We start from the raw sequence: 55658 nt of genomic DNA, 5'->3' as shown, positions 1-55658 counted from the left end.
GCCTGACGAACGCCTACAAGCACGCGCCGGGCGCCCCCATCAGCGTGGAGGTGCGCTACGAGCCGGACGCCTTCGTCGTCGAGGTGCTGAACGAGGAGACGACCGAGCGGCCCGCGGCGGTCGTCAGCGGCGGGCAGGGCCTGACCGGACTGCACGAGCGGGCGCGCCTGGTCGGCGGCATCGTCCACGCGGGCCCCGCCGACGGCGGCGGCTTCCGGGTCGCCGGAGTCCTGCCGTACGGGTCGGTGGAGGCGGCGCCGTACGTGGACCCCTACGCCGATGTGTACGCCGACGCGTATGCCGATCCGTCGGCGGCCGTCTCGGCGCAGAGGGCGGTGCTCGCTGCGGCGGTGCAGACGTCGGACGGTGCCGGTGCCGGTGTCGTGCCGTACGGGGGTGCGCGGGCGGTTCCCTACGCCGCGTCTTTCGTCGATGCGGCCGACGACTTCCGGCAGCAGTCGAAGAGGGGGCCGCGAGGCCACCGTGGTCAGGTCGCAGTCGGACCGTCCGACTGGACGGTGACCGAGCGGGAGCTGGCGATGGCATTGCAGGCGGGCAAGGGCAGGAGCAAGAGCGGCGGGATAGCGCTGGGCTGCGGGATCGCGTTCGCGGCGCTCGTGCTGCTGCTGGTGGCCGGAGGCTTCGGCCTCTACTTCCTGATGGGCTCGATGTCGAAGGGGATGATCGACCCGGCCGAGTACGACGCCGTCAAGGTCGGGCAGAGCGAGAAGGAGGTCCGTGACCGACTTCCTTCGGGCGACACCATCGCGACGACCGGGCTGCACGGAAAGGGGCCCGCGGAGCCCGAGGGATCGACGTGCCTGGTGCTGATGAGCTCGGAGGTGGGGGACAGCTTCGACTCGGAACCCGTTTTCCGGTTCTGCTTCAAGGACGGCAAGCTGATCGAGAAGAAGTCGTACGACGTCGTGCGCTAGGGCGGTCGGTGCCCGGCGCTGGGGGCGGGCCCTGACCTGGGGCGCGGCCCGCTCGTACCGCTAGCCGTTGGGGAGTGGCTGTGACAGGGCTCGGGGCAGGGACCGGAGCAGAGGCAGGAGCCGGGGCCGGGGCGGGAGCCGGAGTGCGGGCAGGGGCGAGTACGGTGACGGCGTCCGGGGTGGAGCGGCCGATCAGGGTCGTGATCGCCGACGACGAGCCCTTGATCAGGGCCGGAATCCGCATGATCCTCACCTCGGATCCGCAGATCGAGGTCGTCGCCGAGGCGACGAACGGCCGCGAGGCCATCGACCTGGCGCGCGCCCACGCTGCCGACGTGGTGCTGCTCGACATCCAGATGCCCGTGCTCGACGGCCTGTCCGCCCTGCCGGAGCTGCGCCGGGCGGCGCCGGGGACGAAGGTGATCGTGCTGACGACCTTCGGCGAGCGGGAGAACGTCCTGCGCGCACTGGAGCACGGCGGAGCCGGGTTCCTGCTGAAGGACACCGCGCCGGCCGAGCTGATCCGCGCCGTGCGGGCCGCTGCCGCGGGCGACGCGTATCTCTCCCCGGCTGCCACCCGGCATGTGGTCGAGCAGCTCGCCTCGGGCCGGGAGGCGGCGCGCGCGGAGGAGGCCCGGCAGCGGCTGACCGCGCTCAGCGAGCGGGAGCGTGAGGTCCTGGCGCTGCTGGGCGAGGGGCTCTCCAATGCCGACGCCGGCCGGCGGCTGCACATGAGCGAGGCCACGGTGAAGACGTATGTCAGCCGGATCCTGGCCAAGCTGAACTGCGAGAACCGGGTGCAGGCGGCGCTGCTCGCCCGGGACGCCCGCCTCTAGCTAGGGCTTCGCGGCGGCGTCGGGCTTCGCGGCGGGGGCGCCGGTGTCGCCCGCCGCGTTGTAGCGGAGCAGATAGGACGCGAACGCGGCGAGGTCCTCGGCCGACCAGTCCTTGAGGCGTTCTTCGTACGCGGCGAGGCGGCTGGCCTGGGTGGAGGCGAGGACCTGGGTGCCCGCCTCCGTCGGGTGCAGCACCTGGACGCGGTGGTCGTCGGGGTCGGGCCGCCGCTCGACCAGGCCCAGCTTCTCCAGGGCGGCGACCTGGCGGCTGACCGTCGACTTGTCCAGCAGGTAGTGGGCCGCGAGATCGGTGGCCCGGCAGCCCTGCCGGTCGTCGATGTGGGCAAGCAGCGTGTACGAGACCAGCGACAGCTCCGGGTGGAGCCGGGCCGCGGCGGCTCGCGCCCGGCGGGCGAAGGCCGTCAGCTCCCGCTGGATGACGTCGAGGGATGTCTCCCGCGCGCCCTCGCTCATGGTGCGCTCCTTGTCGCCGCAACGGCCGGACCCGTCGGTTGGCCGGACCCTCGCTATCAGTTGTATAGTACAACGGTAATTTAGTTGTAAAAGCCAACCATGGAGGTTCCGGTGTCCGTGTCCGCAGGACCGACCACCAAGGGAGCACTGCGCCACGTCCTCGGCCACCTGCTCACCCCCCTGCTGATGTGCATCGGCATGGGCCTCGCCTACCTCGGCGCCTTCCACGCCCCCCAGCCCCACGACCTGCGCGTCGACATCGTCGGCTCCGGACCCCAGACCCAGGTCCTCGCACAGACCCTCCAGGACAAGGGCGCCGGCGCCCTCGACGTCCGCACCGTCCCCGACCGCGCCACCGCCACCGCCGCCCTGCGCGACCGGTCCAGCTTCGGCGCCTACATCCCCGGCGCGGACACCGACACCCCCGAACTCCTCGTCGCCTCCGCCTCCTCCGACACCAGCGCGATGGCCGTCGAGAAGGTCTTCACCAAGGTCGCCGCCACCCACGGCGACCCGCTCAAGGTCACCGACGTCGCCCCCGTCGCCTCCGGCGACCCCACAGGACAGGGCATCTTCTTCCTCCTCGTCGCCCTCAGCATCGGCTCCTACGCCTCCGTCGCCGTCATCGGCGGCGCCGGAGCCGTCCTGCCCATGCGCGTCAGGGCGCTTCTCGCCGCCGGCATGTCCCTCGTCGTCAGCCTCATCGGCACCGTCTTCGCCGGCCCCCTCTTCCACCTCGTCGACCACGGCCTCGGCGGCGTCTGGGCCCTCTCCTGGCTCTACTGCGCCGGCGTCCTGCTGATCGGCGTCGGACTCCACACCTTCCTCAAGCGCTGGACCACCCTCGGCGTGATGGTGCTGTTCGTGATGCTCAACTTCACCAGCTCCGGCGGCATCTACCGGCCCGAACTCCAGCCCGGCTTCTTCGGCTCCCTGCACGCCTTCTGGAACGGCGCCGGATTCGTCGAAGGCCTCCGCGGCCACGTCTACCTCGACGGCCACGCCCTCGGCGGCAACGTCCTCGTCCTCGCCCTCTGGCTCCTCGCCGGCATCGCCCTGACCGTCACCGCCGGCCTCACCGAAGCCCGCCGCCACCCCGCCACCCGGACCGACGAGCGGACAACGCCTCGCACCGACCAGGAAACGGAGGAGGAGATCGAGGAGGCGGTCGCCGTCTGACCTGCCGAAACAGAGCTGTCCACAGGCCGTTGTCCACAGGGGCAGACGGCCTCGTGGACCCGGCGGTACCGTCAGGGCCAGTCGACACAGCCGATGTCGGCAGGACAGCGACGGCGGGGGAGGGCGTCCCATGGACGACACGAGCACGGCGGTACCAGGACAGCGCGACCACACCTGGCCCGACCCGCCCACAGCGGGACCGGCCACATCCGACTCCCCCACGGCAGGTGTGTCCACGGCCGTCACCCCTACGGCCGACACGTCCGCAGCCGATGCGTTCACGGCCGGTGAGCCCGCGTCCGGCTCCGCCCGCCTGCCGCACGTACCCGGCTTCGCCCGCCGCGCCGCCGACGGAGCCGCCGCCACCGCCAGACAGCGAGGCAAGGAACTCCGCCGGGACCTCCCCCGCTCCGCCCACGCCACCCTCCACCTGCCCGCGGACCGGCCCGACGCCACCAGCGCGGTCGAGGAGTCCAACCGCGGCCGCGTGCCCGGCCTCACCCTCATCAGGGTCGGCAGGATGGCCGCCAGCCCCTTCGCCTTCCTCCGCGGCGCCGCCGGTCTCATGGCCCACGACCTCACCGGCTCCCCCGTCACCGGCATCGCCGCCCAGATATGCGGCGACGCCCACGCCGCCAACTTCGGCCTCTACGGAGACGCACGCGGCCGGCTCGTCATCGACCTCAACGACTTCGACGAGACCGTCGTCGGCCCCTGGGAATGGGACCTCAAGCGGCTCGCCACCTCCCTCGTCCTCGCCGGACGCGAGGCCGGCGCCGACGAGGACACCTGCCGGGCCGCCGCCTTCGACACCGTCGGCGCCTACCGGCGCACCATGCGCCTCCTCGCCAGGCTCCCCGCCCTCGACGCCTGGAACGCCATCGCCGACGAGGAACTCGTCTCCCACACCGACGCCCGCGACCTCATAGGCACACTCGAACGGGTCTCGGCCAAGGCCCGCAACAACACCAGCGCCCGCTTCGCGGCCCGCTCCACCGAAGCCGTCCCGGCCGACGAGGGCGGCGGCAGACGCTTCGTCGACGCGCCACCGGTGCTGCGCCGCGTCCCCGACGCGGAGGCGGCCGCCGTCGCCGCCTCCCTCGGCCCGTATCTGGAGACCGTCTCCGAGGACCGGCTCCCGCTGCTCGCCCGGTACGCCATCCACGACGTGGCCTTCCGCGTCGTCGGCACCGGCAGCGTCGGCACCCGCTCCTATGTCGTGCTGCTGCTCGACCACCGGGGCGAACCCCTGATCCTCCAGGTCAAGGAGGCCCGCCCCTCGGCGCTGCTGCCCCACCTCGCGACCATCGGCTTCACCGCGACCGACGCCGGGCACGAAGGGCGGCGCGTGGTGCTCGGGCAGAAGCGGATGCAGGTGGTCAGCGACATCCTGCTCGGCTGGACCACGGTCGACGGGCGGCCCTTCCAGGTCCGCCAGTTCCGCAACCGCAAGGGCAGCGTCGACCCCGCCGCCCTCACCGCCGACCAGTTCGACGACTACGGCCGCATGACCGGCGCCCTGCTCGCCCGCGCCCACGCCCACAGCGCGGACCCGCGGCTGATCGCCGGCTACTGCGGAAAGAACGAAGAGCTCGACGAGGCCATCACCGCCTTCGCCGTCACCTACGCGGACCGCACCACCGCCGACCACGCCGATCTGCTGTCGGCGATCCGCACGGGGCGGATAGCGGCGGAAACGGGCGTCTGAGAGGAGCGGCCCCGGGGCGCGAGCCGTCGCGCGAGGCCGCGCGAGGTCGGTGCGGGGTCCGTGCGTGGCCTGCACGTGGCCCGTGGGAGGCGTACGAGCGCGTACGAGGCGGGTGGGGGTCTCGGACCGGGCGCCGTCCTGTGTGATGTCTTCGGGGAGGGAGGGGAGGGGGGAGGGGGAGGGAGGGGGGGAGGCCCCCCGGGGGACCGTAGGCTGGACGGGACGAGCCGGAACGAGGACGTGGACGGGCGTGGACGTGAGCGTGGACCAGGGCGTGGGTGACGGGTCCGAGGAGCGGCCCCAGGGCGAGCGGGCCGAGGACGCACGGCCCGATGGTGACCGTGCTGATGGTGACCGGTCCGCGGACGCACGGTTCGGCGGTGATCGGACCGATGGTGAGCAGCCTGATGGTGACCGGTCCGCGGACGCGCGGCCCGAGGGTGAGCGGCCGGAGGCGCGGCTTGATCAGGCTGTGCGGGTGGCCGAGCAGGCTCTGATCGAGTTCGAGATCGCGGTGGAGACCTTCCGGGTCGAGGTGGAGAACTTCTCCCGCCTGCACCATCAGAAGCTCGGCCCGATGTACGCGCGTCTCGACGAGCTGGACGCGCAGATCGCTGAGGCCAGGGCGGCGCGTACCGGGGATCCCGAGGACGTGCGGCGGGCGCAGGAGGCGCGGGCCGCGGTCATGCCGATGCCCGGGGTGGAGGAGCTGTTCCACGACTGGGTCGACTCCGACGGGCTGTCCGCGGAGGCGGCGGCGATGCTGACGGATCGGCCGGTGCAGCCGCCGAAGCGGGTCCGGCCGTCGGACGAGGTCCGCAAGCTGTACCGGGATCTGGCACGCAAGGCGCATCCGGATCTCGCGCGGGACGAGGACGAGCGCAAGCGGCGCGATGAGTTCATCACGCGGGTGAACGCGGCCTACGCCCGTGGGGACGAGGGTCTGCTGCGGGAGCTGTCCGAGGAGTGGGCGGCGGGACCGGTGCCGGAGTCGCGGCTGAGCGAGGCCGAGGAGCTGTACGCGCGTCTGGAGTGGCTGGCGCACCGCAAGGAGATGCTGTCGCTGGTCGCGCGGGAACTGGAGGAGAGCGCGATCGGCGCGATGCTGCGGATGGCGCCGGACGACCCGGACCGGCTGCTGGAGGAGATCGCCGAGCAGTTGCTCGCGCAGGTCGCCGAGCGTGAGGCGGAGCTCGCGGCGCTCGTGGCGTAGGCGGGAAGGCCCGTTGCAGTAGGTTCGATGGTGGTGCGCCCGAGTGGGCGCGGAGTTTTCCCCGAGAGAGGCCTGGTCCATGAATTTCGCCCCGCTGCCGTCGGTCGACGTGGCTTCGGTGCCGGCCGATGCCCTGGTGCTGGATGTCCGTGAGGACGACGAGTGGGCGGCCGGTCATGTCGAGGGTGCGCTGCACGTTCCGATGAGCCAGTTCGTGGCGCGGTTCGGTGAGGTCACAGAGGCCGTGGCCGACGGGCGGCGGGCGTATGTGATGTGCCGGGTGGGCGGCCGTTCGGCGCAGGTCACGCAGTATCTGGTGGGGCAGGGCATCGACGCGGTCAACGTGGACGGCGGGATGCTGGCGTGGGACGGTGCCGGGCGTCCGATGGTGACGGACGACGGAAGCCCGGCGTACGTGCTGTAGGCGCGGGTCAGGCGAGGGGGTGGGCGGCGAGGAGGTCGCCGAGTTCCTCCTCGTGGGCGGCGGCGGGGCCGAGTGAGAGTTCGAGGTGCTTGGCCCAGGCGTGGTAGCGGTGCAGGGGGTAGTCGGTGTCCGCGCCGAAGCCGCCGTGGAGGTGCTGGGCGGTCTGGACGACGCGGCGTACGCCTTCCGATGCCCAGATCTTGGCGACGGTGATGTCCGCGCCGGCGGGCAGTGGGCCGCCGGTGGTGGTGGTGAGGCGCCAGGCGGCCTGCCAGAGGGTGACTTCCATGGCGCGCAGGTCGATGTAGCGGTCGGCTGCCTGGACGGCGACGGCCTGGAAGGTGGCCACGGGGTGGCCGAACTGCTCGCGCGTGCCGGTGTACCGGCTGGTCATGGTGAGGACCTGTTCGCCGAGGCCGAGGGCGAGGGCACACGTTCCGGTGGTGAGGAGTGCGTGGAGTTCTTCCCAGGCGCCGGGGGTGTCGATGACGTCGGCCGTGTCGAGGTGGACGTCGTCGAGGTGGAGTGCGGCGAGGAGTTCGCCGTGGGTGCCGTACTGGTCGGCGAGGGTGAGGCCGATGTGGGTGCGGGGCAGCAGGGCGAGGACGGTGCGGCCGTCGGGGGTGTGCGCGGGGACGGCGATGCGGTCGGCCTGGTGGGCCCAGGGGACGCTGCCGGTGTGGCCGTCGAGGGTCCAGCCGGTGCGGTCGCGGTGGGCGGTGACGGCGAGGGGGGCCGGGTCGTGGCCGGTGCGGCCGTGGGCGGCGGCGGTGAGGACGAGTTCGCCGCGGGTGACGCGGGGGAGCAGGGCGTCGGCGGTTTCGGTGGGGGCGTGGTGCTGGAGGGTGAGGGCGACCGCGCTGGTTTCGAGGAGGGGGACGCGGGCGAGGGCGCGGGCTGATTCGCGCAGCACGAGGCAGAGTGCGATGGCGTCGAGTCCCGCGCCGCCGTGGGCGGGGTCGAGGACGAGGCCGAGCAGGTCGGTGTCGGCGAGTCGGGCCCAGAGGGCGCGGTCGAGGTCGTCGGCGACCGCGCCCGGGGTGAGGGCGGGGCTGGGTACGGCGTCGGGTGGGACGTCGGCGAAGACGGCCTTGGCCGTTTGGGCGGCCGCCTGCTGTTCCTCGGTGAAGGTGAAGTCCACTGTCCCGTCCCTCCCGGTGGCGCTCCGCTGCGATCTGACGGACCGTCAAGATAGAACAGGTTCTACCGGAAGGGAATGGGCGGGCGGCGCCGGTCAGCGGTCGAAGTCGAGCTCGACCTCCGGTGTGGCGGGGTGGGACTGGCAGGCGAGCACGTAGCCGGCGTCGGTCTCCTCGGCCTCCAGGGCGAAGTTGCGGTCCATCCGCACCTCGCCGGAGACGAGGAAGGCGCGGCAGGTGCCGCACACTCCGCCCTTGCAGGCGTACGGGGCGTCCGCCCGGGCGCGCAGCACGGTCTCCAGGAGTGTCTCGCCCTGCTGGACGGGCCAGTTGCCGGACCGGCCGTGCAGGGTCGCGGTCAGCGTGGCGTGGGCCGGTGCGTCGGCCGCCCGGGGCGGGGCGGGGGCGGAGCCGTCGTCGACGTGGAAGATCTCCTGGTGGATGCGGCCGCGGTCGACGCCGAGCTCGCGCAGGGCCTGTTCGGCGTTCTGCACGAGGCCGAAGGGGCCGCACAGGAACCAGCCGTCGACCTCGCCGACCGGGAGGAGGGTCGGCAGCAGGGTGGTGAGCCGCTCGCGGTCGAGGCGCCCGGAGGGGAGTCCGGACTGCTGCTCCTCGCGGGAGAGCACGGTGACGAGCTGGAAGCGGTCCGGAAAGCGGTCCTTGAGGTCGGCGACCTCGTCGAGGAACATCGTGGAGGCCGCGGTGCGGTCGCTGCGCACGAGGCAGAAGCGGGCCTCGGGCTCGCGGGCGAGCAGGGTGGCGGCCATCGACAGGACCGGGGTGATGCCGCTGCCGCCGACGACGGCCGCGAAGTGTCCGGGGCGGGGGGCGAGGGTGAAGCGGCCCATCGGCTCCATGACCTCGACGGTGTCGCCCACGGCGAGTTCCTTGAGGGCGTAGGTGGAGAACTCGCCGCCGTCGACGAGGCGGATGCCGACCCGCAGGACGGGGGTCTCGCCCTCGGCCGCGGCGGGGGCGCAGATCGAGTACGTGCGGCGGATCTCCGTGCCGTCCGGCCCGGTGCGGCGCAGGGCGAGGTGCTGGCCGGGGATGTGGCGGAAGGCCTCGCGCAGCTCGGGCGGGACGGCGAAGGTGACGGCCACGGAGTCGTCGGTGAGCTGCTCGACCTCGCTCACGCGGAGCGGATGGAACCCGGCCCGTGCGGCGCTGGGGGACGGCATCTACAACTCCTTGAAGTGGTCGAACGGTTCACGGCAGGTGGTGCAGCGGCGCAGTGCCTTGCACGCGGTGGAGGAGAAGCGGCTGAGGAGTTCGGTGTCGGTGGAGCCGCAGTGGGGGCAGCGGATCGCCAGGGTGAGCGGGACCGGTCCGCCGGCCGGGCCCTGGGGGCGGGGCGGGGCGATGCCGAACTCGGCGAGTTTGCGGCGTCCTTCCTCGGTGATGTCGTCCGTCGACCAGGCGGGGCTGAGGACGGTGACGACGGTGACGTCGGGCACGCCGTGCTCGTGCAGGGCGTGCTCGATGTCGGAGGACATCGCCTCGATGGCGGGGCAGCCGGTGTAGGTGGGGGTGAGCTCGACCTCGACACGGCCGGGGCCGTGGACGTGGACGCCGCGGACGACGCCGAGTTCGGCGAGGGTGAGGACGGGCAGCTCGGGGTCGGGGACGGCGCCGGCGATCCGGGCCAGTTCCTCTTCGAGCGGGGTGGCGGCCGTGGCCGGCGTGCCGGTCACCATGACGCCCCCGGGTGGCTGCGGTGCAGGTGCTGCATCTCGGCGAGCATGCGGCCGAAGGACTCGGTGTGCAGTCCCTGCCGGCCGGCGCCGGCGCTCCAGGCGCCGGTGCGCGGGCCGGTGGGGACGGTGAGGGTGGCCTTGTCGAGGACGGCGGTGACGGAGTCGAGCCAGGCGCGCTCCATGGCCTCGGTGTCGAGGTCCAGGCCGTCGAGGGGCTGGAACAGCTCGCCGGTGTACCGCCACAGGGCGTCGCAGGCCTGCTGCATCCGCCGGTGGCTCTCGTCGGTGCCGTCGCCGAGGCGCAGGGTCCAGTGCTCGGCGTGGTCCTGGTGGTAGGCGACTTCCTTGACGGCCTTGGCGGCGAGTCCGGCGAGGGGGCCTTCGGTGGCGGCGAGCCGCCCGTACAGGAGCCGCTGGTAGGTGGAGAAGTACAGCTGGCGGGCGATGGTGTGGGCGAAGTCGCCGTTGGGCTGCTCGACGAGCTGGCAGTTGCGGAAGGCGCGTTCCTCGCGGAGGTAGGCGAGTTCGTCCTCGTCGCCGACGAGGGAGAGCAGGACGCGGGCCTGGCCGAGGAGGTCGAGCGCGATGTTGGCGAGGGCGACCTCTTCTTCGAGGACGGGGGCACTGCCGGCCCACTCCCCCAGGCGCTGGGCGAGGACGAGGGCGTCGTCGCCGAGGGCGAGCGTCGCGGCCGGGACGGTGGTGGTGTGGCCGGTCACAGGTGCTTCACCCCGTCCGGGATCTCGTAGAAGGTCGGGTGGCGATAGGGCTTGTCCGCGGAGGGCTCGAAGAAGGGGTCCTTCTCGTCGGGCGAGGAGGCGGTGATGGCGGCGGAGGGGACGACCCAGATGGACACGCCCTCGTTGCGCCGGGTGTAGAGGTCGCGGGCGTTGCGCAGGGCCATTTCGGCGTCCGGGGCGTGCAGGCTGCCGGCGTGGGTGTGGGACAGTCCGCGGCGCGAGCGCACGAACACCTCCCACAGCGGCCATCCGTCGGTGGTCATGCGCGTGCCTCCCCGTCCGTGTGCGGTGCGGCCGTGTGGCCGGTGTCGTGGCCGGCCTGGTCTCCGGCCGGGTGCTCGGTCTGATCTCCGGAATGGTGTCCGGGCTGCCCGGTCTGCTTCTGGTGCTTCTGTGCGTACGCCGCGGCGGCGTCCCTGACCCAGGCGCCGTCCTCGTGTGCTTGGCGGCGCTTGCTCAGCCGCTGCTCGTTGCACGGGCCGTTGCCCTTGAGGACGTCCCAGAACTCGGCCCAGTCGATGGGGCCGAAGTCGTAGTGCCCGCGCTCCTCGTTCCACTTCAGGTCGGGGTCGGGGAGGGTGAGGCCGAGGCTCTCGGCCTGGGGGGCGGCGATGTCGACGAAGCGCTGGCGCAGCTCGTCGTTGGAGTGGCGCTTGATCTTCCACGCCATCGCCTGGGCGGAGTGGGTCGACTCGTCGTCCGGCGGGCCGAACATCATCAGCGAGGGCCACCACCAGCGGTTCACCGCGTCCTGGGCCATGGCGTGCTGGGCCTCGGTGCCGCGGGAGAGGGCGAGCAGCGCCTCGTACCCCTGGCGCTGGTGGAAGGACTCCTCCTTGCAGACCCGGACCATCGCGCGGGCGTAGGGCCCGTAGGAGCAGCGGCAGAGGGGGACCTGGTTGGTGATGGCGGCGCCGTCGACGAGCCAGCCGATGGCGCCGACGTCGGCCCAGGTCAGCGTGGGGTAGTTGAAGATCGACGAATACTTCTGGCGGCCGGAGTGGAGCTTGTCGAGGAGCTCGTCGCGGCTGGCGCCGAGGGTCTCGGCCGCGCTGTACAGGTACAGGCCGTGGCCGGCCTCGTCCTGGACCTTGGCCATGAGGATCGCCTTGCGCCGCAGGCTGGGCGCGCGGGTGATCCAGTTGGCCTCGGGCTGCATGCCGATGATCTCGGAGTGGGCGTGCTGGGCGATCTGGCGGATCAGGCCCGCCCGATAGGCGTCGGGCATCCAGTCGCGGGGCTCGATGCGCTCGTCGGCGGCGACGGCGGCGTCGAACACCGCTTCGAGGGCGGCCCGGGACGCCTCCGTCCCCGCTGTCGCTGTCGTCGTCTCTGCCGTACCTGCGGTCATCGGACCCCCTACCGACCGATCGTTCGGTTGAATGACTTCAATGGTCGTTCGACGGCCCGTATGGTGTCAACCCTGTGGATAACTGCTGAGGTATGAGCGGGAGCGGGGCGCGATGGACTCGTACGACGACGGGGGCCCGGACGGGTCCGACCCGGGCGGTACGCCCGAACGGGTGGCGGAGGGACCCAGGACCGGGATCGCGGCGCTGTCCATGCCGTATCAGGTGGTCGCGGCCGTCGCCCTCGCCGTCCTCGGCGTCTTCGCCTGCGTCCACCTGGCGATGGTCTTCCTGCACGTCGCGCCCTCGAACACGCTGACCAAGAGGCACGGCGAAGCCGTCGACGACTGGGTCTACCCCGAGTTCGAGCAGAACTGGAAGCTCTTCGCGCCCAACCCGCTCCAGCAGAACATCTCCGTCGAGGTCCGCGCCGAGATCACCGGCGCGGACGGCGGCCGCACCACCACCGGCTGGATCGACCTGTCCGCCCAGGACGCGGCGCGGATCCGCGGCAGCCTCCTGCCCAGCCACACCGCGCAGAACGAGCTGCGCCGGGCCTGGGACTTCTACCTCAACTCGCACACCGACGACCACCGCCCCAACGGGCTGCGCGGCGAGCTGTCCGAGCAGTACATGCGGCGGATCGTGCTCCTGCGCCTCGACGAGCGGGCGCTCGGCGGCACCATCGAGAAGATCCAGCTGCGCTCGGCCACCCGGGGAGTGCCCGCACCCGCGTGGACCAACGAGAAGGTCGACACGGCACCGGTCTTCCGCGCCGCGCCCTGGTGGCGGATCACCCCCGCCGACCGCCCCGCCGCGACCGGAGCCGGCGCCGGAGCCGACGCCGGGTCCGGGAACGCGACCGCCGCCCGGTCCGGCGCCACGAAGGGCACGGAGGCCGTCCGATGAGCCGTACACCCGCCGCCGAGCGGCCCCGCGTCCCCTTCGACCGGCGGCTCGCCGCCGCCGTCCAGAAGGTCACGGCGAACGCCCTCGGCCCCTACCAGACCGCGATCGTCCGCATCGGCTTCTCCTTCACCTGGCTGCTCTTCCTGCTGCGCGAGTGGCCCCACCGGCTGGAGCTGTACGGCCCCGACGGCCCCTGGTCCTGGGACATGGGCCACCGGCTGATCACCGACAACAACGCCTTCACGGTGCTGATGTGGTCGGACGGCCGGCTCTGGTTCGAGGTCGTCTACGGCCTCGCCGTGCTCTCCTCCCTCCTCATGCTGCTCGGCTGGCACATCCGGGCCGTCTCCGTGGTCTTCATGGCCGGTGTGCTCTCGCTGCAGAACCGCTCCATCTTCATGGGCGACGGAGGCGACAACGTCATCCACCTGATGGCGCTCTACCTCGTCCTCACCCGCTGCGCGCAGGTCTGGTCGCTCGACGCCCGGCGCGCCGCGCGCGGCCGCGGCGACGGCGGGATCACCGGGCCGCTGCTGTGGACCGTGCTCGGCGGCTTCCTGATGGCCGCCACCTTCTTCTCCGGCACCACCGGCGAGTGGTGGCTGCTGGTGCTGCTGTGGATGCTGTGGCTGGGGCAGGGGCTGTGGTGGCTGGTGAGCCGGTACGCCTCCGACGAGCCGCGCACCCTCCTCGACGTGGTGGCCAACCTCGCCCACAACGCCACCCTCGTCGTGATCATGGCCGAGGTCTGCCTGATCTACGCCACGGCGGGCTGGTACAAGGTCCAGGGCTCGCGCTGGCAGGACGGCACGGCGCTCTACTACCCGCTCAAGCTCGACTACTTCTCCCCCTGGCCCGCCCTGTCCGACCTGCTGGGCGCGAGCGGGCTGATCGTGCTGCTGCTGACCTACGGCACGGTGATCGTGCAGGTCGCGTTCCCGTTCACGCTCTTCAACCGCAAGGTCAAGAACGTCCTGCTCGCGGCGATGATGCTGGAGCACGCGGGCATCGCCGTGCTGCTCGGCCTGCCGTTCTTCTCGCTCGCGATGATCGCCGCGGACGCGGTCTTCCTGCCGACGGCGTTCCTGGTGTGGCTGGGCGCGCGCGTGGCGCGCGGTCGCGACCGGGTGCTGCGGCGGACGCCGCCGGACGCGACGGTGCCCGAGCAGAGCCGTTCGGGTGACGCGCACGGTCCCCGTACCCTCGTCGGGTGAGCACCACCGAAGAACAGCCCGTGCCGGTCAAGGGCGGCGAGCCGATCCAGTACGACGAGGGGTACGGCCCCGAGGTCGGCGTCGGGCCGCATCCCGAGCCGTGGCCGCGCGGCGAGCGCTACGACCCCGAGCTGCTGGCCGGCGGCGACCGGCGCAATGTCGTCGACCGCTACCGGTACTGGACGCGCGAGGCGATCGTGGCGGACCTGGACACCCGGCGCCACGACTTCCACGTGGCGGTGGAGAACTGGAGCCACGACTTCAACATCGGTTCGGTGGTGCGGACGGCCAACGCCTTCCTGGCGAAGGAGATCCACATCGTGGGCCGACGGCGCTGGAACCGGCGCGGGGCGATGGTCACCGACCGCTACCAGCACGTACGCCACCACCCGGACACCGAGGCGCTGACCGCGTGGGCGGCGGCCGAGGGCCTGCCGATCATCGGCATCGACAACCTGCCGGGCGCCGTGCCGCTGGAGCGGACGGTGCTGCCGCGGCGGTGTGTGCTGCTGTTCGGCCAGGAGGGTCCCGGCCTCACGGAGGAGGCGCGGGCGCGGGCGGAGATGGTCTGCTCGATCGCCCAGTTCGGTTCGACGCGGTCGATCAACGCGGGCGCGGCGGCGGCGATCGCGATGCACGCGTGGGTGCAGCGGTACGCGGAGATCGGCTGACGGACCGGGACCCTCGGCGGGGGCGTCAGGGGACGCTGACGTCCTGACGACCACCGTCGAGGCCGGCCCGGCCCGTGGGCCGGGCCGGGCCTCCCCCGGGTCTGCGTGTCAGGCCTGGCGGCGGACCTCCACCACGCGGAAGCGGTTGGAGACGAAGGCTCCGTCGCACAGGGCGGCGTTGGCGGCGGGGTTGCCGCCCGAGCCGTGGAAGTCGGAGAAGGCGGCGGTCTGGTTGACGTACACACCGCCCGTGAGGTTCAGCGAGAGCTGGGCCGACTCCTCCAGGCAGACCTCCTCGATCGCGCGCTCGGTGTCGGCGGAGGTGGTGTAGGCGCCGACCGTCATGGCGCCCTTCTCGCGGACCGTGCGGCGCAGCAGCTCCAGGGCGTCGGCGGTCGAGTCGACCTGGACGGCGAAGGAGACCGGGCCGAAGCACTCGGAGAAGTAGGCGGCCTCGGAGTCCGGCTTGGAGCCGTCCAGCTTCACGATGACCGGGGTGCGCACCACGGCGTCCGGGAACTCCGGGTTCGCGACCTCGCGGGAGGCGAGCGCCACCTCGCCCAGGTCCGCCGCGGCCTCCAGGCGGGCCTTGACGTCCGGGTTGACCAGCGCGCCGAGCAGCGCGTTGGCCCGGGCGTCGTCGCCGAGCAGGCGGCCGACCGCGGCGGCGAGGTCGGCGACCACCTCGTCGTACGACTTCGGGCCCTGGTCGGTGGTGATGCCGTCGCGGGGGATCAGCAGGTTCTGCGGGGTGGTGCACATCTGGCCGCTGTACAGGGACAGCGAGAAGGCCAGGTTGGCGAGCATGCCCTTGTAGTCGTCGGTGGAGTCGACGACGACCGTGTTGACACCGGCCTTCTCCGTGTAGACCTGCGCCTGGCGGGCGTTGGCCTCCAGCCAGTCGCCGAAGGCGGTGGAGCCGGTGTAGTCGATGATGCGGATCTCGGGGCGCACGGCCAGGGTCTTGGCGATGCCCTCGCCGGGACGCTCGGCGGCCAGCGCCACCAGGTTGGGGTCGAATCCGGCCTCGGCCAGGACCTCGCGGGCGACGCGGACCGTGAGGGCCAGCGGCAGGACGGCGCGCGGGTGCGGCTTGACCAGCACCGGGTTGCCGGTGGCGAGGGAGGCGAACAGGCCCGGGTAGCCGTTCCACGTCGGGAAGGTGTTGCAGCCGATGACCAGGCCGATGCCGCGGCCGACCGGCGTGAACTCCTTGCTGAGCTCCAGCGGGTCCCGCTTGCCCTGCGGCTTCGACCAGGCGGCGCGGCCGGCCGGGGTGCGGGTCTGCTCCTCGTACGCGTACGCCACGGCCTCCAGGCCACGGTCCTGGGCGTGGGGGCCGCCGGCCTGGAAGGCCATCATGAACGCCTGGCCGCTGGTGTGCATGACCGCGTGCGCGAACTCGTGGGTGCGGGCGGAGATCCGGGCGAGGATCTCCAGGCACACCAGGGCGCGGGTCTCGGGTCCGGCGTCGCGCCACGCGGCCGTGCCCGCGCGCATGGCGGGCAGCAGCACGTCGATGTCGGCGTGCGGATACTCGACGCCGAGCGCCGGGCCGTAGGGCGAGATCTCGCCGCCGGTCCAGCCGTCGGTGCCGGGCTGGTCGAGCTCGAAGCGCTTGCCGAGCAGGTCCTGGTAGGCGGCGAGGCCGGCCGCGGCGTCCAGCGAGCCGTTCTCCCCGTAGGCCTTGGGGTGCTCCGGATACGGAGACCAGTAGGCGCGGGTGCGGATCGTGGCGAGGGCCTGGTCGAGCGTGGACCGGTGCTTCTCGGCCAGACGGTCGGTGGTCAGCTGAGCGGTGGCCATGGATGGACCAACTCCTCGTCGAGCTGGGCAGGGAGACGCGTACGGAGTTAGAGTAACCGAACGATCGGTCGGGACAAGGGGGTCCGTCGATCCTGTGGAAAACCCATCGGGGAGGATCACTCCTATGACCGCCAACGCGAACGTCCGCCCGGGGAGCGACGAGCCGTCGGCCGACGCGGCCGGACCCGTCGATCCGAGCCGCGCCGTCGCCGTCGTCGGCACGGGCACCATGGGCCAGGGCATCGCCCAGGTCGCCCTGCTCGCGGGCCACCCCGTGCGGCTCTACGACAGCGCCCCCGGCCGGGCCGCCGAGGCCGTGGACGCCGTCGCGGGCCGCCTGGACCGGCTCGTCGAGAAGGGCCGGCTGGACGCGGCGGAGCGGGACGCCGCGCTGGCGCGGCTGCACGCGGCGGACGCGCTCGCCGAGCTCGCCGACGCCGCCCTGGTCGTCGAGGCGATCGTCGAACGGCTCCCCGTGAAGCAGCAGCTCTTCGCGGACCTCGAGGACGTCGTGGGCGCGGACACCGTCCTCGCCACCAACACGTCCTCGCTGTCCGTCACCGCCATCGCGGGAGGGCTGCGGCTGCCGGGCCGCTTCGTCGGCCTGCACTTCTTCAACCCGGCGCCGCTGCTGCCGCTGGTCGAGGTCGTCAGCGGCTTCGCCACCGACCCGGCGACCGCCACGCGCGCGTACGAGACGGCCAGGCGCTGGGGCAAGACGCCGGTGCGCTGCACCGACACCCCCGGCTTCATCGTGAACCGGATCGCCCGCCCGTTCTACGCGGAGGCCCTGCGGGTCTACGAGGAGGGCGTCGCCGACCCCGCGACGATCGACGCGGCCCTGCGCGAGTCCGGCGGCTTCCGGATGGGCCCCTTCGAGCTGACCGACCTCATCGGCCAGGACGTCAACGAGGCCGTGACCCGGTCCGTGTGGGACTCCTTCCACCAGGACCCCAAGTTCACGCCGTCGCTCGCGCAGCGCCGGCTCGTCGAGTCGGGACGGCTCGGCCGCAAGTCGGGGCAGGGCTGGTTCTCGTACGCGGAAGGCGCCGGGCGGCCCGAGCCGCACACCGCGGCCCCGGCCAAGGCCCCCGAGCGGATCACCGTCCGCGGCGACCTCGGACCGGCCGAGCAGCTGGTCGGGCTCTTCGAGGAGGCCGGCATCGGCGTCGCGCGCGAGGAGGGCGAGACCGGCGGCATCGAGCTGCCGGGCGGCGCCCTGCTCCGCCTCGCGGACGGCAGGACCTCCTTCGAACGCCCCGCGGAGAAGATCGTCCACTTCGACCTGGCGCTCGACTACGCGGCGGCGGGCCGGATCGTCGTCTCGGCCCGTGAGGGCATCCCGGACGAGGCACTCGCCGAGGCGGTGGGTCTCTTCCAGGCGCTGGGCAAGCAGGTCTCCGTCATCGGGGACGTGCCCGGCATGATCGTGGCCCGTACGGTCGCGATGCTGGTGGACCTCGCGGCCGACGCCGTCGAACGGGGCGTCGCCACCGCGGAGGACGTCGACACCGCGATGCGGCTCGGGGTCAACTACCCGGCCGGCCCGCTGGAGTGGGGCGAGAAGGCCGGTTTCCGGCGGCTCTGCTCCCTGCTGCTGCAGATGCACAAGCGGTACCCGACCGGGCGATACGCGCCGAGCGTCGCCCTCGCGCGCCGGGGCTACGCCGAGCCGGCCGAGGAGACCAGATGACCACCGCGCGACGCGACACGTACACGCCCGAGACGCTGCTCCAGGTGGCCGTCCGGGTCTTCAACGAGCGCGGCTACGACGGCACCTCCATGGAGCACCTGTCCAAGGCGGCGGGGATCTCCAAGTCGTCGATCTACCACCACGTGTCCGGCAAGGAGGAGCTGCTGCGGCGGGCCGTCAGCCGGGCGCTCGACGGGCTCTTCGCGATCCTGGACGAGCCGGCCGCCGGGCGCGGCCGGGCGATCGAGCGGGTCGAGTACGTGACCCGGCGCACCGTCGACGTGCTGATCGCCGAGCTGCCGTACGTGACGCTGCTATTGCGCGTGCGGGGCAACACGACGACCGAGCGGTGGGCCCTGGAGCGGCGCCGCGAGTTCGACCACCGGGTGGCCGATCTCCTGAAGGCCGCGGCGGCCGACGGCGACCTGCGGGCGGACGTGGACATCCGGCTCGCCACCCGGCTGCTCTTCGGCATGATCAACTCGCTGGTGGAGTGGTACCGGCCGCATCCCGACGCCACGACGGACCGGGACCAGTTGGCGGACACCGTCGTCCACCTCGCCTTCGACGGGCTGCGCACGGCCCGCTGAGCCGGTTCGTCGCGGCAAGGAGCCCGGCCGGGGCGACCCCGGCCGGGCTCTGGCGTTCTCCGTCAGCCCCGTCAGCCCCCTCAGCCCCGTCGGGCCGTCAGCCGCGGCGGTCCGGGTCCGGGTCGAGGTCGGTCTCCTCGAAGACGAGCAGGGTGCGGGTGGACAGGACCTCCGGGATGGACTGGAGCCGGGTGAGCACCAGCTCGCGCAGGGTCCGGTTGTCCGGGGTGTGGACGAGCAGCAGGACGTCGAAATCGCCGCTGACCAGGGCGATGTGCGCGGCGCCCGGCAGGGCCTGGAGCTGTTCGCGCACCGTGCGCCACGAGTTCTGGACGATCTTGAGCGTGATGTAGGCGGAGGCGCCGTGGCCCGCGCGCTCGTGGTTGACGCGGGCGCCGAAGCCCCGGATCACCCCGTCGTCGATGAGACGGTTGATCCGCGCGTACGCGTTGGCGCGCGACACATGGACCCGCTCGGCCACCGAACGCACCGAGGCCCGTCCGTCGGCCTGGAGCAGCCGCAGGATGTCACGGTCGATGGCGTCCAGCGGGCGGGCCGGCGGCATCGGCGAGACCATGGCAGGGCCGGGCGGCGACCCCGCCGGGCGGGCGGCGCCCGGGGGCGCGTTCAGGGGCGTGTTCAACGGCTCGGTGTCCGCCTGCTCCTCGACGTCGGCCATTTGTTCATCCGCCATGTCCCCCCGCCTTTCTCCCGTGGACGACCTGCATCCATCCCAGGCTGTGGAGAACCGTTTGTCCACAGGCTGGAGGCGCCTGTAGCCAAAATGCCTCCACGACCGAACAATCGGTAGGTGAGGCGCGCCACATTCCGCGCCACCCGCCTTCGGGTCTTATGCCCGCTCCCACGAGGAGGTGGACTCGTTGCAACAGCGCAGTTCGACAGTCCAAGAGCCCCCCGGTGCCGCCCGTGCCTACCGGCCCACTCCGCCCCCGGCATGGCAGCCGCGCACCGATCCCGCCCCGCTGCTGCCGGAGCCCGAGCCGCTGCGCGTGCTCGGCACGGACGCGGTGGCCGACGCCGACCCGGAGCTGCTGCGCCGGCTCTACCGGGAGCTCGTCCGGGGCCGTCGGTACAACGCGCAGGCGACCGCCCTCACCAAGCAGGGCCGGCTCGCCGTCTACCCCTCCACGACCGGCCAGGAGGCCTGCGAGGTCGCCGCCGCGCTGGCCCTGGAGGAGCGGGACTGGCTCTTCCCCTCCTACCGCGACACGCTGGCGGCCGTCGCCCGTGGCGTCGACCCGGTGCAGGCCCTGACCCTGCTGCGCGGCGACTGGCACACCGGCTACGACCCGCACGAGCACCGCGTGGCGCCGCTGAGCACCCCGCTCGCCACCCAGCTCCCGCACGCCGTGGGCCTCGCGCACGCCGCCCGCCTGAAGGGCGACGACGTCGTCGCGCTCGCCATGGTCGGCGACGGCGGCACCAGCGAGGGCGACTTCCACGAGGCGCTGAACTTCGCCGCCGTGTGGCAGGCCCCCGTGGTCTTCCTCGTGCAGAACAACGGCTTCGCGATCTCCGTGCCGCTCGCCAAGCAGACCGCGGCCCCTTCCCTGGCCCACAAGGCCGTCGGCTACGGAATGCCCGGCCGGCTCGTCGACGGGAACGACGCCGTCGCCGTCCACCAGGTGCTCACCGAGGCCGTGGCCCGCGCCCGGCGCGGCGGCGGCCCCACCCTCGTCGAGGCCGTCACCTACCGGATCGACGCCCACACCAACGCCGACGACGCCACCCGCTACCGCGGCGAGGCCGAGGTCGAGACCTGGCGGGCGCACGACCCCATCCTGATCCTGGAGCGGGAGCTGACCGAGCGCGGACTGCTCGACGAGGACGGCCGCCGCGCGGCCGCCGAGGAAGCCGAGACGATGGCGGCCCGGCTGCGCGAGCGGATGAACGCCGACCCCGTGCTCGACCCGATGGACCTGTTCGCCCACGTGTACGCCGAGAAGACCGCGCAGCTGCGCGAGCAGGCGGCGCAGCTGCGGGCGGAGCTCGACGCCGAGAGCGAGGCGGGATGACCACCCACGCCACCGCGCGGCCGGCCGCCAAGGCCGCCGCCAAGCCCGCCACCATGGCGCAGGCGCTCCAGCGCGCCATGCGCGACGCGATGGCCGAGGACCCCACCGTCCACGTGATGGGAGAGGACGTCGGCACCCTCGGCGGCGTCTTCCGGGTCACCGACGGCCTCGCCAAGGAGTTCGGCGAGGACCGCTGCACCGACACGCCGCTGGCCGAGGCGGGCATCCTCGGCACGGCCGTCGGCATGGCCATGTACGGGCTTCGGCCGGTCGTGGAGATGCAGTTCGACGCCTTCGCCTACCCGGCGTTCGAGCAGCTGATCAGCCATGTCTCCCGGATGCGCAACCGCACCCGCGGCGCGATGCCGATGCCGATCACGGTCCGCGTGCCGTACGGCGGCGGCATCGGCGGCGTCGAGCACCACAGCGACTCCTCCGAGGCGTACTACATGGCGACGCCCGGTCTCCACGTCGTCACCCCGGCCACGGTCGAGGACGCCTACGGGCTGCTGCGCGCCGCCATCGCCTCCGACGACCCCGTCGTCTTCCTGGAGCCCAAGCGGCTGTACTGGTCGAAGGCCGACTGGTCGCCGGAGGCGCCGACCGCCGTCGAACCGATCGGGAAAGCGGTCGTGCGCCGCCGCGGCACCAGCGCCACCCTCATCACCTACGGCCCCTCCCTGCCGGTCTGCATGGAGGCCGCCGAGGCCGCCCAGGCGGAGGGCTGGGACCTGGAGGTCGTCGACCTGCGCTCGCTCGTGCCCTTCGACGACGAGACCGTCTGCGCGTCCGTGAAGCGCACCGGCCGGGCCGTCGTCGTGCACGAGTCGGCCGGATTCGGCGGCCCCGGCGGAGAGATCGCCGCCCGGGTCACCGAGCGCTGCTTCCACCACCTGGAGGCGCCGGTGCTGCGGGTCGCGGGCTTCGACATCCCCTACCCGCCGCCGATGCTGGAACGGCACCATCTGCCGGGCGTGGACCGGGTCCTCGACGCGGTCGCGCGTCTCCAGTGGGAGGCGGGCAGCTGATGGCCCAGGTGCTCGAATTCAAGCTGCCCGACCTCGGTGAGGGGCTCACCGAGGCCGAGATCGTGCGCTGGCTCGTCGACGTCGGCGACGTCGTCGCCATCGACCAGCCGGTCGTCGAGGTCGAGACGGCCAAGGCGATGGTGGAGGTGCCCTGCCCCTACGGAGGCGTGGTCACCGCCCGCTTCGGCGACGAGGGCACCGAACTGCCCGTCGGCGCCCCCCTTCTGACGGTCGCCGTCGGCGGCGCCGAGGATGGCGACGGCGCCTCCGCCTCCGCCGCCGGTTCCGCCTCCGGCGGTGCGCGGGGCTCCGACCGCGCGGCCGCCAGCGCCGGGAAGACCGGGGCGTCCGCGGAGTCCGCCGTGTCCTCGGAGTACTCGGGCAACGTGCTCGTCGGCTACGGCACCGCCGGGCCCGCCGCCCGGCGCCGCCGGGTGCGGCGCGACACGCCGACCGCCGCGCCCGTCACCGCGGCCGCGCCCGTCGCGGCTCCTCCCGCCGCGCCTGTGGGGCCGGTGCCCGTCATCTCGCCGCTGGTGCGCAAGCTGGCCCGGGACAAGGGACTCGACCTGCGGCAGGTCCGCGGCTCGGGACCCGACGGACTGATCCTGCGCGCGGACGTCGAGTCGGCCCTCGCCGCGCGGGAGCGGCCCGCCGCCGCGCCCGCGCCCGTGCCCGCCCCCGTCGCTACGGCGCCCGTCGCCACGGCGGCCGTCGGCGAGCGGGTGCCGTTGCGCGGGGTGCGCGGTGCCGTCGCCGACAAGCTCTCCCGCAGCCGTACGGAGATCCCGGACGCCACCTGCTGGGTCGACGCCGACGCGACCGAACTCATGGCCGCGCGGGCGGCGATGAACGCGGCGGGCGGACCGAAGATCTCCGTCCTCGCGCTGCTCGCCCGGATCTGCACCCACGCCCTGGCCCGCTTCCCGGAGCTCAACTCCACCGTCGACACGGCCGCGCGGGAGATCGTCCGACTGCCCTCCGTGCACCTCGGGTTCGCCGCGCAGACCGACCGCGGCCTGGTCGTGCCCGTGGTCAAGGACGCGGGCGGCCGCACGGCCGAGTCGCTGACCGCCGAGTTCGCCCGGCTCACGGAGGCGGCGCGGCAGGGGACGCTGACGCCGGCGGACCTCACCGGCGGCACGTTCACCCTGAACAACTACGGGGTGTTCGGGGTCGACGGCTCCACGCCGATCATCAACCACCCCGAGGCGGCCATGCTCGGCGTGGGACGGATCGTCCCCAAGCCGTGGGTCCACCACGGTGAGCTGGCGGTACGGCAGGTGGTCCAGCTCTCGCTCACCTTCGACCACCGGGTCTGCGACGGCGGGACGGCCGGCGGCTTCCTGCGCTACGTGGCGGACTGCGTCGAGAACCCGGCGGTGCTGCTGCGCACCCTGTGAACCGGCGGCGCCGTCGCGCCGACCGGTTCGGCAGGACTCCGCCGGGACGGACGCCGGCCGGGGCACGGGGCCCCGGCGGCACCCGGCGGCCTGGTCCGGGACCCAACCCCACGCCGGGTCCCGGACACGTTCGATCCGACCGGGCGGCCGCGCGACCGGACCTCTGGGCGACCTGACCTGGACCTCTGGGCAACCGGACCTCTGGGCGGCCGCCGCTCAGGGCGGCCGGTCCACCGGACGTGCGGCCCTCCGGTCGTGTTCCGGCGTCGGCGGCCCTCCGGTCGTGTTCCGCCCGTCTCCCTCCGTGAGACGGGCGGCCCCGCCCCGGGCCCGTCCGGAGGGGACGGACCATACTGCTGGGATGACGACCGCGTACGACGCCATCGTGCTCGCCGGCGGCGCCGCGCGGCGCCTCGGCGGTGCCGACAAGCCCGGAGTACGGGTCGGTGGACGCCCCCTGCTCGACCGGGTCCTCGAGGGTTGCCGCGACGCCCGCCGCACCATCGTCGTCGCCGAGCCCCGGGCCACCGCCCGCCCCGTCGAGTGGACCCGCGAAGATCCGCCCGGCGGCGGCCCCGTCGCCGCGCTCGCCGCCGGCCTGCGCCGCCTCACCACCGCGCCCGCGCCCCGCGGGGACGCCGAGGACACGGCGGAGACGGCTTCCACCGTCGCCGCCACCGCCGCCGCCGATGCCGATGTGGATGCCCACGCCGTCCTGCTCGTTCTCTCCGCCGACCTGCCGTTCTTCGACGGTGCGGCCGCGCGGCGGCTCGTGACGGCACTGGTGGCGCAGGCGGGGGCCGAGGTCGCACTCGCCGTCGATTCCGGCGGCCGGGAACAGCCCTTGGTCGCCGCGTATCGGATCGGGGCGCTGCGGCGGGAGCTGGCGCGGGTCGCCGCCGAGCGGGGAGGGCTCGAAGGGGCGCCGCTGCGGACGGTCACGGCGGGACTGCGCCGTGTCCGGGTCGGCGGGACGGCGGACGGGGAGGCGGCGTTCGACTGCGACACCTGGGAGGACATCGCCACGGCCCGTGCGCGGATCAGGGAGCATGGGAACGTGCTGGATGAATGGATCACCGCAGTCAAGGACGAACTGGGCATCGACCTGGACGTCGACACCGCCCTGCTGCTCGACCTCGCGCGGGACGCCGCGCACGGCGTCGCCCGGCCGGCGGCGCCGCTGACCACGTTCCTCGTCGGATACGCGGCGGCGAAGGCGGCCGGGGCGGACGGCGGCACGGAGGCGGTCGCCGAGGCCGCGGCGAAGGCCGCCGCGCTCGCGCAGCGCTGGGCCGCCGAGCAGGACGAGGCCGGATGACCGAGCAGGAACCCGTGCCCGACGACGGCGTGGACGACGCCCTCGCCCTCGTCGGCCGGCGCGGTACGGGCGGTGCGCCCCGGGAGGCCCACCGCGCCACGCCCTGGTCCGAGGCCCGGGCCGTCGCCGCGCGGGCCGGGGCGCGGGCCGTCGCCGCACGGCGGCCCGAGACGGTCCCGCTGGAGCGGGCGCTCGGCCGGGTGCTGGCCGAGCCGCTGCACGCGCTCACCGACCTGCCCTCCTTCGACACCTCCGCCATGGACGGCTGGGCGGTCGCGGGCCCCGGCCCCTGGCGGATCGATCCCGGCGGAGCCGTCCTCGCCGGGCATGCCGCCGCCTCGGTGCTCGCGGACGGAGAAGCGGTACGGATCGCCACCGGCGCCCGCGTGCCGTCCGGAGCGACCGCCGTCGTCCGCAGCGAGCACGCCCACGCCGACGCCGCCGGCCAGCTGCACGCCCGGCGGGAGGTCGTCCCCGGCCAGGACATCCGCCCCCGCGGCCAGGAGTGCCGCTCCGGTGACCGGCTGCTGCCCGCCGGGAGCACCGTCACGCCCGCTGTGCTCGGGCTCGCCGCCGCGGCGGGGTACGACGAGCTCACCGTGCACCCGTGCCCGCGCGTGGAGGTCCTCGTCCTCGGGGACGAGTTGCTCACCTCGGGCCTCCCGCACGAGGGCCTGATCCGCGACGCCCTCGGCCCGCTGCTCGGGCCTTGGCTGCGGGCGCTCGGCGCCGAGGTCGTCGGCACGCGCCGGATCGGCGACGACGCCGAGGCGCTGTACGCGGCGGTGACCGGCTCCGCCGCCGATGTGGTCGTCACCACGGGCGGTACGGCGGCCGGACCGGTCGACCACGTCCACCCGGTGCTCGCCAAGGCGGGTGCGGCCCTGCTCGTGGACGGGGTGAAGGTCCGCCCCGGCCACCCCATGCTCCTCGCGGAACTCGGCGCCCCCGGCGCCCCCGTCGCCCCGGACACCCCTAAGGCCCCCACCGCCTCCGGCACCCCGGCCCCCGGCACCGCTGCCGCCCCTGGCACCCCCGCCCCCGATGCCGCCAGGACCCCCGCCCCCGACACCGCCAGGACCCCCGCCCCCGGCGCCCCCGCCCCGCGCCATCTCGTCGGGCTGCCCGGCAATCCGCTGGCCGCCGTCTCCGGGCTCCTCACGCTCGCCGAGCCGTTGCTCGGCGCCCTCTCCGGACGGCCGGTCTCCGCGCCGTACCGCGTGGAGGTGCGCGAGGAGATCCACGGGCACCCGTACGACACCCGGCTCGTCCCGGTCGTCCGGCGCGGGGACGAGGCTGTGCCCCTGCACTACAACGGACCGGCGATGCTCCGGGGCGTCGCCGTCGCCGACGGCATGGCCGTGGTCCCGCCCGGCGGGGCCCGCCCGGGCCAGTCGCTGGACGTCCTCGGCCTTCCCTGGTCGGCCGCCCCCGGCCAGGCGCATCAGCTATCCCAGGTGCATCAGCCGCACGCGATGCATCAGGCTGGCCCGGTGGATCAGGGCGAGGACGAAGGAGTGTGTTTCACGTGAAACTGCCCAGCCGAGACGTGATGGCCCGGCAGGCGGAGGAGAAGCTGGAGACCTCCCGGATCCGACTGCCGCGCCGCGTGGTCGAGAACCCTCTGCGCCAGGTGGCCAAGCGCATCCTGATGGCGCTGGGCGTGATGGCCGTGACCGTCCTCCTCGTCTACCTGGACCGGGAGGGCTACCACGACAACGCCAACGAGACGCTCGACTTCCTCGACTGCGTCTACTACGCGACCGTCACCCTCTCCACCACCGGCTACGGCGACATCGTCCCGCACAGCGACTCGGCACGACTGGTGAACATCCTGCTGGTCACGCCGCTGCGCGTCCTGTTTCTGATCATCCTGGTCGGCACCACCCTCGAGGTCCTCACGGAGCGCACCCGGGAGGAGTTCCGACTCAACCGCTGGAGGTCCACCTTGCGCGACCACACCGTCATCGTCGGCTTCGGTACCAAGGGGCGTTCGGCGATCCAGACGCTGTGCGCGACCGGGCTGCGCAAGGACCAGATCGTCATCGTCGACCCCTCCAGCAAGGTGATCGAGGCGGCGAACTCCGACGGTTTCGTCGGTGTGATCGGTGACGCGACCCGCAGCGACGTGCTGCTGCGCGCCGAGGTGCAGAAGGCCCGTCAGATCGTGATCGCGACTCAGCGCGACGACACCGCCGTCCTGGTCACCCTGACGGCCCGCCAGCTCAACCGGGGCGCGAAGATCGTCGCCGCGGTCCGCGAGGAGGAGAACGCGCCGCTGCTGCGGCAGTCCGGCGCCGACGCCGTGATCACCAGCGCGAGCGCCGCCGGCCGGCTGCTCGGTCTTTCGGTGCTCAGCCCGAGCGCGGGCACCGTGATGGAGGACCTCATCCAGCAGGGCTCCGGGCTCGACCTGGTCGAACGGCCGGTGACCAAGGCCGAGGCGGGCCGGAGCGTGCGGGAGACCGACGACCTGGTGGTGAGCGTGCTGCGCGGCCACCGTCTGCTCAGCTACGACGATCCCGCGGCCAGCCCGCTCCAGCTGACCGACCGGGTGATCACGATCGTGCGCGCAGCGCCCGTCACCCCGCTCACCACGCCCACCGCCGACTAGGGCTTCCTTCGGGCAGGACCCGGAGGGGAGGCCCTGGTCAAGGTCCGGAGCCCGAGGGCCCTGGACCCGGGAGCGGTGCGGAGTAGCCTCGCCGACATGCATGCGATCACGATTCCCGAACCCGGCGGCCCCGACGCGCTGGTCTGGGCCGAGGTGCCCGACCCCGTTCCCGCCGAGGGCGAGGTTCTCGTCGAGGTGGTGGCGAGCGCCGTCAACCGTGCCGATCTGCTCCAGCGGCAGGGCTACTACGATCCGCCGCCGGGCAGCTCCCCGTACCCCGGCCTGGAGTGTTCGGGCCGGATCGTCGCGCTCGGTCCCGGAGTCACGGGCTGGTCGGTCGGTGACGAGGTGTGCGCGCTGCTGGTCGGCGGCGGTTACGCGCAGAAGGTCGCCGTGCCCGTGGGCCAGCTGCTGCCGCGGCCGGAGGGTGTGGACCTGGTGACGGCCGCGGCGCTGCCCGAGGTGGCCTGCACGGTGTGGTCGAACGTCTTCATGCTGGCGCACCTGCGGCCCGGCGAGACGCTGCTCGTGCACGGTGGCGGGAGCGGCATCGGCACCATGGCGATCCAGCTGGCCAAGGCGGTCGGCGCGCGGGTGGCGGTCACGGCCGGCGGTCCCGAGAAGCTGGCGCGCTGTGCCGAGTTGGGCGCCGACGTCCTCATCGACTACCGCGAGCAGGACTTCGTCGAGGAGCTCCACAAGGCGACGGACGGGGCCGGGGCGGACGTCATCCTCGACATCGTCGGCGCCAAGTACCTGGACCGGAACATCAAGGCCCTGGCCGTCAACGGCCGCCTGGTCGTGATCGGCCTCCAGGGCGGCGTCAAGGGCGAGCTGAACCTGGGCGCCCTGATGGCCAAGCGCGCCGCCGTGCTGGCCACCACGCTGCGCTCGCGCCCCCTGAACGAGAAGGCGGCGGTGGTCGCCGCGGTCCGCGAGCACGTGTGGCCGCTGGTCGGCGCGGGCACGGTGACGCCGGTCGTGGACCGCACCGTACCGATGGCCGACGCGGCCGAGGCCCACCGGGCCGTCGAGGCGAGCAACCACGTCGGCAAGGTGCTGCTGCTGGCACCGCAGGACTAACCGGCGCCCCGGAGAGGGAAGAAGCCCCGGAGACGGGAGACGCCCGGGAGAGGGAAGAAGCCCCGGAGAGGGAAGAAGCCCCGGACACGGCCGAGGGCCCGGCACCCGCGGACACACCGCGCGCGCCGGGCCCTCGCCCTGTGGACCTCGCCCCGGAGAACTCGGCCCGTGAACCCCTACAGATACGGCCCCGAGCCGACCGCCCGGCCCCGGCCCGGGCCCTGGTCGTCGTCATCGTCGTGCGCGACGCCCGGGGGCAGTGCGCGGCGCATCTGCTCCAACTGGGCGCGGGCGGCCATCTGCTGGGCGAACAGGGCCGTCTGGATGCCGTGGAAGAGGCCTTCGAGCCAGCCCACCAACTGGGCCTGCGCGATGCGCAGTTCCGCCTCGGAGGGAATGGCCTCGTCGGTGAACGGCAGGGAGAGCCGCTCCAGTTCCTCCACGAGCTCCGGGGCGAGCCCGTCCTCCAGCTCCTTCACCGAGCTGGCGTGGATCTCCTTGAGCCGTACGCGGCTGGCCTCGTCGAGAGGTGCCGCCCTGACTTCCTCCAGAAGCTGCTTGATCATGCTGCCGATGCGCATGACCTTCGCAGGCTGCTCGACCATTTCCGTCACCGGGACCTCGCGGGATTCGTCGTCACCCTGAGTGCCGCCGAGTGCCATCCCGTCCTGGCCCACGATGAGGACCTGGGGGCTCTCCTGCGACCTGTCATTCCTCGGCATCTCCATGCCGCCATTCTCTCGCACACATGCTTCCCCCCACGGTGTGCCCCTGGACGAGGGTGATCCACCCTCGTCCAGGGGCACGGTCCGGCAACGGAAGGCTCAGCCGGCAACCGAGGCTCAGTGCGCGGCGCGGCGGGCCAGCGCCCCGCGGGAGCGGGTCACCAGGGCCGCCAGCAGGGCGGCGCCGAGGGGCACGGCCACCAGGAGCGCGGCGAGCGTCTCCCAGGGGATGACGATCGGCACGTACGGCGGGGTGTCGCCGCCGCCCCAGCCGTTGTCGAGGGCTTCCCGGTAGAAGCGCATCTGCTCGCGCTGCTCGGTGAGCCGCAGCCCGATCGCGGGCAGGACACCGGCCGCCGAGCCGAGGACCACACCCATCGCCGCGACCACACCGCACTGGAAGCCGCTGAGGGTGCGGCGCACCCGGGGCGGGGCGCCGACCGCGGCGAGCGTCTTGAGATCGGCCTCCGCGTCCGCCTGGGCGAGACCGGTGGCGATGCCGGCCGCGCCGATGGTGACCAGGCCGGCGAAGACGGTCAGCGCGAGGAGCACGAGTCCGCTCTCGCTGACCCAGCCCTGCTCCACGGTAAGCTCGACGTTGCTGCCGAGCTTGGCGATCTCGCCGTCGAGCTTCTGCCGTTCCTCGGTGCTGGGCAGCCGGTCGGTGGTGAAGAAGGCGCCGAGCGGGACGGTGGTCAGTCCGGCGGCCTTGGCGGCGGCGGGGCTGAGCACGCTCTGCAGGCCGTAGGCGTTCGGGGACCCGGGCACCAGGTAGGCGGGGAAGGACGTGACCTCGCCCGGTGCGGGCTTGTTCTGCTCGGAGGCCCGGTCGGCGGCCTTGAGGTCGGTGATCAGCTTGATGCCGACGGTGCCGTTCCGGTCGATCTGGGGCTTGTGGAAGCTGACGATCTTTCCGTCGGCGAGGGCCTTGGCGGCGCCGGGGTCGTCGATGCCGAGGACCTTCAGGAGCGGGGCGTCGGCGATGAGGAGCCCGCCCTCGACGTAGACGCCCTCACCGTTGCGCATGAGGCAGCGCCAGTCCTTGGCGAGGGCGCGCCGCTGTTCCTTGGTGTACTTCTCCGCGGGGTCGGAGCCGTCCGGAGTGCTGACCCACAGCGGGCACTCGTTGGCCGGCGGGGTGACGACCTCGAAGCGGCCGCAGCCGTCGCCCTCGCCCCACGGGGCGCAGCCGGGCTTGCCGACGGCGATCCGGGACACGTCGGCGCGGATGTCGACGGGCAGCGTCCGCTGCACGGCGTCACGGACCTCGGGGACGTCCCGGCCGCCCTCCTCGGTGACGAGCGCGGCGACGGCCCCGTGCGGCAGGCTCGCCCGGTAGTCGGCCAGACTCTGGGCGTCGCGGCTCGCGGCGTACGTCGAGACGGCGACGGTGCCCGCGACGGCGGCCAGGACGGCGGCGACGGCGGGGGCCGTACGGCCCCGGTTGCGGACGGCGTCCCGCAGGGCGAGGCGCGGCGAGAGCGGCAGCCAGCGGCCGACCCGGCCGAACAGGCCGACCAGGGCCGGCGTCATGGCGACCACGCCCAGCTCGGCGATGGCCGAGCCACCCGCGACCAGGATGAACTGGTCGGAGACGACCGATCCGTACAGGGCGATGGCCGCGCCGAGCACGACGGCGCCGAGGCCGATCAACGGCAGGACGCGGTTGCTGCGGCGCACGCCGCGGCGGCCGGTGAGGGAGGCGAGGACGGTCTGCCGGGAGGCGGTGACGGCCGGGACGATCGCGGAGAGCAGTCCGGTGAGGACGGCGAGCGCGGCGATGGCGAGCAGTTCGAGCGGCTTGACGGTGAAGCCGCCGAACCGCTGGCCCAGGTAGTCCTCCAGGAGCGGCCGCAGGGCGAAGGTCAGGATGACGGCCAGGACCGTGCCGACCACGGCCGCGGCGACGCCGATGACGAGGCCGCCGCTCAGCACGATGGCCCGGATGTGGCTGCGGGCACCGCCGTTGGCGCCGACCAGGCCCAGCTGGCGGCGGGAACGACGGGCGCCGACGGCGAAGGCGGGGCCGGCGAGCAGGCAGATCTCCAGCATCGCGAGGCCGACCACCGTGCCCACGGCGGCGAGCGCGGCGGCGTCGGCGGCCCCGCTGCTCTCGTAGGTGCCCCAGCCTTCCTTCTGGTAGAGCGGCACCTCGGCGTCGGCGGGCGGGTCGAGGGCCACGGCGCGGGAGGTGACCAGGACGCCCTTGGCGTTGATCGTCTGGACCGTGTTCCACGTGAAACCACCGGACTTCTTCACCAGGTACGTGGTGGAGACGTCGGGCTTCGGCAGGCCGGCCTTCTCGACCGCCTTGGCGTACGGCGCGAGGAAGGCCCCGGGCAGGGCGTTGACCTGCTGTGCCGTCAGGTCGCTGGGCAGCTCGTACGAGCCGCTGATCACATAGGTGCGGTCGAAACCGCGGGCGGTGAGGGTGGAGCCGATCGAAAGTCCGCTGCTCTCCAGGAACCGGGTGGTCGCGGCGATCTCGTCGTTCTTCTCCGGGAAGCGGCCCTCCTGCAGGCGCATGATGCCCCGGGCGACGGGATCGGCGGCGGCCAGCTCGCGGACCTCGGCCTGGAGCAGACCGTGCGTGGTGGTCAGCTTGGCGCTGCCCCTGCTGTCGGTCAGCACCGTCGAGCCGGCCGGGATGGCCTTGGTGACGTCGGTGGGGCCGTCGGGCCAGGACTTGCCCGGCGCGTCGTAGTCCCCGGCAGGGGCGTACTGCTCACCCTTCGGGTCCTGGAGGATGGCCACGCCGCCCATACCGGCGTCGGAGAAGCGGGCGTCGGCGGCACCTATGGTGCGCTCCATCCGCTGTGCCGGGGTGAGCTCGGCGCTGCGCAGCGTCAGGTCGAAGGCGCTCACGCCCAGGATCGGCAGGGCGATCATGGCGAGGACGAGGAAGCTGCGGCCCTTGGCGCGCCAGGCGTCACGGCGGGCGATGCGGACCGCGGCCCGCCAGGAGTGGAACCAGGTCGTCACCGCTGGGCCGCCCGGCCGGTCAGGAGCGAGTCGGCGTCGCTGCGTACGGTCTGGTCGACGACGGCGCCGTCCCGCAGGAAGACGACGCGGTCGGCCCAGGCGGCGAACCGCGGCTCGTGGGTGACCAGGATGCCGGCGGCGCCGGCGTCGCAGCGGGAGCGCAGCAGGGCGAGCACGGACTCGCCGGTCTCGGAGTCGAGGGCGCCGGTGGGCTCGTCGGCGAGGACGAGCCGGCGGTCGCCGACGAGGGCGCGGGCGATGGCCACGCGCTGCTGCTGGCCGCCGGACATCTCGTCCGGGAAGCGGTCGGCGAGGTGGCCGAGGTCCATCTCGGTGAGGGCGGCGAGGGCCTCGGTGCGGGCCTTGCGGGCGGATATGCCGTCCAGCTCGCGGGGCAGGGCCACGTTCTCGGCGGCGGTGAGCGCCGGGATGAGGTTGTAGTCCTGGAAGACGTAGCCGATGCTGCGGCGGCGCAGGGCGGCGAGCTCCTTGAGGCCCGCGGTGGTGATGTCGGTGCCCTCGACGAAGACCTGCCCGGAGGTGGGGGTGTCGAGGCCGCCGGCGATGGTGAGCAGGGTCGATTTGCCGGAGCCCGAGGGGCCCATGACGGCGACGAGTTCACCGGGGTGGACGTCGAGGTCGATGCCGCGCAGGGCGTGCACCTCGGTGGCGCCCGAGCCGTGGACACGGGTCAGGTTCTGCAGACGCAGCACGGGCTGCTGCTGTGTGGACATGGTTCCCCCTCGGGCGTACGCCGGCGAACGCCGTGTGTCGCTGGGACGGACGACGGACGGTCGTCGGCGACGCCGTGCGTACGGTATGGGTCTGGTCGGGTGCTTCGGGTGCGTCAGGTGGTTCGGGTGGTTCGGGTGCTCCGGATGGTTCGGACGCTTCGGGTGGTCAGGGCCGGTGGTGGAGGCCGGAGGTCACGGGCGGTGCCGGTGCGGCCCCCTCGGCCCCCGTCCCCGACCCGGCCGTGGCCGTCCCCGTCCCGGCCGCCCCCGCCGCCGAGGCGGTCGACGAGAGGCGGATCAGCCGGGACTCGCAGTGGTCGAGCCAGCGCGCCTCGGCCTCGGTCTGGAAGATCAGCTGCTCCAGGACGAGCAGCCAGGCGACGTCGTCCCGCTCTCGGGCCCCGTTCTTCTCGACGGCGGCGAGGGCCTGCGCCTTCAGCCGGGTGTAGTCCTGCATGGCCTTCACGGTGTGCCGGCGCTGGGACTGGATGACGTCACGGATGTCGACCCCGGGCGCCCCGACGGCCATGGCCAGCTTGATGGCCAGCTCGTCGCGGGCCGGGCTGGTGCGGTCGACGGGGTTCTCGAACCAGCTGCGCAGTTCGGCGCGACCGCTGTCGGTGATCGCGTAGAGCGCGTGGCCGGCCTCGTCCTCGCCGTCCTGGACGACCATGCCGTCGCGTTCGAGCCGGCTGAGCGTCGTGTAGACCTGGCCCACGTTCAGCGGCCAGGTGGAGCCGGTGCGGGACTCGAACTCCGTACGGAGCTGTGAGCCGTAGCGCGGGCCGCGTTCGAGGAGGGCGAGAAGCCCGTGGCGGATGGACATACCGAGTATGTATACCGAGTAAGTCGCCGTCGACAAGCGCCCTGAGGCGGATCCCGGAGGTCCGACTCAAGGGGGACCCCGGCCGCCGTGGCGGGCTCAGCGGCGGCGCATCCGCACCCCGAGGAAGCCGATGCCGAGGCCCATCAAGGCCAGCCCCACGCCCAGCGTGAGCACGGGAATCCGCCGGTCGGAGAGGTCGAGGGGGGCCTCGGTGCCGATGCGGGGAGCGGCCGCCGGCAGCTCCCCGGGAGAGCTCCGGACGACCGGTCCGTCCGTCCCGGGTACCACCTCGACGGCCTCGTCCGGCTCCTCGACGGACTCCTCCTCTGTTGCCGTTTTGGTACGAGCGGGCTCCTCCGGGCTCGTGGGCGACGGGGAGCCGGAGGCGTCGGCGGGGCGGCCGGGCCGCTCCCTGCCCTCCCCCGCCGGCCGCCCCGCGAGCGAGGCGGAGTCACGGGGCACGGGCGCTTCGGACGGCCCGGCCGGCCCCGACGGCTTGGGCGCGGCGGGACCTGCGGGCCCGGCGGGACCGGAGGAAGGCGACGGCGAGGGCGAAGCCGAGGGGCCGGGCGGGCGATCGGGCGAGGAGGGTACGGCGGTGGTGGCCGCGGAACCGCTCGGCGCGGGAGCGGGCGGCGGGGCGGAGGCGGTCGCGGTCACCGCCGACGAGGGCGAGGCGGCCGGCGACCCCGGGGGGCGCCGCACGGCGGCCTCGGGACCCGGCGCGCCGGCGCTCCGCGAGGCCCGGGGCGCGCCGTCGGACCCGTAGGCCCCGTAGGCCCCGGCCCCGTGCGCCTCGGAGCCGGGCACGCCCGCCTCGGAGCGGTACGCCACCGACCCGTACACCCCGGCCCCGTACACCCCGGCCCCGTACGCCACCGACCCGTACGCGAGCACCCCGCACGCCACCGATCCGGCGCAGACCGTCCGCGCCCACCCACGAGACCGAAGACGAGACCGAAGACGAGGACGTGGTCCTGGAGCCACCGGGTGACCCCCTCCCGTACCGAGCCGCCGAGTTGTTCGACTCAGCGTCACATGACGGGACAAACCCGGCATCCCGGACAGGTCCGACCGAGTCCGACCGGGGCCGGCCGAGTCAGACCGACTCCGACCGGGTCCGGACGGTCCCGAGGGACCGCCCCGCCCGTCCAGGGCCCCGCTACTGCTGCGGCGGGTTGCCCGTGGAGACCACGAACGTGAACTCGGCGTCCTCGGCGGTGATGTCCTCACCCGCGGGCGGGTACTGGCTGATGACCGTGCCCTGGCCGTAGGTGGCCTCGTCCGTCGACGACTCGCTCTTGACCTTCCAGCCCGCGGCCTGGAGGCAGTCCTTCACCGACTTGATGTTCTTGTACGTGAAGTCCGGGACCTGGAACTTGCTCGGGTCGCTGCTCGACTCCGTCGGCTCCGTGCACTTCTTGGTGGCGATGGTCTTGGTGAGGTCCGGGCCCTTGTGGCCGGGCGCCGTGCTCACGCTCTGGCTCGGGTCGCCGCCCGCGTTCTGGCCGCCCTCCGGGTCCTTGTTCATGAGCGAGACGCCCACGATCACGCCGATCACGACCACCAGGCCGAGGGCACCGATGGCGATCTTGTTCGTCCGGCCCTGGGAGGAGCCGCCACCGGTGACGGCCGGCGCGGCCTGCTGCTGCGGCACGGTGTACGGGCCGGGCGTGGGCATCGGGGCCGGGGTCTGGTAGACGGACGCCGGAGGCGGGGTGTGCGCCTGCTGCGGGTAGCCGTACGACGGGGCGGGGGCCGGGGTCGGCGCCCCGTACGGGCCGGGCTGCGGGGTCGGCTGGTACGGCGTCTGGATGCCGTGCGCGGACGGCGGCGGGGTCTGGCCGACCGGCGGGAAGACCGCGGAGCCGACGCCCGAGCCGCTGTTGACCGGGCCGCCCGCGACGATCACCGGCGCACCGGTCTGGCCGGCGGCCAGCACCCGCAGGCACTCGTCGCGCATGGCGGCGGCGCTGGGGAAACGCTCGTTCGGGTTCTTCTTCAGGGCGCGGGCGACCAGGGCGTCCATCGCGGGGGTGACCGCGCGGTTCACCGAGGACGGCAGCGCCGGCTCCTCCTGCACGTGCGCGTACGCGATGGCGAGCGGCGAGTCCGCGTCGAACGGCAGACGGCCCGTCAGCAGCTGGAAGAGCATGATGCCGACCGAGTACAGGTCGGAGCGGGCGTCCACGCCGCGGCCGAGCGCCTGCTCGGGGGACAGGTACTGCGGGGTGCCGACGACCATGCCGGTCTGGGTCATCGAGGTGACCCCGGACTGCATCGCGCGGGCGATGCCGAAGTCCATGACCTTGACCACGCCGCGCTTGGTCATCATCACGTTGCCCGGCTTGATGTCCCGGTGGACCAGGCCCATCTCGTGGCTGGTCTCCAGGGCGGCGAGCACGTCCGCCGTGACCTTCAGCGCCTTGTCGGCCGGCATGGCGCCGTGGGCCTGGATGTCCGCGGCGAGCACCGAACCGAGCGGCTGGCCCTCCACGTACTCCATGACGATGTACGGCATGACGGCGCCGTCGAGGGTGTCCTCGCCGGTGTCGAAGACCGAGACGATGTTCGTGTGCGACAACTTCGCAACAGCCTGCGCTTCGCGGCGGAACCGTTCGCGGAAGGACTGTTCGCGGCCGAGCTCGGTGTGCAGGGTCTTGATGGCGACCTGGCGGTCGAGGGCGCTGTCGTACGCCAGGTACACCGACGCCATGCCGCCCTCGCCGAGAAGGTCGCGAAGCTGGTAGCGGCCGTTCGCGACCGAACCGCCCGCATAGCGGCCCTGTGCGCCGTCCTGGCTCATCTCGTGCTTCCCCCTACGCGCGCGTGGCGGCGCTGATCCGGAATTTCCTGGCCAAGTCTGCCCGAGGGCAGTGACACGTCAAGCCGGGCACCGGTTCGGTGCCCGATCCGTGACCCTCCGCACCGCCGCTGTTCCGGAAGCGTGACAGGAACGGCATCGGATTTGCACAGGCGTACGTACCGGGTGCCGGTGGCCGGCGCATCGCGGACCGTGATGTCGTACGGAGCCTGTAGCGTGACGACTGGAGACGGCACGAGAGACGACGGCGAGGACTGATGGCACCCGAATCCGGAGCAGGTGGCGGTGTGCCGGACGCTTCCGCCGAGTCGTGGGGCGTCGGCGGAGTCGTCGGCGACGGACGCTACCGCCTGACACACCGTCTGGGCCGAGGCGGCATGGCCGAGGTCTTCGCGGCCGAGGACGTGCGCCTCGGGCGCACGGTCGCCGTGAAGCTGCTGCGCCCGGACCTTGCCGAGGACCCGGTCTCCAAGGCCCGCTTCACGCGCGAGGCGCAGTCGGTCGCCGGCCTCAACCACCACGCGATCGTGGCGGTGTACGACTCGGGCGAGGACCTGGTGGGCGGCCAGTCCGTGCCGTACATCGTGATGGAGCTGGTCGAGGGCCGCACCATCCGCGACCTGCTGATCAGCGCCGAGGCGCCGGGTCCCGAGCAGGCCCTCATCATCGTCTCCGGCGTCCTGGAGGCGCTCGCCTACTCCCATCAGCACGGCATCGTGCACCGGGACATCAAGCCGGCGAACGTGATCATCACCCACACCGGCGCCGTCAAGGTCATGGACTTCGGCATCGCGCGCGCCCTGCACGGGGCGCAGTCGACGATGACCCAGACCGGCATGGTCATGGGCACGCCGCAGTACCTCTCCCCCGAACAGGCGCTCGGCAAGGCCGTCGACCACCGCTCCGACCTGTACGCGACGGGCTGTCTGCTCTACGAACTGCTCGCGCTGCGGCCCCCCTTCACCGGCGAGACCCCGCTGTCGGTGGTCTACCAGCACGTCCAGGACGCCCCCGTCCCGCCGTCCGAGGTCGCCGAGGGGGCGCCGCCGGAGCTCGACGGCCTCGTCATGCGCTCGCTCGCGAAGGACCCGGACGACCGGTTCCAGAGCGCCGAGGAGATGCGCGGCCTGATCCAGTACGGGCTGCAGATGCTCCAGGAGCAGGGCGGCCACACCGGCGCGTGGAACACCGGCCCGGTGGACACGCACGACAGCTTCCGCACGCCGCCCGGCGGCGCGGCGGCGACGGCCGTCATGGGCCACCCCATGCACCACGAGACCGCGCAGGGCCCGATCCTGCCGCCGCGCAACCCGGACGACGGCGGTTACGACGGGGGCTACGACAGCGGTCAGGGCGGCTACGGTCAGGGCGGGGCCTACGGCGCGCAGGGCGCGGGCGGCCACAAGGGCGGGCGCGGCAAGGTGCTGCTGTTCGTGGCGCTCGCGCTGGTCGCGATGGTCGCGGGTGTCGTCTACGCGCTGGACAAGGCCGGGGAGAAGGGCGGCGGCACCAACAAGCCGCCGGCCGTCACCGACTCGCCGTCCACGACGAAGGAGACGCCGACCCCGTCCGAGGAGCCCTCGAAGGAGACCGGGACCCCGGACTCGTCGAGCGGCGGCGGCGACTGGCAGACCTATCCGCCGACGACCCGGCCCCCGTACCGCCCGACGACCGAGCCGACGCCGTCGACCGACCCGACGGGCACGACCGACGGCGGCACCGGCACCGAGGGCTCCACGGAGGGTTCGACCGAGGGGTCGACGGAGGGCTCCAGCGAGGGCTCGACGGAAGGCAGCAGCACGGAGGGCACGTCCACCGGCACCTCCACGGGCACGTCCACCGGCACCTCGACCGGCACCAGCACCGGCAGCTCCACGGGCACGTCCACCGGCAGCTCCACGGGGACGTCGACCGGGACCTCCACGGGCACGGGAACGGGCAGCGGCAACGGCACCGGCTGAGCCCCATCCGGTGCCTCACCCCGTGAACGCGTCGCGCACCGCCTCGTACTCGCGGGTCCACCACACCGCCAGGGCCGACACCGCGGGGAACTGCGGATCGGCCCTGCGGTCGTGCAGCTGGTAGCGCCAGCGCAGGGTCCAGAAGTCGTTGAGGCGCTCCCACCACACCCGGTCGACCGCGGCGGCCAGTTCGGCGCCGTCCGCACCGGCCGCCCGGCGGTACGCGCGCGCGTACACCCGCACCTTGTCGAGGGCCAGTTCACCGGCCGGCCGTACGAAGAAGATGGCGGCGGCCCGCACGGCCTCCTCGGCGCGCGGGCGGACGCCGAGGCGGTCCCAGTCGACGATCGCGGCCGGCTCGGCGCCCCGGTAGAGCAGGTTGAAGGGGTGGAAGTCGCCGTGCACCCAGCCGGTCGCCGCGGCGGCCGGGGGCCGGCGGTGGGCATGGGCGGCGAGCAGCACCCGGCGTTCCCGCAGCCGGTGCTCGGCGAGTTCGTCGAAGCCGTCGCGCGGCCGGCGGGCGCGGACCAGGCGCAGCAGCTCGTCGATGAGCCGGAAGGTGTCCTCGGGCCGGGCGCTCTCGTGTCCGGGGTTCGGCGGCGGGGCACCCATCACCCGGTCCAGGCAGGTGTGGACGTGCCCGAGGAGGGTGCCGAGGCGCCGGCAGCCGGCCCGGGTGAGCTGGGCGCCGTCGCGGTGCCGCCCGTCGATCCAGGGGTGCAGGGCGTAGCAGTGGCCGCCGATGACGGCGACCGTGCGGCCCGCGGAATCGGGCAGCGGCGGGGCGACGGGCAGCCCGAGGCCGTGCAGGCGCTGGGTGGCCCGGTGCTGGCGGACGATGGTGTCCCGGTCGGCGGTGCGGGCGTCCACGTGCTGTTTGAGGAAGTACGCGCCACGGGTGGTGGCGAGCCGGTAGCCGCGGTTGAGCAGGCCCTGGGCGACCGGCTGACAGGACAGCGGCTCGCCGGCGTCGGCGTAGCGGCGCAGCAGGGCGCCGACGGGCGGGGCCAGATGAGGGGCGGGTGGTGCAGATGAGCGCGGCACTCGCCAGATGGTAGATCACGCTGCGTGGTGGAGTTGTCGCTCCCCGGAGTGGAGGCCCACGGTCCGCTCGGCGGAGGGCCCGCCGGCCTCTCCCGCGCCCACCGGTCCGCCGGCCTTTCCCGCGGCCGGTCCCTCAACCCGTCCCTCGGCCGGTCCCTCAACCCGCCCCTCGGCCGGTCCCTCAACCCGTCCCTGGGCCGGCGCCTGGTCGACGGTGTGCACGGTGACGAACCGGGGCTCCACGCGCATGTAGACCGGGTCGAAGGGCTCGCCGTCCACGGAGCGGGGGGCCGGACCGAAGGCGGCGAGCTGTTCCTCGGTCGGTTCGACGACCTCGGCGGTGCCGGTGAACTGCACGGACCACAGCTGTGCGGCGCCGGAGGTGAGGTTGTCCGCGCCGTAGGCGACGACACCGCCGTCGCAGGCCCGGTGGTAGCCGAGCCCACGGTGGAGCCGGAGCAGAACGCCTCCGTCGGCCACGATGTGGCGGGCCGGGGCGACGAACGGCATCGCGCGCATGCTGGTGGCCACCCGCCCGTACGACACGCGGTTCAGCAGCTCGACGGCGCGGATCTCCTCGGTGGACATGGATCCCACTCTCCGCCACCCGCACCGCCCCGGAAAGGGGCCCCTGCCCCGGTCCGCAGGGACGTAGGTCCCGAATGCGGGCCGTCCGGCCCGCCCGGGTCAGTGCCGTTCGGCCTGCAGGCGCGCCACATACGCGGCGGCCTGGGAACGCCGTTCCATGCCCAGCTTCGACAGCAGGCTGGAGACGTAGTTCTTGATGGTCTTCTCGGCGAGGTGGAGCCGCTCGCCGATGGCCCGGTTGGTCAGGCCCTCGCCGATCAGGTCGAGGATCCTGCGCTCCTGCTCGGTGAGATTGGCGAGCCGGTCGTCACCCTTCGGGCCGTTGCCGTCGCGCAGCCGCTCCAGGACCCGCGCGGTGGCCACCGGGTCGAGCAGCGACTTGCCGGCCGCGACGTCCCGGACGGCGTTCAGCAGCTCGTTGCCGCGGATGGCCTTGAGGACGTACCCCGAGGCACCCGCCATGATCGCGTCGAAGAGGGCCTCGTCGTCCGCGTACGAGGTGAGCATCAGGCATTTGATGGCGTCGTCCTGCGAACGGACCTCGCGGCAGACCTCCACGCCGCTGCCGTCCGGCAGCCGCACGTCGAGCACGGCCACGTCGGGACGGGTCGCGGGGATCCTGACCAGGGCGTCCGCCGCCGTACCGGCCTCGCCGACGACCTCGATGTCGTTCTCCACGGAGAGCAGCTCGTGGACGCCGCGCCGCACGACTTCATGGTCGTCCAGCAGAAATACCCGGATTTTTCCTTCTTCGCGCACGCGGTCAGTCTCACATATTGGCTCTTCCCGCGCCCGGGGTGACCGGGATAACGTGCCGGGTGTTCCGACGACGTCGTCGGGCCGCTGTCCCATGCGCTGACCAGCGGCGAATCCCGCTTTTCTCGATTTACTTGGAAATCCAAGCAAAATCGCAGGTCAAACGGGGTTTCGCAGGAATGCCGCACTGTGGGTAACGTGCCTATGACGGCGCTCGCCGGGGCACCTGTCACGCCTCACCCCGGCCGCGTCGCACCCACCCCGTGCGAAGGGTACGGAGAAGGCGGAGCCTCCCCTTACCACTGGTAGGGGGGACCCCAGGCCTCACCGGCGAACCCGGAGGCCGGACCGACGGAGGAGCACGCACGTGACCGTGGAGAGCACTGCCGCGCGCAAGACGACGCGACGCAGCAGCGGCGCCAAGCGCACCCCCAGCGCCGCGAGCGCGAAGAAGGCTCAGGCCGCACAGCAGGCGGAGCCCGAACTCGTTCAGCTGCTGACGCCCGAGGGTGAGCGCGTCCAGCACCCCGAGTACGACATCGACCTGAGCGCGGAGGAACTGCGCGGTCTCTACCGCGACATGGTCCTCACCCGTCGCTTCGACTCCGAGGCCACCTCCCTGCAGCGCCAGGGCGAGCTGGGCCTGTGGGCCTCGCTGCTCGGCCAGGAGGCCGCCCAGATCGGCTCCGGCCGCGCCCTGCGGGACGACGACTACGTCTTCCCGACCTACCGCGAGCACGGTGTCGCCTGGTGCCGAGGGGTCGACCCGACCAACCTGCTCGGCATGTTCCGCGGAGTGAACAACGGCGGCTGGGACCCCAACAGCAACAACTTCCACCTCTACACGATCGTCCTCGGCTCGCAGACCCTGCACGCCACCGGCTACGCCATGGGCGTCGCCAAGGACGGCGCGGACTCGGCCGTGATCGCGTACTTCGGCGACGGCGCCTCCAGCCAGGGCGACGTCAACGAGTCGTTCGTGTTCTCCGCCGTCTACAACGCCCCGGTCGTGTTCTTCTGCCAGAACAACCAGTGGGCCATCTCCGAGCCCATCGAGAAGCAGACCCGCGTCCCGCTCTACCAGCGCGCCCGCGGCTTCGGCTTCCCCGGCGTCCGCGTCGACGGCAACGACGTCCTGGCCTGCCTCGCGGTGACGAAGGCGGCCCTGGAGCGCGCCCGCCGCGGCGAGGGCCCGACCCTCATCGAGGCGTTCACCTACCGCATGGCCGCCCACACCACCTCCGACGACCCGACCCGCTACCGCCGCGACGCGGAGCGCGAGGCATGGGAGGCCAAGGACCCGATCCAGCGCCTCCGCACGTACATGGAGAACGCCGGTCTGGCCGACGCGGCCTTCTTCGAGGAGCTCGAGACCGAGAGCGAGGCGCTCGGCAAGCACGTCCGCGAGGTCGTCCGCGCCATGCCCGTCCCGGACCACATGGCGATGTTCGACCACACCTACGCGGACGGGCACGCGCTCGTCGACGAGGAGCGCGCGCAGTTCGCCGCGTACCAGGCGTCCTTCGAGGGCGGAGAGGGCGAGTAATCATGGCTGTTCAGAAGCTTCCCCTCGCGAAGGCGCTCAACGAGTCGCTGCGCAAGGCCCTGGAGACCGACCCCAAGGTCGTCATCATGGGCCTGGACGTCGGCAAGCTGGGCGGTGTCTTCCGGATCACCGACGGCCTGCAGAAGGACTTCGGCGAGGACCGGGTCGTCGACACCCCGCTCGCCGAGTCCGGCATCGTCGGCACCGCGATCGGCCTGGCGCTGCGCGGCTACCGGCCGGTCGTGGAGATCCAGTTCGACGGCTTCGTCTTCCCGGCGTACGACCAGATCGTCACCCAGCTGGCGAAGATGCGAGCCCGTTCGCTCGGCACGGTGAAGATGCCGGTCGTCATCCGCATCCCGTACGGCGGCGGCATCGGCGCTGTCGAGCACCACTCCGAGTCCCCCGAGTCGCTCTTCGCGCACGTCGCGGGTCTCAAGGTGGTCACCCCGGCGAACTCCTCCGACGCCTACTGGATGCTCCAGCAGGCCATCCAGAGCGACGACCCGGTCATCTTCTTCGAGCCCAAGCGCCGCTACTGGGACAAGGGCGAGGTCGACACCGAGGCCATCCCCGGCGAGCTGCACAAGGCCCGGGTGGCCCGCGAGGGCACCGACCTGACGCTCGCCGCGTACGGCCCGATGGTGAAGACCTGCCTGGAGGCCGCCGCGGCCGCCGCCGAGGAGGGCAAGTCGATCGAGGTCCTGGACCTGCGCTCGATCTCCCCGCTGGACTTCGACACCATCCAGACCTCGGTGGAGAAGACCCGCCGCCTGGTCGTGGTGCACGAGGCGCCGGTCTTCTTCGGCTCCGGCGCGGAGATCGCCGCCCGCATCACCGAGCGCTGCTTCTACCACCTGGAGGCCCCCGTCCTGCGGGTCGGCGGCTACCACGCGCCGTATCCGCCGGCGCGCCTGGAGGAGGAGTACCTGCCGGGCCTGGACCGCGTGCTCGACGCCGTCGACCGCTCGCTGGCGTACTGAGGAGAGCATCGTGACGATCCGCGAATTCAAGATGCCCGACGTGGGCGAGGGCCTGACCGAGGCCGAGATCCTCAAGTGGTACGTCCAGCCGGGTGACACCGTCACCGACGGGCAGGTCGTGTGCGAGGTCGAGACGGCGAAGGCGGCCGTGGAGCTGCCGATCCCGTTCGACGGCACGGTCCACGAGCTGGTCTTCCCCGAGGGCACGACGGTCGACGTCGGCCAGGTCATCATCTCCGTGAACGTGGGCGGCGCCGCGCCCGAGGCCCCCGCGGCCCCGGCGCAGGAGCCGGCCCAGGCGCCGGCACCCGAGCCGGCCACCGTCCCCGAGCCGGCCGCCGAGGCCGAGCCGGAGGGCCGTCAGCCGGTCCTCGTCGGCTACGGCGTGGCCGCCGCCTCCACCAAGCGCCGGGCCCGCAAGGGCGCCGTGGGCGCCGTGGGCGCCGTGGTGCCCGGCCAGGCCGCCGCGGCGATCCAGGGCGAGCTCAACGGGCACGGCGGGGTCGCCACCGCCGCCCGCCCGCTGGCCAAGCCGCCGGTGCGCAAGCTCGCCAAGGACCTCGGCGTGGACCTGGCGTCGGTGACCCCGACCGGCCCGGACGGGATCATCACCCGCGAGGACGTCCACAAGGCCGCCGCCCCGGCGCCCGCGGTCGAGGCAGCCCCGGCCCCGGCCCCGACGCCCGTCGTCGAGACCCCGGCGGCCCCGGTGGCCCCGGCGCCCGCGCTCGCGACGGACGCCCGGGAGACCCGTATCCCCATCAAGGGCGTCCGGAAGGCCACGGCGGCGGCGATGGTCGGCTCGGCCTTCACCGCGCCGCACGTCACCGAGTTCATCACCTTCGACATCACGCGCACGATGAAGCTGGTCGAGGAGCTCAAGTCCGACAAGGACATGGCCGGCCTGCGGGTCAACCCGCTGCTCCTCATCGCCAAGGCGGTCCTGGTCGCCATCAAGCGCAACCCGGACATCAACGCGACCTGGGACGAGGCGGCCCAGGAGATCGTGCTCAAGCACTACGTCAACCTGGGCATCGCCGCGGCCACCCCGCGCGGTCTGATCGTGCCGAACATCAAGGACGCGCACGCCCAGACCCTGCCCGAGCTGTCGCGGTCCCTGAGCGAGCTGGTCGCCACGGCCCGCGAGGGCAAGACGACCCCGGCGGCGATGCAGGGCGGCACCTTCACCATCACCAACGTGGGCGTCTTCGGCGTCGACACCGGTACGCCGATCATCAACCCGGGCGAGTCCGCGATCCTCGCGGTCGGCGCGATCAAGCTCCAGCCCTGGGTCCACAACGGCAAGGTGAAGCCCCGCCAGGTCACCACCCTGGCCCTCTCCTTCGACCACCGCCTGGTCGACGGCGAGCTCGGCTCCAAGTTCCTGGCCGACGTGGCCGCGATCCTGGAGCAGCCGAAGCGGCTCATCACCTGGGCGTAATCGCCCCGCGAGCGCTGTTTCACGTGAAACGCCCGGCCGGGGACGGTGACGTCCCCGGCCGGGCGTTCGTGGCGTTCGCCCGTAGGCTGCGGTTCGAACAGACGACCTGCGAAGGGCGGCCACCACGCGATGCGCACGACGAAGCCGGCGGAGGCCCGCATCGAGGATGCGGACAACATCCTGGTCGCGCCTCCGGCGCTGCACGAAGACGACCTGGTCAGGAACTTCTTCGGGACCGTCCTCACCCCCGAGGACCTCGCCTCCGGCGCGCCCGGCCTCGCGGGCAGGACCGTCTACCTGTGCGGCGACATATCAGCGATCGGCGCCCCGCGACTGCGCGGCGCCGCGCGCGTGTTCGTCGTCCAGGAGCTGTCGTACGGTGGCGACGACGTCGATGCCGCCTGGACCCCCGTCGGCCTCGGCCGCGTTCCCGTCCGCGTCCATGGCGTCGGCGTGTACTACCGCCGCTTCTTCGACCCCGACGGCGATCACTTCGCACGGATCCGCGCGGAGCACGCGTTCCAGTCCCTGACGGAGTCCACCAAACCCGGCACGGCCCAGCGCAGCGGCATCTATCTGACACCCGTCACGCGCGAGGGAGACGAGCTGCGTTTCCGCCTGCTCCGGTGCTCCACGAACTTCTCCGGGCCCACCGAAAACTTCCGCCCGACCGACACGAGCATCGTCGAGGAACTGAACCGCGAGGCCGCCGTCGTCTTCCGTGGCCAGGCACCGCTCAACCACGTGCTCGCGCAGATCTACCACAACACCCGTGCCACGGCGGAGCGCAGACAGTCAAAGGCCAGGATCTCCTCCCACGCCGACAAGACCAAGGACATGCCCGCCAACGGCATCATGGCCTTCTGCACCTTCTACGACCGGCTCGACGGTCTGCGGCCCCTGGCCGAGGACGCCTTCGACCTCGGCGTGAAGGGCGTCAGCGCCCTCACCAGGCTCCACTTCCGCCTCAAGGAGCCGGCCGGAGACCGTGACGGCACCGCGCTCCCCTCGCGGTTCAGCCTGACCCTCCACCCCGGCTCGGTCTTCTTCATGCCGCTGTCCACCAACCGCCTGTACACGCACGAGATCCGGCCCGCGGCACTGGACGCCGCACTGCTCCCGACCCGCCTGGGGTACGTGGTGCGCTGTTCGGGCACCGAAGCCGTGCACAAGAACGGCCACACGTTTCTCCAGAGGGCCGGTGGCCCGGTGCCACTGGAGCCGCCCACGCAGGCCGGCATGGACGAGCTGCGCCGGCTGTACGCCGAGGAGAACAGGTCCTCGTCCTTCGTCGATTACGGCGAGGAATTCCTCTTCAGCATGAACGCGGGAGACTACCTTGCCCCTCGTATCTAGACCGCCTTTCGGATCCAGGATTTCGGACGAGATCGTCTCGTGCGATCTGCCGGCCGACGAGGACCTTTTCGCCGAGCTCTCCGCGTCGGTCCGTTTCGAGGACGTGGGAAAGGGCCGCCGCGGCGCCGTGCTCACCAGGATCGACGAGACGGGTGCGGTGCCCCTCGTACGGACCACCACGCGCTACGGCGGCCCGGCGCAGCCCTTCCGGCCGGTGCACGAGCGGCTGGCGCGACGCATCCAGGAACGGGCGGGCCTTCCCGGCGGCTTCAACAACGCTCTCATCGAGAGCTACACGCACGCGTACCGGACGATGGGCAGTCACTCCGACCAGGCCCTCGATCTGGCCGAGGACTCCTTCATCGCCGTGTTCTCCTGCTACCGGGATCCCACGGCGGGCCCGTCGAGGAAGCTGGTCTTCGAGACGAAGGGGTCCGGCGCGGAGACGTTCGAGATCCCCCTCACCCACCACGGCGTCGTGGCGTTCTCCGTCGACGCGAACCGGCGCCTCCGGCACAAGATCGTCTGGGACGCGCCCGCCGGTGCGCCGGACAACCCCTGGCTGAGTGTGACCTTCCGGGCCTCGAAGACCCTCGTCCGCTACCGCGACGGACACGCCCACCTCCCCGGAGGAATCCGGCTGACGGCGGCCGACGACGAGCAGGCGCGCGCGTTCTATCGGCTGCGGCGCCGCGAGAACGACGAGACGGACTTCGTCTACCCGCCGCTGACGTACACCGTCAGCGAGAGCGACCTGATGCCGCCTGAGCCACTGCCCTGAGACCGACAGGCCCGACCGCCGGCCCGACGGCCGACCCGACCCCCGACCCCCGGCACCTACCCGTCCGCATCGCGGACGCGGCTGCCCGTTGCACCCCTGTTGTATCTATGCTGTGCGCATGCCAGCCGTCGCGCCCTCCCGCACCAAGCGGCCCCCCGCCGCCGACCGCGTCTACATGCACGTCAAGCAGGCGGTGCTCGACCGCCGCTACGAGGGAGGCACCCTTCTCACCGAAGGGGAGCTGGCCGAGGCCGTGGGGGTGTCGCGGACGCCCGTGCGGGAGGCGCTGCTCAAGCTGGAGATGGAAGGGCTGCTCAAGCTCTACCCCAAGAAGGGCGCGCTCGTGCTCGCCGTGTCCGCCCAGGAGATCGCGGACGTCGTCGAGACCCGGCTCCTCGTCGAGGAGTTCGCCGTACGGCGGGCGGTGCCCGCGCCGCCCGCGCTGATCGCCCGGCTCGAAGAGCTCCTGGAGGAGCAGAAGCGACGGGCCGAGGCCGGGGACCTCGCCGAGGTCGCCGTCACCGACCGCTGCTTCCACGCCGAGATCGTGCGGCACGCCGGCAACCAGATCCTGGCCCGCCTGTACGACCAGATGCGGGACCGGCAGCTGCGCATGGGCGTCGCCGTGATGCAGTCGCAGCCCGACCGGATCGCCAAGAACATCGCCGAGCACGCCGAGATCCTGGACCGGATCAAGGCCGGGGACGTGGAGGGCGCAGCCCACTGCGTGCGCCAGCACCTCAGCTGGGTCAAGGTGCTCGTCCGGGGTGAGGAGCGGTGAGCCGCGACGCGTACGGGCCGGCCGTCAGTCTGCCCGGCGACCCGCCCGGCGGCCGCCGCGCCGCCCTCGTCTGGGGCGTCGGCGTCGCCGTCTACTTCGTCGCCGTCATCTTCCGCACCTCGCTCGGCGTCGCCGGGCTCGACGCCGCCGACCGCTTCGGCGTCAACGCCTCCGCCCTGTCCACCTTCTCCATACTCCAGCTGCTGGTCTACGCGGGCATGCAGATACCCGTCGGCCTCATGGTCGACCGGCTCGGCACCAAGAAGGTGCTGACCTTCGGCGTCCTGCTGTTCACCCTCGGCCAGCTGGGCTTCGCGCTCTCCCCCTCGTACGGCATGGCGCTCGCCTCCCGCGCCCTGCTCGGCTGCGGCGACGCGATGACCTTCATCAGCGTGCTGCGGCTCGGCAGCCGCTGGTTCCCCGCCCGACGCGGGCCGCTCGTCGCCCAGCTCGCCGGGCTGGTCGGCATGGCCGGCAACCTCGTCTCCACGATCGTCCTCTCCCGGCTCCTGCACGGCGTCGGCTGGACGGCCGCCTTCGCGGGGAGTTCCGCCGCGGGCGTCCTCGTCCTCGTGCTTCTGCTGCTGTTCCTCAAGGACCACCCCGAGGGCCACGAGCCCGCGCCCGCCCCGCGCGCCGGCGCCGCCTTCGTCCGACGGCAGATCGCCGAGTCCTGGCGGGAGCCTGGCACCCGGCTCGGCCTGTGGGTGCACTTCACCACCCAGTTCCCCGCCATGGTGTTCCTGCTGCTGTGGGGCATGCCGTTCCTCGTCGAGGCCCAGGGGCTCGACCGGGGGACGGCGGGGGAGCTGCTGACCCTCGTCGTGCTCTCCAACATGGTGGTCGGGCTCGTCTACGGGCAGGTCATCGCCCGGCACCACGCCGCCCGCACCCCGCTGGCGCTCGGCACCATCGCCGTCACGGCCCTGCTGTGGGCGACCACCCTCGTCTACCCGGGGGACCGGGCGCCGATGTGGCTGCTGATCACCCTCTGCACGGTCCTCGGGGCCTGCGGCCCGGCCTCCATGATCGGCTTCGACTTCGCCCGCCCCGCCAACCCGCCCGAGCGGCAGGGCACCGCCTCCGGCATCGTCAACATGGGCGGCTTCGTGGCCTCCATGACGACGCTCTTCGCCGTGGGCGTGCTGCTTGACGCCACCGGGGACGACTACCGGATCGCCTTCTCCTCCGTCTTCGTCCTCGAAGCGCTCGGTGTCGTGCAGATCCTCCGGCTGGGGGCCCGCACGGCCCGCCGGGAGCGGGAACGGCTGGTCGCGAGCCGGGTGGAGGCCGTGCACGTGCCGGCGTGACCTCTACGGGACAGGGTGCCCCTCAGTTCGGCGTGACCCCTACGGGGCGCGTCCTCCCTACGGGGCGCGTCCTCAGTTCGGCGTGACCGCGAAGTGGGCCAGGATCGCCCGCGCCAGGTCCTCGTCGCCCTCGGTCTTCACCCGGTCGGCCACATCGGCCGGCCGGACCCGGCCGCAGGCGAGGCGGACATAGGTCTCCCAGTCCGTCGCCAGCGTCACCGCGGGCCCGAGCGAGGGCGCGCCGTCGATCGAGCCGTTGCCCTCGGCGTCCACCCGCACCGTCCGCAGGAACTCCACCGGGCCGCTCACGTCGAACACGACCGCCGAACTCGCCGGAGCGCCCGCCTCCTTGGCCACCACGTGCGGCAGCGCCTCCAGGAGCACGTCGCGGGTGATGTACGCGCCGGGGGAGTCCAGGTTGCCCGGGACGCCGAGCGCGGTGCGCAGGTCCTGCTCGTGCACCCAGCAGTCGAAGGCGCGCATCCGGTAGGCCAGTTCCAGGGTCTGCTCGGCGCCGAGGGGGGCGCGGATCAGGGTGTCGGGCGACCGGTTCTCGTTGCGCAGCTGCCGCGCCCGCCGGATCAGGACGTACTCCAGCTCCGCGGTCATCTCCGGCGCGGTGTGGTGCCGCCGCACGTCGACCTGCATCTCCATGTAGCGGGCGAAGTCGCTGCGCACGTGGAAGAGGTCGCGGGGCAGGCTGTGGATGGGCCGCGGGTCGCCCAGCATCTCGGTCTCCATGCCGATGACATGGGAGACGATGTCGCGGACCGACCAGCCCGGGCACGGTGTGGCGCGGTTCCACTCGCCCTCGACGAGCGGCTGCACCAGCTCGGCTATCGCTTCGACGGAGTGGGTCCAGGCGTCGGCGTAGTTCTGAAGGCTGGGATGGACGGTCACGGGACCCCTCGGCGGTTCTGCGGTGCGCGGGCTGGCTAGCTGGCGGGCTGAAAACATGACTCGTGGGAGGCTCGGTCGCTAAGTTACGCTGCCCGAAGGCACCCCGGCAGTGCTTTCGTGTGACGATCGTAGGCCGGAGTCGACGGCTCGAATGCCAGGACGGTGGTAGTGTGCGCGCCTCACTGATCCAGATCGCGGTGAATCCGGACGAGACGGTCGAAACGCGGCGCGCCCGTGTGGCGCGTCTGGTGCGGGAGGAGCGCGGCGCCGCCGACCTCGTCGTCCTGCCGGAGCTGTGGACGACCGGCGCTTTCGCCTACGAGGAGTTCGCCGTTGAGGCGGAGCCGCTGAAGGGCCCCACGTACGAGGCGATGTCCGCCGCCGCGCGCGACGCGGAGGTCTGGCTGCACGCCGGCTCGATCGTCGAGGCGGAGGGCGGCGCCCTCTACAACACCTCGCTGGTCTTCTCCCCGGACGGAGAACTCGCCGCGAGCTACCGGAAGATCCACCGCTTCGGCTTCGACAAGGGCGAGGCGGTGATGATGGCGGCCGGCGCCGATCTGGTCACCGTCGACCTGCCACGGCTCACCGCCGGTCTCGCCACCTGCTACGACCTGCGCTTCCCCGAGCTCTTCCGCGGCCTCGTCGACGCCGGCGCCGAGCTCTTCGTCGTCCCGGCGGGCTGGCCCGCCCGCCGCCGCGGCCACTGGACCCTGCTCGCGCGGGCCCGGGCCGTCGAGAACCAGTCGTACGTCCTGGCCTGCGGCACCGCCGGCACCCACGCGGGCGTCGAACAGGCCGGCCACTCGATCGTCGTCGACCCCTGGGGCGAGGTCCTGGCGGAAGCGGGCCCGCAGGAGGAGACCCTGCGGGTCACCCTCGACCCGGCGAAGGTCACGGCCACCCGCGAGCAGTTCCCGGCCCTGAAGGACCGGGTGCTGTAGGGCCCGCGGGGCCACTTGTGCGCGGACCCCGGCGCCGGTCATGACCCCGGCCGCCGGCTCGGCGCCGGCCCCCGGGCCCCGGCCCGGCCTCGGCCGTCCGGGGCGGACCTGGCCCCGGCCTCCGGCTCGGCCCTGGCCTTCGGCCCCCGACTCTGCCCCGCCTCGGCCCCCCGGGCGGGCCTGGCCTCCGGCCCCCGGCGCGGTCTCGGCCCCCGGCTGCCGCCTCCGGCCCCGACCTCCCGGCCCGGCCCCCGACTCAGCCCCGGCCTCGCCCTCCGGGCTGGCCCGCCCTCCTGCCCCGGCGCCCAGCATCGGCCCGTCCCCGGCAGGCCACCGCCGCCCGCCGCCCGCCCACCGCCCGCGCGGGAGACGCTCCCTCAGACGGTGATGGCGTTCAGCGCGGCAGGCCGGGAACCGGGCCGGGACCCCGGCCCCGATCCCCGCACCGCCTCCGGCTCGGGCGCGTACGCGGCCCACGCCTCCGCCAGCCTCCGCACCGCCTGGGACAGCACCTCCGGCGGCAGCAGGAAGTGCAGCCGCAGCATGCGGCCGCTGCCGCCGAGCGCGTCCATGGTCGAGCCGGGCAGCACGGCCACCCCGTGGCGCAGCGCGACCTGCGCGAAGGACACCCCGTCTCCGTACGGCAGTTCCACCCACAGGGTCTGCCCGCCCGAGGCCGGCGGGCAGCGCCACGAGGGCAGCCTGCGGCCCAGCTCGGCGCGCAGCAGGTCGTGACCGGCGCGCAGCTCCGCCACCCGCGCCCGCAGCAGCGGCTCGAAGGAGCCGAGCAGCCGCGCCGCCACCAGCTGCGCCGGAACGTCACTGCCGAGGTCGTGCAGGGCCTTCAGCCGGGCGAGGCGGGCCACCAGCGGGGCCGGGCCGCGCACCCAGCCGATCCGCAGGCCGCCCCAGACCGCCTTGCTGAGCGAGCCGACGCCGATGACCTCCGTACCGTACGAGGAGAGCGGCGGCGGCCCCGGGCGGTCGCCGAAGCCCAGCTCGCTCAGCACCTCGTCCTCGACCAGCGGCACCCCCCGCGCCTCCGCCGCCGCGACCAGGCGCCGCCCGAGCAGGGGCGGCAGGACCGTGCCGGTCGGGTTGTGGAGATGCGGGACCACATAGGCGAGGGCAGGGCGGTGGCGTTCCATCAGCCGTACGGCCTCCGGCACGTCGAGGCCGTCGGGGCCCACCGCCACCGGGTACGGCACCGCCGCCGCCTCCCGGAACAGGTCGAGCGCCCCCGGGTAGGTCGGCGCCTCCACGAGGACCCCGTCGCCCGGTGCCACCAGGAGCCGGGTCAGCAGACCGATCGCCTGCTGGGCGCCGGTGGTGACCAGGATCCGGTCCGGCGAGGTCGGCACGCCCCGCTCCTCGTACCGCCGGGCGACGGCCTCCCGCAGCGCGGGCAGCCCGGCCGGGTGGTAGCCGAGGTCGTGCGCGGGCAGGACGAGACCGGCGTACGCCTCGGCGAGCTCGGGCGGCGGGGACGGCGGCGCGGCGCAGCTCAGCAGGATGACGTCGTCGGTGGGATCGAGCAGATGCAGGAACATCGGGTTGGACGTCTCCGTCACCCGCGGGCCGGGCGGCGTGAGCGCGGCCGGCGCCACCCGCGTACCGCTGCCCTGACGGCGTACCAGACGGCCCTCCTGACGGAGCGTCTCGTAGGCGGCGACCACCGTCGTCCGGCCCACCGACAGCGCGGCCGCGAGCCGCCGGTCGGGCGGCAGCGGCGCGCCGGGCGGCAGCAGGCCCTCGTCGATCAACTGCCGTATCCGCGCGGCGAGCAGCAGATACAGCGGCCCGCGCCCGGCGGACCAGCGGCCGAGCCAGGCGACCAGCTCGCCCACGGAGGGAGTCATTGGATCCATCGGCAGACCAATCTGCCGGGATTGGTCCTGTGGACGCAAGCCCACCGTCCCCAGACTGACCGTCATGAGCGCCGACACCCAGACCCCTTCCTCCGCCGGAACGCCCAGCCCTTCGTCCGCCGGAACGCGCACGCCTTCGTCCGCCGACACCCACACCCCTTCGTCCGCCGACCGCCCCGAGACCCTCGCCGTCCACGCTCCGCAGCCGGAGATCCCGGGCAGCCGGCCGCTCGGCGTGCCGATCCACCAGGGCCACGTCTTCGCCTTCGACAGCGCCGACGCCCTCGCCGAGGCCTTCGCCTCCCCGGACGCCTTCCTCTACAGCCGCATGGGCAACCCCACCGTCCGCTCCCTGGAGCTGGCCGTCGCCCGGCTGGAGGGCGGCGCCGACGCCCTCTCGTACGCCTCCGGCATGGGCGCCATCAACAGCGTGCTGCTCGGCCTGCTCTCCACCGGCGGGCACGTCATCGCCCAGCGCTGCCTGTACGGCGGCACCTACGCCGTCCTCACCGACCTCGCCGAGCGCTGGGGCGTCGAGGTCAGCTACGTCTCCGGCACCGACCCGGACGAGGTGCGCGCCGCGCTGCGCCCCGAGACGCGGCTGCTCTACCTGGAGACCATCGCCAACCCCACCACCCGGGTCTCCGACCTGCCCGCGCTGATCGCCGCCGCCCGCGAGGCCGGGGTGCCGTCCGTCGTCGACAACACCTTCGCCTCGCCGCTGCTGTGCCGGCCGATCGAGTACGGCGCCGATGTCGTCGTGCACTCGGCGACCAAGTACCTCGCGGGCCACGCCGACGTCCTCGGCGGCGTCGCCGTCTTCAAGGACACGGAGCTGCACCGCCGGATCCGTCACCACGCGGTCGAACAGGGCGCGGTCACCGACCCGTTCGCCGCCTGGCTGACCCTGCGCGGACTGCAGACGCTGCCGCTGCGCATCGAGCGGCAGAGCGCGAGCGCCGCCGAGCTCGCCGGCCGTCTCGCCGCCCACCCGGCGGTGGCCGCGGTCCGCCACCCCTCCGTCCCCGGGCACCCGGACCACGAGGTGGCGGCCCGCCTGCTGCCGAGGGGCGGCGGCGGGGTCGTCTCGCTCGACCTGGCGGGCGGCCGGGAGGCCGGCCGGGCCTTCGTGGAGGCGGTCCGCCTCGCCTCGCTCAGCGTCTCCCTCGGCGATGTGAAGACCCTCGTCATGCACCCGGCCTCCACCTCCCACCGGCAGCTGGACGAACGGGCCCTCGACGCGGCGGGCATCGCCCCCGGCACGGTCCGGCTGTCCGTCGGCATCGAGCACGTCGAGGACCTGTGGGAGGACCTGGAGCAGGCGCTGGCCAAGGCCGTCTAGGGCGCGGCGGATCCGTGGGGGGGCGGGGGCGGTCAGTCCTCCCGCTCCCGCTCGGCCATCCGGATCACGCACACGGCGACCGCGATGAGCAGGGCGGGGTCGGTGTCCTCGCGGACCACGTTCACGGCGTAGGTGTCGCGGACGTGGAACCACCGGCGCGAGATGTGCGCGAGGAGTTCGCCGTCGTACTCGACGGTGAACTCCCGGGCCAGGATCCGACCGCTGACGTCCAGCTCGGTGCCCTCGGCCAGGGTGACCCGGAAGTGGTTGCGCAGCAGCGACAGCCGCTTGCGGCGAACGGTGGCGAGCGGCTGTTCCTCCCGCTCGATCGTCATCGTGTCGCGCAGGCTGAACATCTTCTTCCGCAGCGTGACCAGGATCCGCCCGTCCGGGTCCTTCAGCTCCAGGGTGTCGCGCAGCCGCAGGGCCTTGCCGTCGACGAGGAAGGCGTGCCGGCCCCGCTCGTCCTCGATCCAGTAATCGTCGCCGATGGCGAAGATCTTGTCCCGTACCAGGTATTTCATGGCGGTATGCCTTCCCCGTCACAGCGGGAAGTAGCGGGTGAACGGATCCGGGGTCACCCCGAGCGTGGCGCCGAAGGGGGCGTCCAACTGGTAGATGAGCAGGATGGTGAAGGCGATGAAGCCGGACAGGCCCATCACCAGGATCACGTGGGTGGTGTTGCGTTCGAGGCCGAAGAGGAACATGAAGGCCACGGTCAGCACCCCGCCGATGATCAGTCCCGTCCACAGGACCACGGAGAGGCTTTCCCCGGCCGCCGTCTCCCGGCCGCGGCGGGCGTCGTCGACGTAGCCGAGCTGGGCCAGCACCTCCTGGGCGGCGATCTGCTGCGCCAGGGTGGCCCGCCCCGTGAGCTCGCCGGCCGTGCGCAGCCGGTCGAGCAGCGCCCAGCCCTCCGTGCCGAGGGGTTCGCGCTCGGCCATCCGGGGCCATTCGACCTCCACGACATGCGCGGCGTACGCGCGGGCGGCGTCCCGCACCGGCTGCCGCTGGGCGGGGGGCAGCGCGTCGGCCAGGAGGTAGGTCTGGTGCAGGGCGCTCGCCTCGGTCTGCACCCGGTCGTCGGCGGTGGCGCGGTTGTCCCAGACGGACACCAGGCACAGGCCGAGCACGATCGCGTAGAAGACCGACACCATCATCGAGATGTACTCGGCGACGTCCTCGCGGGGCTCCTCGCCCTCCCGGAGCGGGAAGAGCTTGGTCTTGACGATCACGGCGAGCGCGGCGACCACGGCGACGGCGAAGACGACGACGAGGGTGACAAGGAGGGCCATGAGACCTCTCAGCAGGCTTTCTCAGCGGTGGCGGGAACCGAGCAGGGCGGCGGCGACGGCGGCCGGGATGAGGATCAGGAGCAGCGTCAGGACGGTCCCGAGCTGCGGCAGTTCGCGGTAGCGGCGGTTCAGGCGCGGCAGCAGCCCCTCCTCCCCGGCCGCGGCGGCGGGGGGCCGGGTGGCCGGCACCCGGGCCGGGACCTCGCCCGGTTCCTCGGCGACGGCGGGCGGGGGCTGCACACCGGGGGGCCGTACGTCGCCGGGTGGGCGTGCCACGCCGGGCGGCCGTACGGCATCCGGAGGCGGTACGGCGCCGGGCGGCGGGGCGACCGGTGGTACGGCGCCGGGCGGTACGGCTCCTGGTGGCGGGGCCGCGCCCGGAGCCGCACCGCCGGTCAGGGCGCGCAGGGCGGCCTCGGTCAGGGCGGCGGCCGCGGCGGCGGGCGCGGGGACGGCGGCGGCCCCCCCCCCGGCGGCCCCCCCCGGGGCCCCCCCGGGGCCGCGGGGGGCGCCGGCCCGGGCCCCCGCCCCCCCTCCTGCGGGGGGGGGCCACTGGGGGGGCGCGCGCCTCAGAAGGGCCGGGGCCTCAGGAGGGCCGGGGGCCTCGGG

At 73.2% G+C, this 55658-nt stretch carries 51 protein-coding genes and 1 pseudogene (1 of these 52 running past the window's edge); 29 read left to right on the top strand and 23 right to left on the bottom strand.

Annotated elements, in window-relative coordinates:
- Together ABTZ91_RS10525 and ABTZ91_RS10520 are read left to right on the top strand one after the other, a co-directional pair.
- Positions 1 to 935, top strand: the 3' portion of a protein-coding gene (locus tag ABTZ91_RS10525; RefSeq protein WP_352076761.1) for a histidine kinase. It extends 991 nt beyond the left edge of the window; 935 of the gene's 1926 nt are visible here — the last part of the coding sequence; its start codon lies off the left edge, out of view; its stop codon occupies positions 933 to 935.
- Positions 936 to 1099: 164 nt separating this feature from the next.
- Positions 1100 to 1771 carry a response regulator transcription factor gene (locus ABTZ91_RS10520; RefSeq protein WP_352076760.1) on the top strand — a complete coding sequence of 224 codons (672 nt, stop codon included), beginning with the start codon at positions 1100 to 1102 and terminating at the stop codon, positions 1769 to 1771.
- Here the strand turns inward: ABTZ91_RS10520 and ABTZ91_RS10515 are convergent, their stop codons facing one another.
- Positions 1772 to 2245 (bottom strand): MarR family transcriptional regulator, encoded by a 474-nt coding sequence (locus ABTZ91_RS10515; RefSeq protein WP_352076759.1) that lies wholly within the window; start codon positions 2243 to 2245, stop codon positions 1772 to 1774.
- Between the two features lie 99 nt (positions 2246 to 2344).
- Here ABTZ91_RS10515 and ABTZ91_RS10510 point away from each other — a divergent pair, with 99 nt between their 5' ends.
- The 4 genes from ABTZ91_RS10510 (at position 2345) to ABTZ91_RS10495 (ending at position 6769) form a co-directional block, all read left to right on the top strand.
- Complete coding sequence (locus ABTZ91_RS10510; RefSeq protein ID WP_352076758.1) at positions 2345 to 3424, top strand: hypothetical protein; 1080 nt, start codon at positions 2345 to 2347, stop codon at positions 3422 to 3424.
- Positions 3425 to 3554: 130 nt separating this feature from the next.
- Positions 3555 to 5132, top strand: a complete 1578-nt coding sequence (locus ABTZ91_RS10505; RefSeq protein ID WP_352076757.1) for a DUF2252 domain-containing protein — start codon at positions 3555 to 3557, stop codon at positions 5130 to 5132.
- 274 nt (positions 5133 to 5406) lie between these two features.
- The gene (locus ABTZ91_RS10500) at positions 5407 to 6345 is read left to right on the top strand and encodes a J domain-containing protein (RefSeq protein ID WP_407077938.1); all 939 of its coding nucleotides are present in this window, start codon (positions 5407 to 5409) and stop codon (positions 6343 to 6345) included.
- A gap of 79 nt (positions 6346 to 6424) precedes the next feature.
- Positions 6425 to 6769, top strand: a complete 345-nt coding sequence (locus ABTZ91_RS10495; protein WP_352076755.1) for a rhodanese-like domain-containing protein — start codon at positions 6425 to 6427, stop codon at positions 6767 to 6769.
- 7 nt (positions 6770 to 6776) lie between these two features.
- Here ABTZ91_RS10495 and ABTZ91_RS10490 read toward each other — a convergent pair whose 3' ends face one another.
- The 6 genes from ABTZ91_RS10490 to paaA all read right to left on the bottom strand — a co-directional run bounded on the left by ABTZ91_RS10490 (position 6777) and on the right by paaA (position 11699).
- Complete coding sequence (locus tag ABTZ91_RS10490; RefSeq protein ID WP_352076754.1) at positions 6777 to 7910, bottom strand: acyl-CoA dehydrogenase; 1134 nt, start codon at positions 7908 to 7910, stop codon at positions 6777 to 6779.
- Positions 7911 to 8003: 93 nt separating this feature from the next.
- The gene (locus ABTZ91_RS10485; RefSeq protein ID WP_352076753.1) at positions 8004 to 9092 is read right to left on the bottom strand and encodes a 2Fe-2S iron-sulfur cluster-binding protein; all 1089 of its coding nucleotides are present in this window, start codon (positions 9090 to 9092) and stop codon (positions 8004 to 8006) included.
- Positions 9093 to 9608 carry a 1,2-phenylacetyl-CoA epoxidase subunit PaaD gene (gene paaD, locus ABTZ91_RS10480; protein ID WP_352076752.1) on the bottom strand — a complete coding sequence of 172 codons (516 nt, stop codon included), beginning with the start codon at positions 9606 to 9608 and terminating at the stop codon, positions 9093 to 9095.
- Entirely contained in the window at positions 9602 to 10327 is a 726-nt protein-coding gene (paaC, locus tag ABTZ91_RS10475) for a 1,2-phenylacetyl-CoA epoxidase subunit PaaC (protein WP_352076751.1), read from the bottom strand. The genes paaD and paaC overlap by 7 nt, the downstream gene beginning before the upstream one ends.
- On the bottom strand, positions 10324 to 10611 hold the full coding sequence (gene paaB / locus ABTZ91_RS10470) for a 1,2-phenylacetyl-CoA epoxidase subunit PaaB (RefSeq protein ID WP_352076750.1): 288 nt from the start codon (positions 10609 to 10611) through the stop codon (positions 10324 to 10326). The genes paaC and paaB overlap by 4 nt, the downstream gene beginning before the upstream one ends.
- Entirely contained in the window at positions 10608 to 11699 is a 1092-nt protein-coding gene (gene paaA, locus ABTZ91_RS10465) for a 1,2-phenylacetyl-CoA epoxidase subunit PaaA (protein WP_352076749.1), read from the bottom strand. Before paaA ends, paaB begins: the two co-directional genes overlap by 4 nt.
- Positions 11700 to 11811: 112 nt before the next feature.
- On the opposite strand from paaA, the gene ABTZ91_RS10460 reads away from it, so the two are divergent.
- The 3 genes from ABTZ91_RS10460 to ABTZ91_RS10450 are packed head-to-tail and all read left to right on the top strand — an operon-like array spanning position 11812 to position 14491.
- Positions 11812 to 12606: a DUF5819 family protein gene (locus ABTZ91_RS10460; protein ID WP_352076748.1), complete on the top strand. Its 795-nt coding sequence runs from the start codon at positions 11812 to 11814 to the stop codon at positions 12604 to 12606.
- Entirely contained in the window at positions 12603 to 13820 is a 1218-nt protein-coding gene (locus ABTZ91_RS10455) for an HTTM domain-containing protein (protein WP_352076747.1), read from the top strand. The genes ABTZ91_RS10460 and ABTZ91_RS10455 overlap by 4 nt, the downstream gene beginning before the upstream one ends.
- A complete protein-coding gene (locus ABTZ91_RS10450) occupies positions 13817 to 14491 on the top strand; it encodes a TrmH family RNA methyltransferase (protein ID WP_352076746.1) in 675 nt (224 codons plus the stop codon). The genes ABTZ91_RS10455 and ABTZ91_RS10450 overlap by 4 nt, the downstream gene beginning before the upstream one ends.
- Before the next feature lie 108 nt (positions 14492 to 14599).
- On the opposite strand, the gene paaN is transcribed toward ABTZ91_RS10450, so the two are convergent.
- Positions 14600 to 16297, bottom strand: coding sequence for a phenylacetic acid degradation protein PaaN (gene paaN / locus ABTZ91_RS10445; RefSeq protein WP_352076745.1), 1698 nt, complete (start codon positions 16295 to 16297; stop codon positions 14600 to 14602).
- 124 nt (positions 16298 to 16421) lie between these two features.
- Between paaN and ABTZ91_RS10440 the strand changes: the two genes are divergently transcribed.
- Both ABTZ91_RS10440 and ABTZ91_RS10435 read left to right on the top strand, forming a co-directional pair.
- On the top strand, positions 16422 to 17990 hold the full coding sequence (locus ABTZ91_RS10440) for a 3-hydroxyacyl-CoA dehydrogenase (protein ID WP_407077933.1): 1569 nt from the start codon (positions 16422 to 16424) through the stop codon (positions 17988 to 17990).
- Entirely contained in the window at positions 17987 to 18580 is a 594-nt protein-coding gene (locus ABTZ91_RS10435) for a TetR/AcrR family transcriptional regulator (protein WP_345486946.1), read from the top strand. The genes ABTZ91_RS10440 and ABTZ91_RS10435 overlap by 4 nt, the downstream gene beginning before the upstream one ends.
- 97 nt (positions 18581 to 18677) lie before the next feature.
- Here ABTZ91_RS10435 and ABTZ91_RS10430 read toward each other — a convergent pair whose 3' ends face one another.
- Entirely contained in the window at positions 18678 to 19274 is a 597-nt protein-coding gene (locus ABTZ91_RS10430; RefSeq protein ID WP_352076744.1) for an Lrp/AsnC family transcriptional regulator, read from the bottom strand.
- A 178-nt stretch (positions 19275 to 19452) separates the two neighbouring features.
- Between ABTZ91_RS10430 and pdhA (ABTZ91_RS10425) the strand changes: the two genes are divergently transcribed.
- From pdhA (ABTZ91_RS10425) to ABTZ91_RS10395, 7 genes are all read left to right on the top strand, one after another.
- Entirely contained in the window at positions 19453 to 20616 is a 1164-nt protein-coding gene (pdhA, locus tag ABTZ91_RS10425; RefSeq protein ID WP_352076743.1) for a pyruvate dehydrogenase (acetyl-transferring) E1 component subunit alpha, read from the top strand.
- Entirely contained in the window at positions 20613 to 21644 is a 1032-nt protein-coding gene (locus tag ABTZ91_RS10420; RefSeq protein WP_352076742.1) for an alpha-ketoacid dehydrogenase subunit beta, read from the top strand. Before pdhA (ABTZ91_RS10425) ends, ABTZ91_RS10420 begins: the two co-directional genes overlap by 4 nt.
- A complete protein-coding gene (locus ABTZ91_RS10415; protein ID WP_352076741.1) occupies positions 21644 to 23047 on the top strand; it encodes a dihydrolipoamide acetyltransferase family protein in 1404 nt (467 codons plus the stop codon). The genes ABTZ91_RS10420 and ABTZ91_RS10415 overlap by 1 nt, the downstream gene beginning before the upstream one ends.
- A gap of 361 nt (positions 23048 to 23408) precedes the next feature.
- On the top strand, positions 23409 to 24365 hold the full coding sequence (locus ABTZ91_RS10410; RefSeq protein WP_352076740.1) for a DUF6457 domain-containing protein: 957 nt from the start codon (positions 23409 to 23411) through the stop codon (positions 24363 to 24365).
- Positions 24362 to 25897 (top strand): molybdopterin-binding protein, encoded by a 1536-nt coding sequence (locus tag ABTZ91_RS10405; protein WP_352076739.1) that lies wholly within the window; start codon positions 24362 to 24364, stop codon positions 25895 to 25897. Before ABTZ91_RS10410 ends, ABTZ91_RS10405 begins: the two co-directional genes overlap by 4 nt.
- Before the next feature lie 20 nt (positions 25898 to 25917).
- Positions 25918 to 26979: a potassium channel family protein gene (locus ABTZ91_RS10400; protein ID WP_407077937.1), complete on the top strand. Its 1062-nt coding sequence runs from the start codon at positions 25918 to 25920 to the stop codon at positions 26977 to 26979.
- 96 nt (positions 26980 to 27075) lie between these two features.
- A complete protein-coding gene (locus ABTZ91_RS10395; RefSeq protein WP_352076737.1) occupies positions 27076 to 28062 on the top strand; it encodes an NAD(P)H-quinone oxidoreductase in 987 nt (328 codons plus the stop codon).
- Between the two features lie 176 nt (positions 28063 to 28238).
- Here the strand turns inward: ABTZ91_RS10395 and ABTZ91_RS10390 are convergent, their stop codons facing one another.
- The 5 genes from ABTZ91_RS10390 to ABTZ91_RS10370 form a co-directional block, all read right to left on the bottom strand.
- Entirely contained in the window at positions 28239 to 28790 is a 552-nt protein-coding gene (locus ABTZ91_RS10390) for a bacterial proteasome activator family protein (protein WP_352076736.1), read from the bottom strand.
- 114 nt (positions 28791 to 28904) lie between these two features.
- Positions 28905 to 31769 (bottom strand): FtsX-like permease family protein, encoded by a 2865-nt coding sequence (locus tag ABTZ91_RS10385; RefSeq protein WP_352076735.1) that lies wholly within the window; start codon positions 31767 to 31769, stop codon positions 28905 to 28907.
- On the bottom strand, positions 31766 to 32503 hold the full coding sequence (locus ABTZ91_RS10380) for an ABC transporter ATP-binding protein (RefSeq protein WP_352076734.1): 738 nt from the start codon (positions 32501 to 32503) through the stop codon (positions 31766 to 31768). Before ABTZ91_RS10380 ends, ABTZ91_RS10385 begins: the two co-directional genes overlap by 4 nt.
- A gap of 166 nt (positions 32504 to 32669) precedes the next feature.
- Entirely contained in the window at positions 32670 to 33329 is a 660-nt protein-coding gene (locus ABTZ91_RS10375) for a PadR family transcriptional regulator (protein WP_352076733.1), read from the bottom strand.
- A 96-nt stretch (positions 33330 to 33425) separates the two neighbouring features.
- Positions 33426 to 33791 carry a hypothetical protein gene (locus tag ABTZ91_RS10370; RefSeq protein ID WP_352076732.1) on the bottom strand — a complete coding sequence of 122 codons (366 nt, stop codon included), beginning with the start codon at positions 33789 to 33791 and terminating at the stop codon, positions 33426 to 33428.
- A 136-nt stretch (positions 33792 to 33927) separates the two neighbouring features.
- On the opposite strand from ABTZ91_RS10370, the gene ABTZ91_RS10365 reads away from it, so the two are divergent.
- Positions 33928 to 34098, top strand: coding sequence for a hypothetical protein (locus ABTZ91_RS10365; protein WP_352076731.1), 171 nt, complete (start codon positions 33928 to 33930; stop codon positions 34096 to 34098).
- Between the two features lie 393 nt (positions 34099 to 34491).
- On the opposite strand, the gene ABTZ91_RS10360 is transcribed toward ABTZ91_RS10365, so the two are convergent.
- Positions 34492 to 36135 (bottom strand): protein kinase domain-containing protein, encoded by a 1644-nt coding sequence (locus tag ABTZ91_RS10360; RefSeq protein WP_352076730.1) that lies wholly within the window; start codon positions 36133 to 36135, stop codon positions 34492 to 34494.
- A 275-nt stretch (positions 36136 to 36410) separates the two neighbouring features.
- On the opposite strand from ABTZ91_RS10360, the gene ABTZ91_RS10355 reads away from it, so the two are divergent.
- A complete protein-coding gene (locus ABTZ91_RS10355; RefSeq protein WP_352076729.1) occupies positions 36411 to 38114 on the top strand; it encodes a protein kinase domain-containing protein in 1704 nt (567 codons plus the stop codon).
- 15 nt (positions 38115 to 38129) lie between these two features.
- Here the strand turns inward: ABTZ91_RS10355 and ABTZ91_RS10350 are convergent, their stop codons facing one another.
- The 3 genes and pseudogenes from ABTZ91_RS10350 to ABTZ91_RS10340 form a co-directional block, all read right to left on the bottom strand.
- Entirely contained in the window at positions 38130 to 39158 is a 1029-nt protein-coding gene (locus ABTZ91_RS10350) for a phosphotransferase (RefSeq protein ID WP_352076728.1), read from the bottom strand.
- Positions 39159 to 39365: 207 nt separating this feature from the next.
- A pseudogene (locus ABTZ91_RS10345) lies at positions 39366 to 39746 on the bottom strand (pyridoxamine 5'-phosphate oxidase family protein); the annotation flags it as partial.
- Positions 39747 to 39845: 99 nt separating this feature from the next.
- Positions 39846 to 40505, bottom strand: coding sequence for a response regulator transcription factor (locus ABTZ91_RS10340; protein WP_352076727.1), 660 nt, complete (start codon positions 40503 to 40505; stop codon positions 39846 to 39848).
- Positions 40506 to 40869: 364 nt separating this feature from the next.
- On the opposite strand from ABTZ91_RS10340, the gene pdhA (ABTZ91_RS10335) reads away from it, so the two are divergent.
- From pdhA (ABTZ91_RS10335) to ABTZ91_RS10305, 7 genes are all read left to right on the top strand, one after another.
- Positions 40870 to 42048, top strand: coding sequence for a pyruvate dehydrogenase (acetyl-transferring) E1 component subunit alpha (gene pdhA, locus ABTZ91_RS10335; protein WP_352076726.1), 1179 nt, complete (start codon positions 40870 to 40872; stop codon positions 42046 to 42048).
- Between the two features lie 2 nt (positions 42049 to 42050).
- Positions 42051 to 43031 carry an alpha-ketoacid dehydrogenase subunit beta gene (locus ABTZ91_RS10330; RefSeq protein WP_352076725.1) on the top strand — a complete coding sequence of 327 codons (981 nt, stop codon included), beginning with the start codon at positions 42051 to 42053 and terminating at the stop codon, positions 43029 to 43031.
- 31 nt (positions 43032 to 43062) lie between these two features.
- Positions 43063 to 44472, top strand: a complete 1410-nt coding sequence (locus ABTZ91_RS10325) for a dihydrolipoamide acetyltransferase family protein (protein WP_352076990.1) — start codon at positions 43063 to 43065, stop codon at positions 44470 to 44472.
- A 129-nt stretch (positions 44473 to 44601) separates the two neighbouring features.
- On the top strand, positions 44602 to 45828 hold the full coding sequence (locus ABTZ91_RS10320; protein WP_352076724.1) for a hypothetical protein: 1227 nt from the start codon (positions 44602 to 44604) through the stop codon (positions 45826 to 45828).
- Entirely contained in the window at positions 45812 to 46609 is a 798-nt protein-coding gene (locus ABTZ91_RS10315; protein WP_352076723.1) for a hypothetical protein, read from the top strand. Before ABTZ91_RS10320 ends, ABTZ91_RS10315 begins: the two co-directional genes overlap by 17 nt.
- Before the next feature lie 118 nt (positions 46610 to 46727).
- Positions 46728 to 47390, top strand: coding sequence for a GntR family transcriptional regulator (locus ABTZ91_RS10310; RefSeq protein ID WP_352076722.1), 663 nt, complete (start codon positions 46728 to 46730; stop codon positions 47388 to 47390).
- A complete protein-coding gene (locus tag ABTZ91_RS10305) occupies positions 47387 to 48700 on the top strand; it encodes an MFS transporter (protein ID WP_352076721.1) in 1314 nt (437 codons plus the stop codon). Before ABTZ91_RS10310 ends, ABTZ91_RS10305 begins: the two co-directional genes overlap by 4 nt.
- Positions 48701 to 48772: 72 nt before the next feature.
- Here ABTZ91_RS10305 and ABTZ91_RS10300 read toward each other — a convergent pair whose 3' ends face one another.
- The gene (locus ABTZ91_RS10300) at positions 48773 to 49600 is read right to left on the bottom strand and encodes a maleylpyruvate isomerase family mycothiol-dependent enzyme (protein ID WP_352076720.1); all 828 of its coding nucleotides are present in this window, start codon (positions 49598 to 49600) and stop codon (positions 48773 to 48775) included.
- A 170-nt stretch (positions 49601 to 49770) separates the two neighbouring features.
- On the opposite strand from ABTZ91_RS10300, the gene ABTZ91_RS10295 reads away from it, so the two are divergent.
- Positions 49771 to 50544 carry a carbon-nitrogen family hydrolase gene (locus ABTZ91_RS10295; protein WP_352076719.1) on the top strand — a complete coding sequence of 258 codons (774 nt, stop codon included), beginning with the start codon at positions 49771 to 49773 and terminating at the stop codon, positions 50542 to 50544.
- A gap of 377 nt (positions 50545 to 50921) precedes the next feature.
- On the opposite strand, the gene ABTZ91_RS10290 is transcribed toward ABTZ91_RS10295, so the two are convergent.
- Positions 50922 to 52403, bottom strand: a complete 1482-nt coding sequence (locus ABTZ91_RS10290) for a PLP-dependent aminotransferase family protein (protein ID WP_352076718.1) — start codon at positions 52401 to 52403, stop codon at positions 50922 to 50924.
- Positions 52404 to 52476: 73 nt separating this feature from the next.
- Between ABTZ91_RS10290 and ABTZ91_RS10285 the strand changes: the two genes are divergently transcribed.
- Positions 52477 to 53754 (top strand): aminotransferase class I/II-fold pyridoxal phosphate-dependent enzyme, encoded by a 1278-nt coding sequence (locus tag ABTZ91_RS10285; protein WP_352076717.1) that lies wholly within the window; start codon positions 52477 to 52479, stop codon positions 53752 to 53754.
- Positions 53755 to 53786: 32 nt separating this feature from the next.
- Here ABTZ91_RS10285 and ABTZ91_RS10280 read toward each other — a convergent pair whose 3' ends face one another.
- Genes ABTZ91_RS10280 through ABTZ91_RS10270 form a run of 3 tightly spaced genes read right to left on the bottom strand, consistent with a single transcriptional unit; the run spans position 53787 to position 55325 of the window.
- The gene (locus ABTZ91_RS10280; protein WP_352076716.1) at positions 53787 to 54278 is read right to left on the bottom strand and encodes an LURP-one-related family protein; all 492 of its coding nucleotides are present in this window, start codon (positions 54276 to 54278) and stop codon (positions 53787 to 53789) included.
- 18 nt (positions 54279 to 54296) lie between these two features.
- Positions 54297 to 55049 (bottom strand): hypothetical protein, encoded by a 753-nt coding sequence (locus ABTZ91_RS10275; protein ID WP_352076715.1) that lies wholly within the window; start codon positions 55047 to 55049, stop codon positions 54297 to 54299.
- A 21-nt stretch (positions 55050 to 55070) separates the two neighbouring features.
- A complete protein-coding gene (locus ABTZ91_RS10270) occupies positions 55071 to 55325 on the bottom strand; it encodes a hypothetical protein (protein WP_352076714.1) in 255 nt (84 codons plus the stop codon).
- Positions 55326 to 55658: the final 333 nt, after the last annotated feature.

This window comes from Streptomyces sp. NPDC126499 (genome assembly GCF_040302485.1).
GTDB lineage: Bacteria > Actinomycetota > Actinomycetes > Streptomycetales > Streptomycetaceae > Streptomyces.
This window is presented reverse-complemented; position numbering and strand designations above follow the sequence as displayed.

What these genes read in the sequence shown, in the direction of transcription:
- ABTZ91_RS10375 (WP_352076733.1), bottom strand. Translation starts at nt 33,329, where the DNA reads ATGTCCATCCGCCACGGGCTTCTCGCCCTCCTCGAACGCGGCCCGCGC.
- ABTZ91_RS10420 (WP_352076742.1), top strand. Translation starts at nt 20,613, where the DNA reads ATGACCACCCACGCCACCGCGCGGCCGGCCGCCAAGGCCGCCGCCAAG.
- ABTZ91_RS10390 (WP_352076736.1), bottom strand. Translation starts at nt 28,790, where the DNA reads ATGGAGATGCCGAGGAATGACAGGTCGCAGGAGAGCCCCCAGGTCCTC.
- ABTZ91_RS10285 (WP_352076717.1), top strand. Translation starts at nt 52,477, where the DNA reads ATGAGCGCCGACACCCAGACCCCTTCCTCCGCCGGAACGCCCAGCCCT.
- ABTZ91_RS10505 (WP_352076757.1), top strand. Translation starts at nt 3,555, where the DNA reads ATGGACGACACGAGCACGGCGGTACCAGGACAGCGCGACCACACCTGG.
- ABTZ91_RS10435 (WP_345486946.1), top strand. Translation starts at nt 17,987, where the DNA reads ATGACCACCGCGCGACGCGACACGTACACGCCCGAGACGCTGCTCCAG.
- ABTZ91_RS10455 (WP_352076747.1), top strand. Translation starts at nt 12,603, where the DNA reads ATGAGCCGTACACCCGCCGCCGAGCGGCCCCGCGTCCCCTTCGACCGG.
- ABTZ91_RS10460 (WP_352076748.1), top strand. Translation starts at nt 11,812, where the DNA reads ATGGACTCGTACGACGACGGGGGCCCGGACGGGTCCGACCCGGGCGGT.
- ABTZ91_RS10355 (WP_352076729.1), top strand. Translation starts at nt 36,411, where the DNA reads ATGGCACCCGAATCCGGAGCAGGTGGCGGTGTGCCGGACGCTTCCGCC.
- ABTZ91_RS10320 (WP_352076724.1), top strand. Translation starts at nt 44,602, where the DNA reads ATGCGCACGACGAAGCCGGCGGAGGCCCGCATCGAGGATGCGGACAAC.
- ABTZ91_RS10510 (WP_352076758.1), top strand. Translation starts at nt 2,345, where the DNA reads ATGGAGGTTCCGGTGTCCGTGTCCGCAGGACCGACCACCAAGGGAGCA.
- ABTZ91_RS10485 (WP_352076753.1), bottom strand. Translation starts at nt 9,092, where the DNA reads ATGCCGTCCCCCAGCGCCGCACGGGCCGGGTTCCATCCGCTCCGCGTG.
- ABTZ91_RS10515 (WP_352076759.1), bottom strand. Translation starts at nt 2,245, where the DNA reads ATGAGCGAGGGCGCGCGGGAGACATCCCTCGACGTCATCCAGCGGGAG.
- ABTZ91_RS10290 (WP_352076718.1), bottom strand. Translation starts at nt 52,403, where the DNA reads ATGACTCCCTCCGTGGGCGAGCTGGTCGCCTGGCTCGGCCGCTGGTCC.
- paaN (WP_352076745.1), bottom strand. Translation starts at nt 16,297, where the DNA reads ATGGCCACCGCTCAGCTGACCACCGACCGTCTGGCCGAGAAGCACCGG.
- ABTZ91_RS10415 (WP_352076741.1), top strand. Translation starts at nt 21,644, where the DNA reads ATGGCCCAGGTGCTCGAATTCAAGCTGCCCGACCTCGGTGAGGGGCTC.
- ABTZ91_RS10280 (WP_352076716.1), bottom strand. Translation starts at nt 54,278, where the DNA reads ATGAAATACCTGGTACGGGACAAGATCTTCGCCATCGGCGACGATTAC.
- ABTZ91_RS10310 (WP_352076722.1), top strand. Translation starts at nt 46,728, where the DNA reads ATGCCAGCCGTCGCGCCCTCCCGCACCAAGCGGCCCCCCGCCGCCGAC.
- ABTZ91_RS10430 (WP_352076744.1), bottom strand. Translation starts at nt 19,274, where the DNA reads ATGGCGGATGAACAAATGGCCGACGTCGAGGAGCAGGCGGACACCGAG.
- ABTZ91_RS10380 (WP_352076734.1), bottom strand. Translation starts at nt 32,503, where the DNA reads ATGTCCACACAGCAGCAGCCCGTGCTGCGTCTGCAGAACCTGACCCGT.
- ABTZ91_RS10325 (WP_352076990.1), top strand. Translation starts at nt 43,063, where the DNA reads ATGCCCGACGTGGGCGAGGGCCTGACCGAGGCCGAGATCCTCAAGTGG.
- ABTZ91_RS10275 (WP_352076715.1), bottom strand. Translation starts at nt 55,049, where the DNA reads ATGGCCCTCCTTGTCACCCTCGTCGTCGTCTTCGCCGTCGCCGTGGTC.
- paaB (WP_352076750.1), bottom strand. Translation starts at nt 10,611, where the DNA reads ATGACCACCGACGGATGGCCGCTGTGGGAGGTGTTCGTGCGCTCGCGC.
- ABTZ91_RS10410 (WP_352076740.1), top strand. Translation starts at nt 23,409, where the DNA reads ATGACGACCGCGTACGACGCCATCGTGCTCGCCGGCGGCGCCGCGCGG.
- paaD (WP_352076752.1), bottom strand. Translation starts at nt 9,608, where the DNA reads ATGGTGACCGGCACGCCGGCCACGGCCGCCACCCCGCTCGAAGAGGAA.
- ABTZ91_RS10440 (WP_407077933.1), top strand. Translation starts at nt 16,422, where the DNA reads ATGACCGCCAACGCGAACGTCCGCCCGGGGAGCGACGAGCCGTCGGCC.
- ABTZ91_RS10495 (WP_352076755.1), top strand. Translation starts at nt 6,425, where the DNA reads ATGAATTTCGCCCCGCTGCCGTCGGTCGACGTGGCTTCGGTGCCGGCC.
- ABTZ91_RS10330 (WP_352076725.1), top strand. Translation starts at nt 42,051, where the DNA reads ATGGCTGTTCAGAAGCTTCCCCTCGCGAAGGCGCTCAACGAGTCGCTG.
- ABTZ91_RS10395 (WP_352076737.1), top strand. Translation starts at nt 27,076, where the DNA reads ATGCATGCGATCACGATTCCCGAACCCGGCGGCCCCGACGCGCTGGTC.
- ABTZ91_RS10400 (WP_407077937.1), top strand. Translation starts at nt 25,918, where the DNA reads ATGGCCCGGCAGGCGGAGGAGAAGCTGGAGACCTCCCGGATCCGACTG.
- ABTZ91_RS10360 (WP_352076730.1), bottom strand. Translation starts at nt 36,135, where the DNA reads ATGAGCCAGGACGGCGCACAGGGCCGCTATGCGGGCGGTTCGGTCGCG.
- paaA (WP_352076749.1), bottom strand. Translation starts at nt 11,699, where the DNA reads ATGACCGCAGGTACGGCAGAGACGACGACAGCGACAGCGGGGACGGAG.
- ABTZ91_RS10405 (WP_352076739.1), top strand. Translation starts at nt 24,362, where the DNA reads ATGACCGAGCAGGAACCCGTGCCCGACGACGGCGTGGACGACGCCCTC.